Below are 57671 nucleotides of genomic sequence, written 5' to 3'. Positions count from 1 at the left end.
AAAGTTTTATCATGAGAACCATATTCTTCTGCTTTTTGCGCCATTAAACCAACATTAGGAACAGTACCCATTGTTGTTGGGTCAAAAGCACCATGTTTTTTACAAAACTCTATAGTAGCATCATAAATTCCAGCATAACTACTATCAGGAATTACAGCTTTGGTGTCTTGTAGTTTGCCTTCGGCATTCCACATTTGTCCAGAAGTACGAATCATTGCTGGCATTGAAGCATCAATAATTACATCACTTGGTACGTGAAGATTGGTTATACCTTTATCACTATTTACCATAGCAAGATCTGGACCATTAGCTAATGCAATTTCAATATCTGCTTCAATTTCTTTGCGTTTTGCTTCTGGTAATTCTTGTAGTTTACTAACAAGGTTACCAAAACCATTGTTTACATCTACACCAATTTCTTCAAAAGTATCTGCATGTTTAGCAAAAAGATCTGCAAAAAATACACGAACAGCATGACCAAAAATAATTGGGTCACTAACTTTCATCATGGTAGCTTTCATGTGTAATGAAAATAGCACACCTTGTTTTTTAGCATCTGCAATTTGTTCTTGTAAAAAGCTTAATAAAGCTTTTTTACTCATTACTGTAGCGTCAATAATTTCGCCTTCTAATAAGTTTAAATTTTCTTTTAAAAAGTATGTTTTGCCGTTTTCACCAACCAATTGAATATGGATAGGACCAGCAGCAGGCATTACTACAGATTTTTCATTATGTTCAAAATCACCTTGTGCCATGGTAGCAACATGAGATTTAGAATCTTTGCTCCATGCTCCCATAGAATGCGGATTTTTTTTCGCGTAGTTTTTTACAGCTTTAGGAGCACGACGATCTGAGTTTCCTTCACGTAATACTGGGTTAACAGCACTACCTTTAACTTTATCGTAACGAGATTTAATATCTTTTTCTTCTGCAGTTTCTGGTTCAGCAGGATAATTAGGTAAGGCATATCCTTTTGCTTGTAACTCTTTAATAGCAGCGTTTAATTGTGGTACAGAAGCACTAATATTTGGTAGTTTAATAATATTAGCTTCTGGTTTTTTTACTAATTCTCCTAATTCTGCTAGTGTATCATTAACACGTTGATTTTCTGGTAAAATATCAGAAAAAACAGCTAATATCCTGGCTGCTAACGAAATATCTCTTGTTTCCACTTTTACTCCTGCAGAGTTTGTAAAGGCTTGAACTATTGGTAAAAAAGAATGTGTAGCTAAAGCAGGCGCTTCGTCTGTTTTAGTGTAAATTATTGTAGAAATTTTTGTCATGTTTAATTTGTTTGCTGAATTAAAATAGCTTAAAATTTAAGCTGTGCAAATATACAAAAAAGCAGTTGTTAATGGTAACAATAGTGTTTTGATACAAAATAAATGCGAAGATTTTAAAAATTTATTTAAATTTTTACTAAAAATGCTTTATTCTACTATTATTTTATACATACTTAAAAGCCCTAATAATCCATCTTTGCTAAATTTAGCTCCTTTTATTCTGTTTTTTTCAGGAAATATGGTATACTTTTTTGCTGAAGTAAAATCTGTTTTTTCAAGATTAGTATTTTCAAACACTGCTTTTTCTAAATTACAATCTATAAAACAAGCATTTGTTAGATTAGATTCTGTAAAATCAACAGCTTGTAGATTACATGTATTAAAAATGGTACTGTTTATATTTAGTTGATAAAAAGAAGCTAGATTTAAATTACAGTGTGTAAAACTTATATCTAGTAGCATAGAATTGCAGTCATTAAAAGGGAAGCCTATCATTTTACAATTGGTAAAAATTACCTCATTAAAAGTAACTCCTCTAGCTTTTACATTGCTTAAGTTACAATCAATAAACTCACACTCTAAAAAAGCATTACTTGTTATGTAGCTATCTGTAAAGATGCAATTTATAAAGGTACAATTATTATACTCTGCTTTTGGTAATTCTTTACTAGAGAAGTTTTTGTTTTTGTAGGTTTTGTCAATTATATATGGAAGAATCATGTACTAATGTAGTGTGTTTTTTGTAAAAGTATTAAAACCATATAAATGGTAAAAGCCATATCACATAGAATTTAATCTACTGGGATATGGCTTTCTTTGAAATAGTTTAGCGTGATCTATTTAACAATGCTGTTAAACTGGGTTTCTAACTTGTGTTTTTCACCTTTTAGATTCAAGTTACACTATATCAATAAAACATTTTATATTGTAACTTTCAAAATGTATTGACTTGTTACTAAAATGTTTTTGTTAATTGTTTTTCTTGATGCTTAATTTTCTGTATTTCACTTTCGTGTTGTACTTTTTTTTAGCATTGTATCTTTTATTAGTTATTACTTTCGTTTTAACTAGTTAAAGAAACTTTCTATCTTATTAGTTACTATCTACTTAAATATATAGTACTATTTAAGATTTCATGATTTCTCAGACAAACACATTTACACATGCATCTTTAAAACCTCAAAAAACAATTATAATTAAAGAACGAGTCTTTAATAGAACTTCACTTTTCATTCTCTTTTAATACAGAAACGCACAATAGTGGTGTGTAATTCTTTAGCTAATATAACATAAGAAATTAAATAAATAATGTTTTTAAGTATCTAGTTATTAATTGGTTATAAACTTGTTTTATTAACATTTGTTAATAAGACTATTAGAAGGTTTGTTTTTTTACTAAAAAACAGCTTTTATAAAAGAAGACTAAAAAATACCAACAAGGCATGTTTGGTATAGTATGTTTAAGATACATGAGGTGTAACTTAAAATAAGTATATAAAAAAAGCCTTGATTTATCAAGGCTTTTAAGTGATATTAAACGTTTATTAAGAACGTCTTTTTTCTGTAATTCTAGCTTTCTTACCAGTAAGACCTCTAAAGTAAAAGATACGTGCTCTACGTACTTTACCTCTTTTGTTTACTTCTACTTTTTGTAAAGCAGGTAAGTTAACTGGGAAAATACGCTCTACACCAATAGTTCCAGACATTTTTCTAATGGTAAATGTCTCTGATGCTCCAGTTCCTCTACGTTGTAAAACAACACCTTTAAAAAACTGCGTACGCGTTTTGTTTCCTTCTCTAATTTCGTAATACACTGTAATAGTGTCTCCAGCTCCAAACTCTGGAAAGTCTTTTTTTGTTACAAATTCGTCTTGTACAAATTTTACTAAAGATTCCATCTTTATAATTTTTTATTAGTTATTTCAAGGCAACATTCGCGATTCTCGCCAGAGGTTAGCTCAAAAGTGGTGCAAATATAGGTATAAAAACTTAATTACCAAACAACAAAAATAAAAATTAAAACTGCTTTTTTTAGGGTTTTAATTAACTTTATTTGGGCGTTTACTACTTCGCTAAAGCTACGTAGTACCAGGCTTTACAGGCTCGTTTTTTTTTGAGAAAAACAAAAAAGAGCTCAAACAACCTTGCAATCCTTAACGCAGTATTATAGATACTAAAATGATATAGTAGTTCTATTTTCGCTGTATTGGTATATAAACATCTTCTTCAGATTCTGGAGAATCTTGAATGTATTTATTTCCTAGTATATTAAAATGCGGTCTGTTATCTAAAGTGTATTCTGATTTTGGTAACCATTCTGTAAAAACATATTGCATTAAATTTGAAAAATCTTTTGCTAATCCTTTATAAGTAAAAACGGCATACAATCCGCTCTTTAAAGAAATACTTTGCATGCCTTCTGGTATGTTTTCTACATTTTTAACTTCAATAGTTGCCCATTTTGTAAACATATTATTTGGTGCAAAATTTTTAAAATACTCGGCATCATATAGCATCACTTCATAAATAGCATTGCCTAAACTATTTTGTACTTGTTTTCTGTTAGGCATAAAACTAGAGAATAGTTTAAAAGTTTTGTTGTTTATTAAAGACATTTCAACAGATTGTCCAACTAACTTTTTTTCAGAAACAGATTCAATTCTTGGTTGCATTTTAGTTTTTTTAGAAATGTATATAAAAATTAGTCTTCTAATAAATCAGGTCTTCTATCTTTAGTACGTTGGTATGCTTGTTCTTCTCTCCATTTTTCAATTTTAGCATGGTTACCACTAAATAGTAACTCAGGAACTTCCCAACCTTTATAATCTCTTGGTCTGGTATAAATTGGAGGCGCTAATAGGTTGTCTTGAAAAGAATCTGTTAATGCAGATGTTTCGTTTCCTAAAACTCCAGGAATTAATCTAATTACGGCATCACATAATACTGCAGCACCAAGTTCTCCTCCAGATAAAACATAATCTCCAATAGATATTTCTTTGGTTATAAATTGATCACGAACGCGTTGGTCTACACCTTTATAATGTCCGCAAAGAATAATTATATTTTCTTTTAAAGATAATTGGTTTGCCATACCTTGATTTAAGGTTTTTCCATCAGGAGTCATATAAATAACTTCATCATATTGGCGTTCTGCTTTTAGTTTAGAGATACATTTATCTATAGGTTCTATCATCATTACCATTCCTGCGCCACCACCAAATTGAGTATCGTCTATAGATTTATAGTTATCTGTTGTATAATCGCGTAGATTATGAAAGTGTACTTCTACCAGTTCTGCTTCAATTGCTCTTTTAAGTATAGATGCGCTAAAAGGGCTTTCTAGTAATTCTGGTAAAACAGTTATAATGTCAATTCTCATGAGTCTTCTGTATAAGTTACAAAGATGCAAAGAATATGATGAATTTTAAAGAATTAGTTTTCTCAGTTTTTTTAATAAAGTAAAAGGTTCTATTTCAATTTAAAACAACTTTTGTAGTTTTTAAAAAGCAGTTCTAGATTTGCTGTATAGCTGTGTATTATAACAAAAAAAAAATCTGTAAAGAGAATTACAGATTTTTTAATTTTTTATAAAAGCAATTTTTATAGCTTTTTTTGTTTGTTTAACTCGTCTTGTAGTTGTCTTCTAACTTTTTGCTCGCGTTCTAAAGCTATTTTTCTGTGTTCCTCAAATTCTTCTTCAATTTCTGCTAAAGATTTATTTGCTTCTTTAGTTATAGCATTACTATTTTTAAATTTATAGATAAAGAATAATAAAAATGCTAATAAAGCACCAATAATAGACCACATAAGTACATTGTATCCAGATTTACTCATTGCTATACCAAATAAAGACATGCTATCTTTTTCTTCATTTGTTTTATCTAGGGTATCTTGTGTGTTAGATAAACTAGTTTTTAATGTAGCAATTTCTTTTGCTTGGTTATTTACAACAGCTTGTGTTTCTGTTAGGTTTTTATGAATGGTTTTTAAAGAATCAATGGTATGTGCTTGTAAAGTAAGGAACATGCTGCGTTTAACGGCTTCATAAGGTTGCCCATTAGTACCTTTAAAATTTCCTGATTTTTTTAAAATATATTCAAACTGCTCATTTATTGTACCAGTATTTAACGAAAGTTTTTCCTCCTCTTTGTCATTTCCTGTTTGAGCATTAATTGTTGTACAGAATAAAGATATAGATAGAATTATAATAAATTTAAAAGAATTCATTTAGTAAATGTAGTTTGGTTTATTTTTTACGAAAATAACAAAATATGTTTATTTAGATGCTAAATGAACTTCAAAATGATTTTGTAGAAAATGCATTTAGCTTAAAAAAAAAATTAATTAAAAAGCCTCACAAATGCGAGGCTTTAATATATACGTTGGTAATTACAATTTAGATCTTACTATTAATAATAAGTATGTCTTCTAACTTTAGCTATATATTTTGCTAACCTAACTACTTGATGGCTATAGCCATACTCGTTATCATACCAAATATATAAGATAGCGTTTTTACCGTCAGCTCTAACAATAGTTGCTTTACTATCATAAATAGAAGGAGCAGAGCAACCTACTATATCGCTAGATACTAACTCATCACTTAACTCGTATTTTATTTGTTCAACCAAATTACCTTCAAGAGCATATTTTTTCATTATGGTGTTTATACCATCAATAGAAGTAGGATTTTCTAATTCTAAATTTAAAATAGCTAAAGATCCGTTAGGTACAGGAACTCTAATAGCATTAGAGGTTAATTTTCCTTCTAAACTAGGTAAAGCTTTACTAACTGCTTTTCCGGCTCCTGTTTCTGTAATTACCATATTTAATGCAGCAGCACGACCACGTCTGTATTTTTTATGAAAATTATCTACTAAATTTTGATCGTTGGTATATGCGTGAATGGTTTCAAGGTGACCTGTTTTTACTCCAAAAGAATCTTCCATAGCTTTTAAAATAGGAGTGATTGCATTTGTTGTACAAGAAGCTGCAGAAAAAATATTTACTTCGTCTGGATTATGTTCATAATGGTTTACACCATGTACAATATTAGGTACACCTTTTCCTGGAGCAGTAAGTAATACTTTGTCTGTTCCTTTAGATTTTAGGTGTCTGCTTAATGCTTCGTTATCTCTAAACGCTCCAGTGTTATCAATAACTAAAGCATTATTAATATTATATTTAGTATAGTCAATATCTTCTGGTGCATTAGCAGAAATAATATTTACAGTAGTACCATTTATTATTAAAGCGCTATTTTCTACATCTATAGAAACGGTTCCAGAAAAATCACCATGTACAGAATCATCACGTAGTAAAGAGGCTCTTTTTTCTAAAACAGTAGCGTTTATTTCGCCACGAGTAACAATTGCTCTTAAACGCAATTGCGTTCCTTTTCCAGCTTTTGTCATTAACTCTCTAGCAACTAAACGACCAATTCTACCAAAACCATAAAGCACAACATCTTTGGGAGTTATGGTGTTATTTTTACTAGCATCTTTAAGTTTGTCTGCAACAAATGCAGTAGCATTGTTGTATTTGCCTTCTTCCATATGATACTCAAAAGTTAATTTTCCTATATCTAATTTAGCAGGAGGAAGGTCTAAATTGTTAATTGCTTGTGCTATTTCTACAGAGTCAAAAATAGAAATTGGTTTCTGTACAAATTCACAGGCATATTCGTGTAAGTTTAAAATGTCGCTTACATTTTTGTCTATTAATTGATTTCTAAAAATCACTAATTCGATAGATTTATCGTACCAAAGGTCGCTTACTATTTTAATAAATTCTACAGTAGCTCTACGTCTATCTGCTTGAAAAGCTAATTCGCTTTCATAAGTTTCGTTAATAGGCATTGTTAAAATATTTTAATTGTGTTGTTAAATTTTTTGCAAAAGTAACATATTTCAAACGTTTTCGTAACTAATTTTTAATAAAATAAAAACGCTCTAGAAAATACTAGAGCGTTAGGTGTAAAAATGATTTTTTAAATTAAATTATCTAAAGTTATATCGTTCTTTTTCTCCTTTAGAATTTATTAATTCTATACGTAGTAAATCATTAGTATGTCTGTTTTTTAATATGGCTTGCACATCATCAACACTGTTTACTTTGGTGTCATTAATTGCTGTAATAATATCACCAACTTGCACGCCATTATTCATCCAATAGCCTAAATAATTTTTATTATTGGTTAGTCTGGCAATTTTTACTCCGTTTTCTGTTTTATATTTTTTAAGATCTTTTGGTTTTGCATTTTTAATAACACCTATAATAGGAACCGTTAAGGTTTCGTTTTTAAGTAAAGTAACAGGAAATACTTTTTTCTCTCCATCTCTTAAAATAGTTACGTTTACAACATCATTAGGACTTTTAGAATTTAAAAATCCTTTTAAGTCAGAAAACTTTTTAATTTCAATATTTTCTATTTTTTGAATAATATCACCACTTTTTAATCCAGCAATATCAGCACCAGAATCTTCTTCCACTTCTTCAATATAAAAACCTTCTGTAGTGTTAAGTCCAAATTTTTCAGCATAACCAGCACTAATAGAACCACCAGAAACACCTAAAATACCGTTTTGTACATTACCAAACTCCATTATATCTTGCACCACTTTTTTGGCAATATTACTAGGTACTGCAAAAGAATAGCCAATATAAGAGCCTGTTTGTGAGGTAATGGCAGTATTTATACCAATTAAATCACCATTTGTATTTACAAGCGCTCCACCAGAATTACCAGGATTAACAGCAGCATCGGTTTGTATAAAAGATTGATTACTTAAACCAGATAAGTCTCTAGATTTTGCACTAATAATTCCTGCAGTTACTGTAGATGTAAGGTTAAAAGGGTTACCAACCGCTAAAACCCATTCGCCAATTTTAGCTTGGTCACTATCGCCAAAAGTAGTAAATGGTAGTTCTTCATCTGCTTCTACTTTAATTAAAGCGATATCTGTTTTTTCATCTGTACCAATAATTTTAGCCTCATAAGTTTTATTATTATTTAAGGTAACCGTAAGTGCTCTTGAACCAGCTATTACATGATTGTTAGTAATAATATAACCATCAGGCGAAATAATTACTCCAGAACCAGTACCAATTTGTGCACGTTGGGTTTGTCTTCCAAAAAATAAATCTTCAAAAGTCATTTGGCCACTGCTTACTGTAGTGTTTTTTACGTGTACAACAGTATGTACTGTTTTTTCTGCTGCAGCTACAAAACTTACATCTGCATCTGGAATAAAATTAGCGTTTTTAGTATTGTGATTTACGGGAAAAGAAAAAGGCTGTTCTTGTTTTTCTTGTATTACAACCTCTTGGTTCTTTTCAATAAAAACTTTGTAGGCACCTAAAGTTATTGCTCCTCCTAATGCCGAAACGAATAGTATTGATAAAATCTTTTTCATAATAATATTTATGTTTAGTATAAAAAGGTTAACGATTAAAATTAAAAAATTGTTGTTTAATAAAATCAACTTTAACGCGTATTTAACACCTGATAATACAGTTTAATATCACTATATTTGTCGTAATAATTTCTATTTAATGACACATACTTTTTATAAATACCAAGGCACAGGAAACGATTTTGTTATGATAGACAATCGTTTAAAAACGTTTAACAAAAAAGACACAAAAAAAGTAGCGTTTTTGTGCGATAGACGTTTTGGTATTGGAGCCGATGGTTTAATATTACTTGAAAACCATGAAACAGCAGATTTTAAAATGGTGTATTATAATGCCGACGGAAATGAAAGCACAATGTGTGGAAATGGAGGAAGATGCATTGTAGCATTTGCAAATTTTTTAAACATTGTAAAAGACCATACAACTTTTCAAGCTATAGATGGCATGCATGATGCTATAATAGAAGATGATATAATAAAACTACACATGCAAAATGTAGATTTGGTAGAAAAACACGCCAATCACATTTTCTTAAATACAGGTTCACCGCATCATGTGCAAAAAGAAGCAAATTTAAAAACCTTTGATATTAAAAGCAAAGGTGCAAAAATTAGATATGGTAGTCCGTATAACGAAGCAGGAACAAATGTAAACTTTGTTTCAAAAATTAACGACTCTACCTTTGCTGTAAGAACCTATGAACGTGGTGTTGAAGACGAAACCTTATCTTGCGGAACAGGAGTTACAGCAGTGGCTATTGCAATGCATTATATTGGTGAGACTGAAAAAAATCTAATTAATCTAAAAGTACAAGGAGGAGAGTTACAAGTGTCTTTTGTTAAAAAAGGAGAAGCATACCAAGATATTTGGTTAATTGGTCCTGCAAAACAAGTTTTTAAAGGTACCATTTCATGATTACATTAAAAGGCGAACATATTTATTTACGCGCTCTAGAACCCGAAGACTTAGCATTTATTCATACTATTGAAAACGATGAAAGCATTTGGGAGATTAGTAATACCATAACACCTTATTCTAAATATTTAATTAAGCAATATTTAGAGCATGCACATAAAGATATTTACGAAGTAAAACAGTTAAGACTGGTAATTTCTAGTTATGCTAATGAAGCACTTGGTATGATTGATGTTTTTGATTTTGACGTTAAAAACCGAAGAGCAGGAATTGGTATTTTAGTAAAAGAAGCAGCTAATAGACAAAAAGGATTTGGTAAAGAAGCCTTAAGTTTGTTGGTTAATTATTGCTTTACCCATTTAGATATGCACCAGCTGTATTGCAACATATCAGAAGAAAATAAAGCAAGTATAGCTCTTTTTACCAATCAAGGGTTTCAGGAAATAGGATTAAAAAAAGATTGGAATTTAATCAACAATCAATTTAAAAACGAATATATTTTTCAACTCATTAATAAATAAATGTACTTTAAAAAAATACTTCTAGCAATTGCTATAATAGGATTAATTGTAGCTGCTTTTTTTGCAAATTTTGTATACAATGCTATGTTTAAGGTTAATACAGCCTTTAATAATGAAGAAGCGTATATCTATGTTTCTAGTGATGCAAGTTATAATGACGTAAGAGAACAGCTAATACCATTATTAAAAGATATAGATGCTTTTGATGCTTTAGCAGAAAAGAAGAAATATAACACAAACCTTAAAGCAGGAAGATTTGTGATTAAAAAAGGAATGAATAATAATGATATTATAAACTCTATACGCAGTAACAACGTACCAATTAAAATAGCTTTTAATAATCAGGAAACTATTGAAAAACTAGCAGGAAGAATAGCAACTCAAATTGAAGCAGATAGTTTAAGTCTATTGCAAGCGATGACTGATAATGATTTTTTACAAAAAAACGGGTTTTCTAAAACAACAGCCTTAGGAATGTATATTCCTAATAGTTATGAGTTTTTCTGGAACTCATCTGCCGAAACCTTCAGAGATAGAATGTTAAAAGAATATAATAGATTCTGGAATACTAATCGTGTTGCAAAAGCAAAAGCTTTGCACTTAACTAAAGATGAAGTAATGGCTTTAGCTTCTATAGTGCATGAAGAATCTAAGCAAGCAAGTGAGCAGCCAAGAATAGCAGGAGTATATTTAAATAGAATTAGAATAGGTATGCCATTACAAGCAGACCCAACACTTAAGTTTGCTGCATACCAATTACCAAAATATAAAAACACTATTATAAAACGTGTTTTAAATGTGCATAAAGAAATAGATTCTCCTTATAATACCTACAAAAATTTAGGATTACCTCCAGGACTTATAGCTATGCCAGACATATCTGCAATAGATGCTGTTTTAAATTCTGAAAAACATACCTACTTATATTTTTGTGCAGATGCTAAAAAATTAGGCTTTCATAAATTTGCTAAAACTTTAGCGCAACATAATGCAAATGCTAGAGAGTATCAACGCTATTTGTCTTCTCAAGGTATAAATAAATAGTTCTTTTGAAAAATATTTTATACTTCCTATTTGTAGTATACGCCACAACTACTATTTACGCACAGTCTAAAATAAATGTATTTTTAACACCAAGCGATTCTTTAAATAAACCCAGAAGAAATGCATTAGTCATAACAGAGGCTTCTGCAATTGGTTTATCCTTAGTTGGTTTAAACCAGTTATGGTATGCAGACTATGAAAACTCTAAATTGCATACGCTTAATGATAATGATGAGTGGCTTCAAATGGATAAGTTTGGGCATGTGTTTTCTTCGTATCAAGTTGGTCGAGTGGGAGCAGACCTTTTAAAATGGAGTGGTGTACGTAAAAAAGACCAGATATTATATGGAGCAACTTTAGGTTTTGGCTTTTTAACTGTAGTAGAAGTTTTTGATGGATACTCTAAAGAATGGGGTTTTTCTTGGGGAGATATGCTGTCTAATGCTGCAGGAACAGGGCTTTATATTGGTCAAGAATTACTTTGGCAAGAACAGCGCGTTACTTTAAAATACTCTTTTCATCAAACTAAATATGCTTCACAAAGGTCAGATAAGCTAGGAGAGGGCTTACTAGAAGAAATGTTAAAAGATTATAATGGGCAAACCTATTGGCTAAGTGCCAATGTGCATTCTTTTTTAAAAATTGAAAAAATACCTAAATGGTTAAACCTTGCTTTTGGTTATGGTGCACACGGAATGCTTACAGGAACAAACGAAACCACTGCAGATGTTTTTATACCTCAAGATAGAATAAGACAATATTATTTAAGCTTAGATATAGATTTTTCTAGAATAAAAACAAACTCACACATCTTGAAATCTGTTTTTAGTGTTTTAAACGTAATTAAAGTACCATTTCCTACGTTAGAAATAAACAATAAAAACAAAATAAAGTTTCATACTATATATTTTTAGATTACTTGTTTTTATGTAGTGTTGCTAACACTCTAATTTTTAATAAGAAACGTGTAAATGACTGATTTTCAGATTTAAAAAAAATGTTGTATATTTGCAGGCTGAAAATTTAATGTGATTATTACTATTAATTATTACTGAAAAATTATTCGTTATGATAAAAAATATTAGCAAGTTTACGTTACTATTAACTATTTGTACTTTATTGAAACTTTCGTTTTCCTCTGAAGCATTTATAGCTTTATTAAACCCTGAAACTAAAGAAGTAGCAAAAGTAGAAGTTTCTAATAGAGTATTTGCTTATAATACCCCAAAAGAGAAATTTACACCAACTTTAGGAAAATCATTTGTAGGTTTTAAAGAAGCATTAGCTTTTAAAGAATCTAGAGGAGATTACTTTACAGTAAATAAGTTTGGGTATTTAGGAAAATACCAGTTTGGAGCAGAAACTCTAAAATTAATAGGTATTTATAACCCTAACCAATTTTTGCAAAATCCAGAATTACAAGAAAAAGCATTTATTGCAAATGCAGAACGTAACAAGTGGATTTTACGTAGAGATATTAAGCGTTTTAATGGTATGACCATTAATGGTGTACTAGTAACAGAGTCTGGTATACTAGCTGCAGCACATCTTGCAGGACCAGGAAGTGTAAAAAAATACCTAAGAAGCTATGGTGCTGTAGGTTTTGAAGATGCTTTTGGTACCTCTATTAAATACTACATGAAAAAGTTTTCAGGGTATGATACTTCTATATTAAAAGCAAATAAAAAAGCAAAAGCAACTTCTATAGTTTAGTTGCTTAGCTTTTATGAATTATAAAAATGGTTGGTCTTTTATGAAGGTCAACCTTATTTTTTTTCCACTCATTCACCGTTTTTGTTTTTATAAATTCTGTACTAAGTGTAATATCACAAGCTACACAAACATCTGTGTTGTTATTTAATGTTAGGCAAATGTCTTCTAGCATTTTATTGTTTCTGTAAGGTGTTTCAATAAAGATTTGCGATTGGTTTTTTTCAAAAGAAAGACGTTCTAAGTTTTTTAATTCTTGTTTTCTTTCTGCTTTATCAATTGGTAAATACCCATTAAATGTAAAACTTTGTCCATTCATTCCAGAGCTCATAATAGCTAGTAATATAGATGAAGGGCCAACTAAAGGTACTACTTGTATGTTTTTATGGTGTGCAATTTTTACAACATCAGCGCCAGGATCAGCAACTCCAGGACAACCAGCTTCAGATAATAAACCAACATTTTTTCCTTGCAAACAAGGGTCTAAATAGCTAGGTAATTCTGTAACATCAGTAAACTTGTTTAAAGGAAACAAGGTAAGGGTAGATTGTTGCTTTTTAGGATAAATGCTTTTTATAAAACGTCTTGCTGTTTTTTCGTTTTCAACAATAAAAATATCTACTTGTTCTATTACTTTTTTTACAGAAATAGGTAAAACTTCTAAAGGAGCATTGTCTCCTAATGTTGTAGGTATAAGGTATAGTTTACCAATAATTTTGTCCATTAATCTTTAATAAATTTACTTGTTTTTATAGCGCCGTTTTCTGCAATAACTTTAATTAAGTACAAGCCGCTTTGCAGTTTTTTGGTATCTATAGTTGTAATGTTGTTGTTAGGTTTAAAAATAGTTCTAACTAGTTTGCCTTGCAAATTAAAAACATTAATTTCTTTAATAGGCTGTCTTGTGCTTCTAAAATCAAAATTTAAACTATCTTTTGTCGGGTTTGGGTATATTTTTAACTTAAATATACTTTGTTCTTCTGTGCTTAAATCTGCATCAATTATTTTGTAAATATTTCCAGAGCTAAGTCCTGTTATATATAGTTCTCCATTTATGTCTTCGGCAAAAGCAGAAAAACCATTGCTGCCAAAATCATCAATAAAGGTAAGGTTAAAAGAATTTCCGTTTCCTTGCACATAGCCTATTTCATCACTACAATAATCTGCAAAAAAGTACAATCCTTGTAAGGTTGGTTGTGCAGTACCTCTATATCTGTAGCCTCCTGTAATAGAACATTTAAAGGCGCCATCATTACTGTGTGTGTATTGCGCAACAGGAAAAGTTAAGCTGCTTGAAGACGGACAATTGGTGGTATTGTAAGTTGCGTTTCCTTCATAACAACGCCATCCATAATTAACGGCTAAACTGCCTCCTGTAACCATATTTATTTCTTCTATTTGGTTTTGCCCTACATCTGCAATCCAAATATCTCCAGTATCTCTGTCAAAAGACCATTTCCAAGGGTTGCGTAAACCATAAGCCCAAATTTCTTGTTTAATTCCGTCACTAGCTCCATAAAAAGGATTGTCTGCAGGAATAGCGTAATTATGTGTACTGCTTGTTTGGTCTACATCTATTCGTAATAATTTACCTAATAATGTAGTTAAATCTTGTGCTCTATTACCAGGATCACCACCAGAACCTCCATCACCTGTAGAGATATATAGATAGCCATCTGTACCAAAATGCATATCTCCTCCATTGTGATTAGAAAATGGTTGACTAATACTCAAAATTTCTAATTCTGAGTCTGCATCCGCAGTATTTATAGTACTTCTTGTAAATCTAGAAATTACAGTATCTCCATTATCGTTGATATAGTTTACATATAAATAACCATTGTTAAGGTAGTCAGGATGAAATACCATAGCAAGTAAGCCTTGTTCACTACCAGAATTTCTAACTAAAGTATTTATATCTAAAAAAGGAGTGTTGAGTATGGTTCCGTTTGGGCTAACAATTTTAATAATTCCAGATTTTTCAGCAACAAAAAGTCTATTGTCTCCTGCGTGTTTTATGTTTACAGGACTTGAAAGTCCGCTTGAAAAAAGTTCTATATTTATATTTTGAGAAAAACATAGAACAGAAAAAAGAGCTAATAGTATGGTTATTACGGGTTTCATTCTATAAATTTTAAGAAGTGATTCTTATAAAGTTACAAAAAATAATAACCAATATGTTGAAAGTGAGTGTTTTAGTGTTTTGTAATTTTTTCTTTAATTACATCTGTAGCTTCATCTAGCATTTTAAAAACATTCTCAAAACCTTGTTGACTATCATGATAAGGATCAGGAACATCGTAGTTTTGATTTGGATAAATTTCGTTTAAAATAAGCTTTACTTTAGCTATGTCTGTTTCGTTTCTAGCTAATTTTACAACGTTTTTAAAGTTAGAATTATCCATTACATAAATGTAATCAAAAAGATCAAAATCTGTTACAGAAAACTGTCTGCCACGTTGGTTTGTTATATCAATACCGTATTTAGAGGCAACTTCAATAGAGCGTTTGTCTGGTAAATCGCCAATATGATAGTCTCCTGTTCCTGCAGAATCTATAGTAAAAATATCTTCAGAAAGTTTAGAGCGTAAAATACCTTCTGCCAAAGGAGAACGACAGATATTACCAAGGCAAACCATTAGTATTTTTGTCATAATTTTAAAAAAAGATAATTGTTATAAGCTTAAACCGAAAGCTTTTTGGTTAAATCCTCTACGTATTTTCTAAACTGTTTATCTGTAGCTGTTAAGTTGTCTACTGTTTTACAAGCATGAAGTACAGTGGCATGATCACGTTTTCCTATTTGTGAACCAATACTTGCTAATGATGCTTTTGTTAGTTTTTTAGCAAAAAACATTGCAAGTTGTCTTGCTTGAACAATATGGCGTTTTCTTGTTTTAGACTGTAAAGTATCTACATCCATTTGAAAATAATCGGAAACTATTTTTTGAATGTAATCTATAGAAACTTCACGTTTCGTGTTTTTAACAAATTTTTCAACTACTTGTTTGGCTAAATCAATAGTAACTTCTTTTTTGTTAAAAGAAGATTGTGCAATTAAAGAGATAATTGCTCCTTCAAGTTCTCTAATATTTGTTTTAATATGTTTAGCAACATACTCTATAATATCATCAGGCATTTCTACACCATCACGATATAATTTATTTTTTAATATAGAAACACGTGTTTCAAAATCTGGACTTTGCAATTCTGCAGAAAGACCCCATTTAAATCTAGATAATAAGCGTTGCTCAATATCTTGCATGTCTACAGGAGCTTTGTCACTTGTTAAAATAACTTGCTTTCCGTTTTGGTGTAAATGGTTAAATATATGGAAGAATACATCTTGTGTTCCAGATTTACCAGATAAAAACTGTACATCATCAATGATTAAGATGTCTATTATTTGGTAAAAATGAATAAAATCATTTCTATTATTCTTTTTAACAGAGTCTATATATTGTTGCGTAAATTTTTCGGCAGAAATATATAAAACGGTTTTTTCTGGATATTTGTCTTTGATATCTACACCAATAGCATGCGCTAAATGTGTTTTACCAAGCCCAACACCTCCAAAAATTAATAGAGGGTTAAAAGAAGTTCCGCCTGGTTTACTAGCAACAGCTAATCCTGCGCTTCTAGCTAAACGGTTAGAGTCTCCTTCTAAAAAGTTTTCAAAACTATAGTTTGGGTTTAATTGCGATTCAATTTTTACATTTCTAATTCCTGGAATAATAAAAGGGTTGCGTAATTCGCGGTTTTTATTGTTTAAAGGAATATCAACATCTTGAGCTTTTACAGCAGATCTATTTGAACTAGGTATTTTTTCTGTAAAAGGTTGCTTATTACCATAAGTGTTTTCCATTTTAATAATGTAAACTAGTTTGGCAGATTCGCCTAACTCTTTGGTAAGTGCTACTTTTAATATTTTCACATAATGCTCTTCAAGCCACTCATAAAAGAATTTACTTGGCACCTGAATGCTCAGTGCATTATCTGCAAGTTTAACTGCAACAATTGGTTCAAACCAAGTTTTATAAGCTTGCGGTTGGATGTTATCTTTTATAAAATTAAGACAATTATTCCAAGCCGATTGCGCAGTAATACTCATTATTTTTTGTGAAATTTATTGTTAGTTAAAAAAAGAGGAATTGATTTCCTCTTGTTGATTATAGCTCGGCAAATATGTGAACAAAATTATTAATAAAAAAATATTTTATAGTTGATTATTAAGAATTTTTTTTGCATGTTTAATCTGTATTCGAAACTACAAAAAATTATTGATATAATAGAATGAAAGTGAATGAAATTTTTATAAGAATTAGATATGGTGAAACAGACCAAATGGGTGTAGTACATCATGCTAATTACGCATTATACCTAGAAATGGGTAGAACAGAGTGGTTGAGAACGTTTGGTATTTCTTACAGCGAAATGGAAAAACAAGGAGTGATGCTTCCGGTAATTTCTATGGCTTTAAAATATAAGAAATCAGCATACTATGATGAGGTAATTAAAGTGAAAACACAACTTAAAAAAATACCATCTGTTAAGATCGAGTTTGACTATGTTATTACCAATGAAGCAGACGAAATTTTGGTAGAAGCAAGTACTGTTTTAGCATTTATTAATATGAAAACCAAAAGACCAATGAAGTGTCCAGATTATATTTTAGATAAGTTATAACAGTATTTATTAAACCGTTTTAATTTGTATCTCAAATTGATTATTAAAAGTTTCAAAAACTGTTTTAGCTTCGCTTTTTCTAACAGCGATGTATACTTTGCAATCTAATTCTAAAACTTGATTGGTGACATTTAAGTTTTTTTCTTTAATAATACGCATTACTTTATTCATGTTTTTGTATTCAAAAGAGATACAGTATTGTACGTTAATTGTTTTTTTAACAATATTAGAGGCTTCTAAAGCCATTTTAGCTCCTGTTTTGTAGGCGTTTATTAAGCCACCAACGCCTAATTTTACACCTCCAAAATAGCGTACAACTACAATAAGTATGTTGGTAACATCAAAAGATTGAATTTGTCCGTAAATAGGCATTCCTGCGCTATTGTTAGGTTCTCCATCGTCATTTGCTCTGTAAGAAAGGTTTTTTTCTTCGGTGCCAAATTGGTAGGCATAACACCAGTGTCTTGCAGAATGGTGCTGTTTTTTTAGTGCTTCAATATGTTGTTTGGCGTCTTCTTCGTTTTCAACAGGAAACGCATAACCAAAGAATTTAGAGTTTTTATCTTTAAATAAAACTTCTTCAGATGGTTTTGTTATGGTTTTATACGTGTCTTTTTCTTCCATTTATGCTAAAGTAATTAATACTATAGAAATTATGGCAAGTGTAATTCCTATCCAATTTTTGGTTTGTAGTTTTTCTTTAAAAAATATAAGGCCAATTATAGTAGATAGCATTACTATTGCTACATTATTTACTGTAAAAATAGTAGCACTTTCAATACCTTCAAATTGTAATGCTTTTAACAACATGTAAATAGAGTAGTAGTTGGTGATTCCTAAAAGAAAACCGAAAAAAATACTTCTATAATCAAACTTAAATTTTCTTTTTAAAGCTTGCATAGTAAGTATTATAACGCCTATTAAACCTGCAATACAAAAAATGGTTGCAGAAAAAATGGGAATCCCGTTTTTAGAGACATAGCTTGTTTCTATAAATTTAATAGAGGTATCTATTACTCCAGAGCCTAAAAATAATAAAACGGGTAAGCTTAAATTTTTGTAGTTAAAACTACTCGTTTTTGTTTTTAAAGAGGTTAAATACACAGCAGCTAATGCTAAAATAATACCAATTGTTTTTTGCCAACCTAAACTTTCTTGGTATGCGTAAATACCAAATATTATAGGAATAACAACACTCATTTTACTAGCTACAGAAGCAGTTGTTACTCCATTGCGTTGTGCTGTTAATGCCATAACATTAAAAATAGAAATAAAAAGAAAGCCTAATCCTACTGCACCATAAAACCAATCTTCATGTATAATGCTAGAGATATTTATGTTTTCATTATAAGATAAAACTCCTGTTAGGCATGCTGTAAAATAGTTAATTACTATAGCTTGTAGCGTGTTGATTTTGTATTTACCAAGTAGTTTAAAAATTATAAAAATACAGGTAGAAGCTATAATGCTTAGTAAAAGATATATCAAAACAAGTCTTTCTTAATGGTAAATAAATCGATGATATTTTCTTTGGTTTCGTCAATATTCCAAACATGAATACCTAATTGTTTTGCTGCTTCAGTGTTTTCTAAAGTATCGTCAATAAATAAGGATTCTTCTGCTTTTATGTTGTTTTGTGCTAGCACAAATTTATAAATGTTAGCATTTGGTTTGCGTAGTTGAATTTCATGCGACAGATAAAAAGCATCAAAACAGGCTTTAAATTCTTCGTAAAAAGAAACATTTTCTTTTATCCAGTCTATATGAAGCTCATTTGTATTGCTTAATAAAATAAGTTTGTATTTTTTTTCTGAAGCTAATTGTTGTACAAATTCTAATCGCTTACGCGGAAAGTCTTTTAGAATAAAATTCCAAGCATTTTTAATAGCATCTCTTGTTAGTTTTGGGAAATTTTCTTGGTAGAATTCAAAAAACTCGTTAGTTTCTAGTAATCCTTGTTCATATAAGGTGTTGATGGCTACAAGTTCTTCTGGAAGCGCGTCTACTTCAAAGGCTTGTAAGGCATTTTGCATGGCTCCAACTTTGTCTAAATTGATAAATACATCTCCGAAATCGAAAATTAGGTTTTTAATCATGTTTTTTTGTTCTTCCAGCAAAAGCAGGAATCTATTTAATTAGTAAGTTTATTGTGGATTGCTACTTTTGTAGCAATGGCTGCACAGTTTAATTGTTAATAAATATTTTAAGAGTATCTGCTATTATTGTTTTGGTAGAAACCATTTTTCCTGAAAACGATGGTGCTTTTACTCCTTGTTTAAACAATATGTTTCCTGTAAATATTCTAGCTTCATCCCAAAGGTTTTCGTCTATAAAAAGTTGCAGTGTTTGCGCTCCTCCTTCAATAATAATAGAATTAATATCATGCTTGTATATTGCTTGACAAATAGTTTTAGCTGTTTTTTCTTTTAAAACAATGGTTTCTGCGTGGTTGTTAAACACAGCGTATGCTTTAGAGAGTAAGTTGTTTTTGTCTAAAACCACACGAGTTGGGTTATTACCAGTAAAATCTCTAACCGTTAAACTTGGGTTGTCTTGTATTACTGTGTTAGCACCAACTAAAATTGCTTGTTCCTGTGCACGCCATTTGTGTACTAGTTGTCTGGATATTTCATTGGTTATCCAAACGGGTTTGTTTTCGTTTTTAGTTTTTGGTGCAATAAAGCCGTCTGCAGTTTCTGCCCATTTTAAAATAATATAAGGACGTTTTTTATTGTGAAATGTAAAAAAACGTTTGTGGTGCTCTTTACATTCTTCTTCTAAAACTCCAACAGTTACATTACAACCAGCATCTCTTAGTTTTTTAATTCCTTTTCCTGCTACTTCAGGGTTGTCATCTACACAGCCTATAACTACATTGGGTATTTTGTGTTTGATAATTAAGTCACTACAAGGAGGTGTTTTACCAAAATGACTACAGGGTTCTAAGGTAACGTATAAGGTTGCTTCTTTTAATAGTGTTTTGTTTTGTACAGCCTGTATAGCGTTTACTTCTGCATGATTGCCACCATAAGCACTAGTGTAGCCTTCTGCAATAACTTTATTGTTGTGCACAATTACAGCGCCAACCATTGGGTTAGGTCTTGTAGTGCCTAAACCAAGTTTGGCAATTTGTATGCAGCGTTGTATGTAGTCTTTGTGTGTGATAATAATAAGCTTAAAATTTTATTTTAACGTCTTCGGTTTCATCTACATCATAGGTATGCGAAAAGCCTAATACTTTGTATTTAATTTGCCCTTTATATTGTACTTTCATTTTTTGACTTAAAAGGCTTCCTAATAAACCACTCAGGCTTTTGTTGCTTAAAAGACTATCTGTAGGTACATTTGCTTCTAAAGGAATAGAAAATTCTTTTCTGGCAGGTACTTTAAAGCTTTTTGTTTTCACTGTTGCCATTTGGTTGTTGTTAACAAATACTTTAATCTCATCGGTTTTTAATTCGCCACTTATATCGTTAGGATTTATAAAATAGGCATCTGCACTAAGGGTAATGTATTTAGAGTTAGAATCGTCTACTTTTATATTGTCTACTCTTACAAACTCTGGTTTCTCTTTAATAGAACAACTTAAAAAAGTACCTATTACTGTTAATAAGATTATAAGCTTCTTCATTTAAATTTTTTTAGATTTAATGTATCTTCACAGCAAAAATAATATTTAAAAGTGAGTAATAGCAATATCATTATAAGAGAAATTGAACAAAAGGATAATGCGCAAATAGAAGCAGCTATAAGAGGTTGTTTTCACGATTTTGACATTCCGTTAGTTGGTACTGCTTATGAAGATGTAGAAACCACTAAAATGTTTGAATCTTACCAAAATAATAACGAGGTTTATTATGTGGTGGAGTTAGACGGAAAAGTTTTTGGTGGCGCAGGAATAAAGCCTTTAACAGATTTTGAAACCGAAGTATGCGAAATTCAAAAAATGTATTTTGCTGCAGAAATAAGAGGTAAAGGTATTGGAAAACCACTTTTTGAAAAATGTATGGAAGCTGCTAGAAAAATGGGATATAAACAATGTTATTTAGAAACCATTTCAAGCTTAAAAGCTGCAATTCATATTTACGAAACCTATGGATTTAAACACTTGGAGGCTCCTTTAGGAAATACAGGGCATTCTTCTTGTGGTATTTGGATGCTTAAAAATTTATAATTTCCTTATCCTTTTTTAAATGAAATTAAAAGCAATAAAAGAAACGTTTCATAAAGCGCTTGATGTTATTTATGGTAAAGAGGAGGTAAGTAGTTTTTTCTATTTGTTAATAGAATCGTATTGCCATTTTACAAGGTTAAAATTAGCATTAGAGCCTGAAAAAACAATATCTAAAGCAGAAGAAGAGTTGCTATTACAAGCGTTAAACAGGCTGAAAGAGCAAGAACCAATTCAGTATATAATAGGAGAAACTGAATTTTATGGTTTGCCTTTTAAAGTAAATAAAAACACCTTAATACCAAGACCAGAAACCGAAGAGCTTGTAGAATGGGTTATTGCTTCTAGAAAAAAGAATACTCCTTTAACTATTTTAGATATTGGAACAGGAACAGGTTGTATAGCTATTTCATTAGCTAAAAACTTACCAAATGCTACCGTTTATGCCTTAGATGTTTCCGCGAAAGCGATAGAAAAAGCAAAAGAAAATGCCGCATTAAATGATGTGGAAGTGGAATTTATAGAAGCCGATATTTTAAAAGAAAAGTCTTGGAATTTAAAGTTTTCTAATTTAAAATTTGACATCATTGTATCTAATCCGCCTTATGTTAGAAACCTTGAAAAGCAAGAAATGAGCACCAACGTATTAGCTAATGAACCACATATAGCTTTGTTTGTAGAAGACAATAATCCGTTACAATTTTATAGCGCAATAACAACATTTGCAATTGCTAATTTAAAACCCAAAGGCGAATTGTATTTTGAAATAAACGAATATCTTGGTAAAGAAATGATTGCCTTATTACAAGAGAATAATTTTGAAAACATAGAATTAAAGCAGGACATTTTTGGAAAAGATAGAATGTTAAAAGGAATTAAAAAGTAAATGAATACAAAAGAATACATACAAAACTTACGTGACGAACTTCGTGAGCACAACTATAATTACTACGTACTAGATAATCCTACCATTAGCGATTTTGATTTTGATAGTAAATTAAAAGAACTTCAAGATTTAGAAGCAAAACACCCTGAGTTTTATGATGCTAATTCGCCAAGCTTACGTGTAGGAGGAGAGGTTACTAAAAATTTCAATACTGTTGTGCATGAACACAGAATGTATAGCTTAGATAATTCGTATTCACTAGAAGATTTACAAGATTGGGAAGCCAGAATTAAAAAAATGGTAGATGGTCCTATTCAATATACTTGCGAGTTAAAATATGATGGAGCATCTATAAGTTTAACCTATGAAAACGGAAGTTTGCTACGCGCAGTAACTCGTGGTGATGGTATGCAAGGAGATGAGGTTACAGCAAATATAAAAACTATAAAATCGGTACCATTACAATTAAAAGGTAGTTATCCTGCAAAGTTTGATATTCGTGGCGAAATTGTTTTGCCTTTTGAAGGGTTTAATAAGATGAATGAAGAACGAATAGATATTGGCGAAGAACCTTATAGAAACCCAAGAAATACCGCTTCAGGAAGTTTAAAACTTCAAGATAGTGCAGAAGTAGCAAAAAGACCATTAGAGTGTTTGTTGTATAACATTACAGGAGATAATTTAGGTATAGCTACACAAATGGAAAGTCTAGAAAAAGCCAGACAGATGGGCTTTAAAGTTCCAGAAGCAGCCAAACTGGCAAACTCTATAGATCAAGTTTTAGCGTTTGTAAATTATTGGGATACAGAAAGACATAATTTGCCTTACGAAACAGATGGAGTTGTAGTAAAGGTGAATGATTTACAACAACAAGAAGAATTAGGATATACAGCTAAAGCGCCACGTTGGGCAATGGCGTATAAGTTTAAAGCAGAACAAGTTTCTACACGCTTAAATAGTATTTCTTATCAGGTTGGTAGAACAGGAGCTATAACACCTGTAGCAAATTTAGAACCTGTAGAGTTGGCAGGAACCACAGTAAAACGCGCTTCTTTACATAATAGTGACCAAATAGAAAAGTTGGATGTTAGAGTAGGTGATGAGGTGTTTGTAGAAAAAGGAGGAGAAATTATACCAAAAATTATTGCTGTAGATTTTACAAAGCGACCAAGTGATTCCCAGCCAACGCAATACATTACACATTGCCCAGAGTGTAATACACCTTTAGAAAGGTTAGAAGGAGAAGCAAAACATTTTTGCCCTAATTATACTGGTTGTAAACCGCAAATAGTAGGTAGAATACAACATTATATTTCTAGAAAAGCAATGGATATTGAAGGCTTAGGAGGAGAAACCGTTGCGCTTTTAGTAAGCGCAGGATTGATTACTAATTATGCTGATTTGTACACCTTAACCAAGGAGCAAGTCATGCCTTTAGAACGAATGGCAGAAAAAAGTGCAGAGAATTTAGTAAATGGTATTGCCGCTTCTAAACAAATACCTTTTGAAAGAGTGCTTTTTGCTTTAGGTATAAGGTATGTAGGAGAAACTGTTGCTAAAAAATTAGCTAAGCATTATAAAAGTATTGATGCTATAGCAAAGGCTTCACAAGAAGAATTGGTAAATGTAGATGAAATAGGAATTAAAATAGCTGAAAGCGTTTTAGCCTTTTTTGCTTCAGAAGAAAACATACATACCATTGAAAAGTTACGAAGCTTTGGCGTGCAATTAGAGGTTTCTGCAGAAAAATTAGCAAACCAAACCAATAAACTGGAAAATCAAATTTTTGTAGTTTCTGGTGTTTTTGAAACCGTTTCAAGAACAGAGCTAAAAAAGTTAATAGAAGATAATGGAGGTAAAGTGTCTTCTTCTATATCTGCTAAAACTAGTTTTATTGTTGCTGGAGATAAAATGGGACCAAGTAAAAAAGCTAAGGCAGAAAAATTAGGAGTACCTTTAATTACAGAACAAGAATTCTTACAAAAGGTCTTGTAGTTGCTGGAATTAACATTTAAAACCGATTAAAAGTAGATTTATATCGATAAGTTGTGATTTTTATTTATATTTGAAGCGTGGTAACTAGCACTCTTTTAGGTGTTTAAATAAATATATGTTAGCTTGTTTTTTTAGTTTATTGGTTTTAGAAACTATTCAAATTTCTATTTTTTCTGTTTTAGAACTACTAGTAGTTCCTTTTATTACCTTGTTTTATTTTCTATTTAGAAAAAAGAAGTCTTTATATTTTTCATTATTTTTAGGCTGTTATTCTGCTGCAGATATCTTGCATATAATAGATGGAAATAATTTAAATGAAATCTTTTATTTTGCTTGTAATATACTTTATGTTTTATCTTTTTTCTTTTTAATTCTAGAAGCTTTTAAAACATTAGATATAAAAGTTCTTTATCAAAAATTTTTAATTCAAACAATTGTTTTAGTAGCTCTTGTATTTTATTTATTTACCGTTTTATGTGATATAATAGATCCTATTTTGTTTGATACAAAAGTTTTAAGTTTGGTAAGGGTTGTGGAGCATAGTTACAATTTGTTATTATTGATTTTGTTAGCAGTGTCTTTTTTAAATTTTTTAGATAATGATACCAAAAAATCTTTATATCTTTTTATAGGTTGTCTGGCTATAAGTTTTTCAGAATTTTTGTTAATAGGGTATTATTATTTAACCGACTTAGAAATGTTAAATTATATAGCAATTGTTTTAAATATATTTGCTTTTGTTATGTTTTACCTGCAATCTAATTTTGCAATAGAAGTTAAAAATAAGAGCAATGCTTTTGTGTAATAATCTTTATTTTAAATTTATTTTTTTCTTTCCTAATTCTTTTTTTTTCAATTAAAAAGTAACTTTTAATCCTTGTTTAATTGTTTTTTTTGAAAGAATTTTCTTCAGTAAACGAGCTAATTTGTGTATTTCATCGATAAAGTAAGTGTTTTTAACGGTGTAGTGTGAAATTATACTACATTTGTTTCAACCTACTTATGATTATGATTTTAAAAAATTGGATAAATAAACTTCCAAACAATACTTTTTTGTGCGTATTGTTTGTGCTTATGTTAGTAAATGTTTTCGCTATTTTTAGTGGTAATAATTTGCTACAGCAAATTATAAAACCTCTTTTTGTTCCTGTATTTTTTATTTACTTACTATTAAAAGGGAAGCAGGTTAACACATGGGTTTTAGCATTTTTGTTATTTTCGTTTACAGGAGATGTAACTTCTAATATTACCAACAGTTTCATGATTTTAAATATTTCAAGCTTTTTTTATTGTTTGAGCTATTTAAGTTTAATAGTAGCTGTTGCAAAACGTATTAAAAAATTAGAGTTGGATAAGGTTATTAAAACGTATTTAATTTTTGTCTTTTTAATTAATGCAATATTGCTTTATATTCTTTTTGATTTAATTAAATATTATATTCCAGATAGTGTTGAAGTTACCTTATTTGCTGTTAAAAGTATAGCTTTAATAGTTTTAGCTTTTGTTTCTTTTGTAGATTATTTAAATTCTGAAACCAAAGGTTCTATATTGTTTTTAATAATGGTTTTATGTTTTGCTTTTTCAGATGTACTACACTACATAAGTGTTTATTATTTATACAATTGGAGTTTTGTATTGCTGGATAGAGTTTTACATGTTGTTGGTTTACTATTTCTATTCAATTATATAAAAGAAAGAAATAAAAACACAGACAATATAAAAATAAAAGCAAATGCTTTTTTAAATAGTTTACACTAGTATAGAAGTTCCTTCTGCTGCTTTGTTTTTGTCTGCATCAAAATAAAAGTCTATTTTCCCTAGGTTTATTCCGTAGCAACCAACTTGGTTTACTAAAACATTTTTGCCTTCACTATTTTTAGTTACTGTAGGTTTTGGTAAAAAAGTATGTGTGTGTCCTCCAATAATCAAATCTATATTTTTAGTAGCTTTAGCTAATGATAAATCGCTAATTTTTGAAGGAGCGTTTTTGTAATGGTAGCCTAAATGCGATAAGCAAATAACCAAATCACATTTTTCATCTTCTTTTAAAACTCTAGTCATTTCTTGTGCAGTTTCAACAGGATCAAGATAAACCGTTTCTTTATACATGCTTTTGTCTACTAAACCATTAAGCTCAATACCTAAACCAAAAACTCCAATTTTTATTCCGTCTTTATTAAAGGTTTTGTATGGTTTTACAAAAGTGTCTAAAACCGTATTAGAAAAATCATAATTAGCAGATAAAAAGTCAAACTTAGCATGTGGTAATTGTGCCAATAGGCCATCAACACCATTGTCAAAATCATGGTTTCCTATAGTTGCAGCATCATATTTAAGCATGCTCATAAGTTTAAATTCTAGCTCTCCACCATAATAGTTAAAATAAGGTGTACCTTGAAAAATGTCTCCAGCATCTAGTAGTAATGTATTTGGGTTTTCATTTCTAATATTCTGCACTAAACTGGCTCTTCTTGCAACACCACCTTGGTTTGGGTTTCTGCCATCTTCTGGTCCAAAAGCATCAATATGACTGTGTACATCATTGGTGTGTAATATGGTTATTTTTGTTGTTTTACTTCCAGAGGTAAATGATTGTAAACCTAAACCACCTAACGTAATTAAAGCAGCTGTAGCAGATGTTTGTTGTATAAAATCTCTTCTTTTCACAAGTATAAATTTAGTGGTGGCTTCTTATTTTGTTTGAATAAATCTGTCGTCAATAACAGGGTTAATAGTGTCTGTTTTTTTAAAGTAATCTACCAAAGCATTTCTTACTTTATAATTTAAAACGTACAAACTATCATTGGTTTTAAAAAAAGTCATTCTATCTCCTCCATTGTATAAATAATCATTGGTTACCACATAGTAGCTTTTGTTAGCTTCAATAGGCTTGTTGTTTATAGAGGTTTCAGTGATGTTAAAATTGTTATCCATTTTAATTTTTAATCCAGAAATAGGATGCGCACGTTTTGCTTTACTTAAATAGTTAACCAAGCTGTCTTGTATGGTTTTTCCTTTCATTTCTACAACAACAAGGCTGTTTTCAAAAGGCATGATCTCATAAGCTGTTCTTGTACTTATATTTCCTTTAGATATAATTGCTCGAATACCACCATGGTTAAGTAAAACCATATCTATGTTTTTTCCGGTTCTTTGGTTAAAAACAATATTAGATTCTTGAATTACTGCATCTGCAAATAAGTTACCAATAGCAGTGTTATATTCGCCATCTTTTTTAGAGTAGGTGTCTACAGCATAAGAAATAACACTGTCTAAATCTTTGTTAACATGCTCTCTGTAAGGTTTAATAAATGCTTCAATATCTGGATGGATGGCTAAACTATCACTAATGTTAATTTGTTTTCCTTCTATTTTAGTAAGAGATAGTTTTTCTTGTTTGCAACCCAAAGTTAGGAATGCAAAAACAATAAAAAAAAGATGTTTATAATTCATTATGTAAAGAATAGGTTTTAATAAACAAAACTAACTACATTTGTTACCTTTGTAAAAAAGTATAAATATAAATGATTTTAAAGGGTTTTAAACAAAATTCTACTAAAAAATATATTAGTAAATTATTAGCATCTAGAAAGGTTTTTGTAGATAACAAAAAAATATCGAGCTTAGGAATACTACTAAATATGGATGAGTATGATGATTTTGAATCTTTTAGACAATTTGCGAAAGAAATAAATGTTACACCAAATAATCTTAAGATTATAGCGTTTACATCTAATAAAAAGAAGGATTTACATGCTTTGAATTTTTGCTTTAATCCGAAAGATTTTCGTTGGAACGGAAAAGTAAAGAATGCAGAACTTCAAGATTTTTTAAACACACCATTTGACGCTTTAGTTAGTTATTATAAAGAAGATATATTATCACTTAAAGTGCTAACAGCAGCATCTAAAGCAAAGTTTAAAATAGGTGTTTTGCAAACAGACAACAGATTGAATGATTTAATTATTGATACCAATTTTAAACAATTTAATTTATTTAAAAACGAACTAATAAAATACCTTAATACATTTAATAAAATAAGTAATGAATAAAAATTTTACAGGTACAGGAGTTGCTTTAATAACACCTTTTAATGACGATTTAAGTGTCGACCATAAATCTCTTGAAGAAATTGTAGAATACAATATAATAAACGGTACAGATTACCTGGTTATTAGTGGTACCACAGGAGAAAGTGTAACGGTTACTGCAGATGAAAAAAAAGCAATAACCAACACAATAGTTAAAGCAAATAAAGGAAGATTACCTTTAGTATTAGGAATAGGTGGTAATAATACAACACAAGTTGTAGAAGAAATTAAAAACACAGATTTCTCTAATATAGATGCTATTTTATCTGTATCTCCTTATTATAGCAAGCCTACACAAGAAGGCTTGTACCAACATTTTAAAGCAGTAGCAGAAGCGTCTCCAGTTTCTGTAATTTTATATAATGTTCCTGGTAGAACAGCTAAAGATATGTCACCAGAAACTACTTTGCGTTTGGCGCAAGATTTTAAAAACATTATTGCGGTTAAAGAAGCAGGAAATAATGTGCATCAATATTTACAATTATTAAAAAATAAACCTAAAGATTTTTTAGTGATTTCAGGAGATGATGATTTAGCATTAGGCATTGTGTTAGCTGGTGGAGCAGGAGTAATCTCTGTGCTTGGTCAAGCAGTGCCAAAAGAATTTTCAACAATGATTAATTTAGGGTTAGAAGGTAAAGCAAAAGAGGCTTACGCACTACATTTTAAGCTTATGGATTTAACAAGTCTAATTTTTGCCGAAAATAATCCAGCAGGTATTAAAGCCGTTTTTCAAGCATTAAAAATGTGCAATGCTAGTGTAAGATTACCATTAGTAGAGGCAACCAATGAGTTAAAACAAAAAATAGTAGAAGCACTAAAAGTTTTAAACTAAAAGTTAAATATTACTTAAACCTATAAATACCTTGATTTCATCAGTTATTTTAGCAAAATAAAATATTTTTAAAATCCATATTAAAAGACTAATTTTGCATTCTGTTTTAAAATCAAGAAAAAGTAGTTTTAAATTAGTACACTTGATTCTATAAAGAATTGCACGTATAGTAAAAAACAGTAAAATTAACAGATGAATAAATTTATTTATATATTATTATTTGGTTTAGTATTAAGCTCTTGTAGTCCATACCAAAAAGCTTTAAATGGAGACGATATTGCGTCAAAATTTACAGTTGGTGAAGATTTGTACAACAAAGGCAAATATATGAAAGCAAGTAGGTTGTTTGAGCAGATAATGCCGCAATATAGAGGAAAACCTCAAGCAGAAAAGCTTTCGTTTTTACATGCAGATTCTTATTATAGAGCTAAAGATTATTATTTAGCAGGTTATCAATTTGATCGCTTTGCAACAACATATCCTAAAAGTGAAAAAGCAGAAGAAGCAGAGTTTCTTTCTGCTAAAAGTAGTTATATGTTGTCTCCAATGCATTCAAAAGAGCAACATGCAACTAAAGATGCTATAGAAAAATTTCAAGTTTTTATTAATACATATCCTAATTCTCAGTATATAGAAGAAGCTAATCAACTAGTGCAGGAATTAGATGGTAAATTAGAGCAAAAATCATTTGATATTGCTTATCAATATTATAAAACTGTTGAGTATACTAGAGACTACAATGCAGCTATTAAATCTTTTGATAACTTTATCTTTGAGTTTCCAGGATCTAAACTTCGTGAACAAGCGTTGTTTTACAGATTAGATTCTGCTTACAACCTTGCTATTAATAGTGTAGAAAGAAAAAAAGAAGAAAGACTAGCAAAAGCAAAGTCTTATTACCTATCTTTTGTAAATAAATATGCAGATTCTGAGTATATAGATAAAACAAAAGATATGCTAGAAAATTTAGAAGAAGAATTAAAAAAATACAGTACTAAAAGTTAATATATATTATGGATTTAAAGAAGATTGATGCACCTACAAGTACAACAACGTACAATAGAAATGCAATAGATGAAGCTACAGAAAACATCTATGAATCTATTTCAATTATCTCTAAAAGAGCAGAGCAAATAAATTCTGAAATTAAAAAAGAATTAATTGAAAAATTAGAAGAATTTGCAACCTACAATGATAGCTTAGAAGAAATCTTTGAAAACAAAGAGCAAATTGAAGTGTCTAAATTCTACGAAAGATTACCTAAACCACATGCTTTAGCTGTTAAAGAATGGTTAGATAATAAAGTATACTATAGAGATACAGAAGCAGACAACCAGTAAGAGAAAGATGTCTATACTAAGTGGCAAAAACATACTATTAGGCATAACTGCTGGTATTGCTGCTTATAAATCAGCATCACTAGTAAGGTTATTTATTAAAGCTGGAGCAAACGTAAAAGTTGTAATGACTCCAGCTAGTAAAGACTTTATTACGCCTTTAACCTTATCTACACTTTCTAAAAACTCAGTACATTCTTCGTTTACTAATGAAGAAGATGATAATGAGGTTTGGAACAATCATGTAGAATTAGGGCTTTGGGCAGATTATTTTATTATAGCTCCTGCTACAGCAAATACCATGTCTAAAATGGCAAATGGTGTTTGTGATAATTTGCTTTTAGCAACCTATCTCTCTGCTAAATGCCCTGTTTATTTTGCTCCTGCAATGGATTTAGATATGTATAAGCACGCTTCTACATTGGCATCCTTTAAAAAACTAAAATCCTTTAACAACATTATTATTCCTGCTACAAGTGGTGAACTTGCCAGTGGTTTAGTTGGTGAAGGCAGAATGGCAGAACCAGAAGATATTGTTTCCTTTTTAGAAAACGATATTTTAAACAAACTTCCACTTCGTAATAAAAAAGTGCTAATCACAGCAGGACCAACTTATGAAGCTATAGATCCTGTTCGTTTTATTGGTAATCACTCCTCAGGTAAAATGGGGTTTGAACTAGCAAAAGCAGCAGCTAATTTAGGCGCAGAAGTACTCTTAATTTCAGGACCAACACAGCAAAAAGTAAACCATAGTTTAATACAAGTAGTTCCTGTAATTAGTGCACAAGAAATGTATGATGCAGTTCATGAGTATTTTAAAGATGTAGATATTGCTATACTATCTGCTGCAGTTGCAGATTATAAACCAATAAAAGCTGCAACTCAAAAAATAAAAAAGAACGATACTACGTTAACATTAGAGTTAACAAAAACAAAAGATATCTTAGCTTCTTTAGGTCAAATAAAAACCAATCAATTTCTTGTAGGATTCGCTTTAGAAACCAATAATGAAATTGAAAATGCAAAAGGAAAACTTAAAAAGAAGAATTTAAACTTAATTGTGTTAAATTCGTTAAATGATAAAGGAGCAGGTTTTAAAAAAGAAACCAATAAAGTAACGCTTATAGATAATAAAGAAAATATAACAGAATACGCTCTTAAATCTAAAACAGAAGTAGCAACAGATATTTTTAACCAAATTATAAAACAAATTCATGCGTAACATACTATTAGTTCTTATACTGTGTATTGGTTTTGTAGGTTTTTCGCAAGAAATAAACTGCAACGTAGTAGTAAATGCACAATTAACAGGTAATGAAAACTTACAAATATTTAAAACCTTAGAAAAACAGCTTAATGAATTTGTAAACAAAACGGTATGGACTAATAAAAAGTTTACATCTCAAGAGCTTATAGAGTGTAGTATGGTTATTAATGTTACTGGGCAAACTAGTGATAATTTTAATGCCTCAATACAAGTGCAATCTGCAAGACCAGTTTATGGTTCTAGCTATACAACACCAGTTTATAATATTAATGATAAAGATTTTACATTTAAGTATTTAGAGTTTCAAAATCTTATCTATAATCCTAATCAGTTTCAGTCTAATTTAGTTTCGGTATTAGCCTTTCATGTATATATGGTGTTGGGCTTAGATGCAGATACTTTTAAATTAAACGGTGGAGACGTTTATTTTAAACAAGCGCAAAATATAGTAAACTATTCGCAACAAGAAGGGTTTAGTGGTTGGAAGCTAGAAGACGGTTTACAGACTAGATTTGTATTAATAGACAATATACTATCACCAACATATAAAGACTTTAGAGAAGTGTTGTATGATTACCATCGACTAGGTTTAGATGCTATGAGTGAAAATGATAAGCAGGCAAAAACAGAAGTTGCTAATGCTATTATTAAAATGGATGCTTTGCACAGACAAAGACCAAATTCTTTTTTATCAAGAACCTTTTTTGATGCAAAAGCAGATGAAATAGAACAAATATTTTCAGGAGGACCTAATGTAGATATAAGTGAATTAACTGCTATATTAAACAAAGTAGCGCCAATGCATTCTAGTAAATGGCGAAACATTAAGTTTTAAATATTTTTTTACTGCAAACAATACAAGAATACTGTTTGTAGCCACTTAAAACTATAAAAAAATGCTAACCTCTCTATCCATAAAAAATTACGCTTTAATAGATACGCTTTTGGTTGATTTTAACCAAGGGTTTACTATAATTACAGGAGAAACAGGAGCTGGAAAATCCATTTTATTAGGTGGTTTGTCTTTAATTTTAGGAAAACGTGCAGACTTAAGCAGTCTAAAAAATACAGATAAAAAATGTGTTATTGAAGCCGTTTTTAATATTGAAAGCTATAAATTAGAAAACCTTTTTAAAGCCAAAGACTTAGATTTTGAAACACAAACCATAATTAGAAGAGAAATACTGCCTTCAGGTAAATCTAGAGCCTTTGTAAATGATACTCCAGTAAATCTAAACACCTTGCAAGTGTTGGGTAACCATTTAATAGATGTACACTCGCAAAACCAAACCATGCAATTGGTAGATGATGATTTTCAATTTCAAATCATTGATGCTTTAGCAAGTAATAAAGCTAATTTACAAAACTATCAAACAGAATTGCAAAGCTTTAAAAAGCTTCAAAAAGAATTAAAAGAACTTAATGCATTTCAAGCCGAAGCGCTAAAAGAACAAGATTATAATACCTTTTTACTAAAAGAACTAAATGAAGCAAATCTTGTAGATGGCGAATTAGAATCTTTAGAAGAAGAATATGAAACCTTGAATAATATTGAAGAAATTCAAGAAAAATTAACACACTCACATCAATTATTACAAGATGATGATTTAGGTATTCTTAATCTATTAACCCAATTAAAAAATACGTTACAAAAACTATCTACTTATTCTAATACCTACCAAAATTTATTTACAAGAGTAAATAGTAGTCTTATTGAATTAGATGATACTTTTGCAGAAATAGAAACGCTTCAAGAAAACTTAGATGCAGATCCAAAAAGGTTAGAAGTAGTAAATGCAAAATTGCAAATGCTACATAATTTAATGCAAAAGCATGTAGCGGAAAATGTTTCAGACTTAATTAGTATAAAAGAAGAATTATCTCAAAAAGTTTCGGCAACAGAAAATTTAGAAGAAAGCATAAATCAGAAGCAAAAAGAAATACAAATAGTCTCTAAAAAATTAGACGCAATTTCTAAAACCATTCACGATAAAAGACACAAAACAATTCCTTCGCTTATCAAGCAACTAGAAAGTATTTTGAGCGATTTAGGAATGCCAAATGCACAATTTAAAATAGAAGTAACCTTGGCAAAAGACTATACGTATAATGGTAAAGATCAATTGTCTTTTATGTTTTCAGCAAATAAAGGAGGGCAGTTTAATGCACTTAAAAAAGCAGCATCAGGAGGAGAGTTAGCAAGAATTATGCTAGCAATAAAATCTATTTTATCTAATTATATACAATTGCCAACTATAATGTTTGATGAGATAGATACAGGAGTTTCTGGTGAGATTGCAAATAAAATGGCAGATATTATGCAAAACATGAGTAAAACCATGCAAGTATTTGCAATAACACACTTGCCACAAATTGCAGCAAAAGGACATACACATTTTAAAGTGTATAAAGAAGATATTGAAGAAGTAACAACAACAAATTTAGTAAAATTAACTCATGACAAACGTGTTGTAGAAATAGCACAAATGCTAGGAGGTCTTGAGGTTTCGGCCTCTGCTATGGCACACGCAAAACAATTACTTAATTAAAAAGCTTATTATGTAAGCATAACTAAATCCTTAATATTAGATACCTCATAAATATTAATTTAGTTATATTTGACCATCAATTTATAAAATTAACCATACCAAATAACATATTAAATATGTACAATTTATTAAAAGGAAAAAAAGGAATCATATTTGGCGCCTTAGATGAAAACTCAATAGCATGGAAAACAGCAGAACGCGTTCATGAAGAAGGAGGAACCTTTGTATTAACTAATGCTCCTGTTGCATTAAGAATGGGAACAATTAATGCCTTAGCAGAAAAAACAGGAGCTCAAGTTATTCCTGCTGATGCTACTTCTTTAGAAGATTTAGAAAACCTTGTAGAAAAATCTATGGAGATTTTAGGAGGTAAAATAGACTTTGTTTTACATTCTATTGGTATGTCTATTAATGTAAGAAAAGGAAATGCATATACTAACCAGAATTATGATTGGACCCAAAAAGGAACAGATATTTCTGCTATGTCTTTTCATAAAGTAATGCAAACTCTTTACAAAAAAGATGCTATGAATAAATGGGGAAGTATTGTTGCGCTAACCTATATGGCAGCTCAGCGTGTTTTTCCAGATTATAACGATATGGCAGATAATAAAGCATATCTAGAAAGTATTGCTCGTAGTTTTGGGTATTACATGGGTAAAGACAAAACAGTTAGAGTAAATACTATTTCGCAATCACCAACACCTACTACAGCAGGCTCTGGTGTAAAAGGATTTGATGGGTTTATTGCTTATGCAGATAAAATGGCTCCATTAGGTAATGCAACTGCATTAGATTGTGCTAATTATACAGTAGCTATGTTTAGTGATCTTACAAAAATGGTTACGCTACAAAATTTATTTCATGACGGAGGCTTTAATAATGTAGGAGTAAGTGATGAAGTGATGGAAGCTTTTGTAGGAAAATAATAACAAATTAACAGTTTTATTGATTTATCAATAAATTACATACTGAATAAATTAAAATCCGTTAAACCTTTAACGGGTTTTTTTGTTTTTAATCGATTTGTTAATTGATTATTTCTAGGTTTTGGTTTCTAATTGACTAATAATGAATAGATTGCATATCTATTAATCAATTTATTAACTAAAAAACCAAAAAAATGAAAAAATTTACATTTCTATTGATGGTCATGATTGCTTTTTGTTGGCAAAGTCATGCCCAAGACACTTGTGCTACAGCTACAGCTGTAACACCAGGAACAATTACAGGAACAACAATTACAGACGGTACTTTTAGCGCAGATATGACGCTACCAAGTGGTGACAATGCCGCATGGTTTGTTTATACAGCAACTGCAGATGGAACTATCGATGTATACTCTTGTTTAGGTGGAGCTGATACCGATTTAGCTGTTGGATCAGGTGCATGTGGAGCATTTACAGATATAGTTGCAAATGATGACTCCTGTGATTTAGGTTCAGGTAGTTTTTATGCTTCTGAAGTTCTTAATTATGCAGTAGTAGCAGGAAATGATTACTATATTGAATGGTCTGATGAATGGTCAGCTGGTCCATTTGATTGGACATTGACTTTTACACCTGCACCAGATTGCCCAGTACCAACAAATTTTGCACCAACAACACAATCAACAACAACTACAGAGTTTACTTGGACTGCAGGAGGAGATGAAACTTCTTGGGAAGTTGGTATTACTCAGCCAGATGCAACAGAACCAGATAATCCAGTACTAGTTTCTCAAGCTGCTGCAACTTTTGGTCATGATCCAGGGGAAACTAAATTGTATTGGGTTCGTGCAATATGTGGAGTTGGTGATGTTAGTGAATGGGTGACACTTGAATATACCTCGCCTCTAGTTGACCCTCCAGTAAATGATAACTGTGATGGAGCGCTTCCATTAGACTGTGGAATAACAATAAATGGTAACACTGAAAACGCAACAGTATCTGGTCTTAGTGCTACTTGTGGTTCATACACTTCATCAAACCCATTAGATTTGTTTTATTCATTCGTTGCAAATGGTACTAGTAGTTATACCGTAAGTCTTGATCAACCTGCTGGTGAAACTGGTTTAGATGGAGTTGTATTTATTTACTCAGGATCTTGTAACGATCTTACTGCTATAGAATGTAGTGATAGTGGTAACCCAGAGGAAGTATTTTTAGATACTCCAGCAGCTGGAACATATATTGTTAGAATCTTTGATTATTCTGGTACAGCAGCCTTTACTTTAGATCTTACATGTACAGATCCACCAACATGTACACAAGCTATTATTGATAGTTCTACTATTGTAGAAAATTGTAATCCTGATGGTACAGGTACTTTTACTATTGATCACGTAGTATCAAATGCTGGTGATGCTGGAACTGTTTTAGAAGATGGAACCAATACGTATCCATTAACTGTAGGTACAGTAACAACTGGTCCTTATCTTAGTGGAGAAACTGTAAATTTACAGGTAACTGGAGTAGATCCTGATTGTGATTTTGTACTTGGTTCTTTTGATTATACTTGTCCACCACCAGCACCAACTAATATAGATTGTGCTAATGCTACTCCAATAGCTTGTGGTGATACAATTAATGCAACCTCAGAAGGTTCTACAGGTAACCAAGAAGGTAGTGGTTGTTCAATGGGAGATAATGGTATATGGTTTACTTTTACAGGAACTGGTGGTGATATGACAGTATCTGTTGATGCTAGTTTTGACCATGAAGTTGCTCTTACTAGTGGTGCTTGTGGTGCCTTAGTAAATGTAAATTGTGATGATCAATCAGTTGGAAATGAAACGCATACTTTTGCCTCAGTTCTTAATGAAACGTATTATGTATATGTAGCTCACTATTCTAGTGGAAGTACTGAAACTGGCACTATTGATATTACATTAACTTGTGCAGTAGTACCAACATGTACTCCAGTTACTGTAGATAGCTCAACTATTGTACCAGATTGTGTTAATGGAACATTTACAATTGATCACGTAATTTCTGATGCTGGAGATCCAGCTGGAAGTTTATTATTTGATGGAGTTAATACGTATCCTGTAGTTGTAGGTATAGTAACAACTGGACCTTATGTAGCAGATGCTACCTCTATAACTATTGATGTATGGCATGCTGATATTAATTGTGATGCAACTGTAGGTTCATTTGATTTTGCTTGTCCTCCAGTAAACGATGAAGTTCCTGGGGCTATTGAGTTAACTATTGGAGATACTATGTGTGATGGTAAAACGGTAGCAACCAATGTTGGTGCAACAGACTCAGCAGAAGCAGAAGCATCTTGCGGTACTCCAGAAGGAGACGTATGGTTTAAAGTTATAGTACCTAGCACAGGAGAAGTAACAGTAGAAACTACTTCTTCAACAGGAGCAAATCCAATTAGTGATACCGTAATGACAGTTTATTCTGGTGTTTCTGGAGCTTTAGTTGAGGTTGCTTGTGATGATGATGATGGTGTAGGTCTTTTCTCTTTAATTGAGTTAACAGGTTTAACTCCTGGTGATACATTGTTTATTAGAGTATGGGAATTTGGAGATAATACTAAAGGGTCTTTTGATATCTGTGCTTGGTCTCCATCAACTCTTGCAATAGAAGATAATAGTTTTGAAGGATTTAGTTATTATCCAAATCCTATAAAAGAAACTTTAAACTTTAATACTAATGTAGGTGTTGAAAAAGTAAGTGTGTTTAATATGTTAGGACAACGCATTATAAATGTTACTGAAACTAATATTCAAAATATTGATATGTCTAGCTTACAAGCAGGAGCATATATTGTTCAAGTTTCTATAAATAATCAAACAAAAACTATTCATGTAATTAAAGAATAGAAACCTATAGAAAAGTAGTATATACTTTTTTAATAGTAAAAGGCTTTGTTTAACAACAAAGCCTTTTTTTGTGCTTTTATTTTGTATTCAATTACAAGTGTTCAATACTGTTTAAACATCTTGTTTTTAATGTTATATAGTTTATGTTGCATGTAGTTTTAAGGTTTGCATTGCATTTGGTCGGTATTTTCTTACATTTTATCTGATTTTTATTTTTTTAGCTTTTTACTCTAATTATTATTAATAGTTTTAGTCTTTATGCTATTGAATATTAACTTATTAACAAAAACCAATTTATATGAAAAAAATTACTTTATTATTTTTTATTGTATTTTGTTACTTAGGAGCTGTAGCTCAGAGTACATGTACATAAACTTTTACAGTATCAGGACAGGATGATGGTCCAACTGTATTATCAATTAACGTAGCAGATATCACTTGTAATGCAGGGAATACTCCTACTTCTATGCAGCTTGTTAATGCTGCTGGTTCTTTGACTTCTTTTTGGTGTTCAGCAGATGCATCTAGTTGGTATGGGTTTGACTTATCTGTAGATGGTGGAGCAATTGTTACAGGTTGTGGTAGTGAATTTAATGGTTATGACATAACAGGATTTTCATCATTAACAATAACATCTCATGATGATGATGCTTGGTCAGATGCAATTACAATTACAATTGATGTTGAAGTAACATACTCTGCTAGCTCTCCACCAAGTTGTGATGCAATGTTAACTAGTCCTTCAAATGGGGACATTTTTGCATCAACTGATGGAAATATTACTTGGAGTGATGCATCTGGTGGTGCTTCTGGATATAAATTAACTGTTGGTACTACAAGTGGAGGTTCTGAGGTATTAGCAACGACTGATGTAGGAGATGTTACTACTTATGCTTTAGGAACTTTAGCTGAAACTACAGAATATTTCGTGAATATTTTACCTTATAATGCATTAGGTGATGCATCTGGATGTACAGAGTATAGCTTTACCACTCTTTCTTCTGCAGTACCTGCTAATGACGAATGTGTTGATGCAGAAGCTATCAGCTGTGGAGATACAGTAATTGGATCTACAGAATTTGCAACAGACAGTGGTAATAATACTTCTAATGATGTATGGTATGTGTTAGCAGGAACTGCTAATGGTGAGGAAATAACTGCTAGTTTATGCGGATCAGACTATGATACCTATATCAGAATATTTGATGCATGTGGAGGAACAGAAGTAGCGTTTAATGATGATGCTTCAGGAGTGTGTTCTCCACAATCTCAAGTAACCTTTACTTCAGATGGAGCAACTACATACTATATAATGGTAGAAGGTTTTAGTTCAAATAATGGTAATTTTGATTTAGCTATTACTTGTGTGCCACCACCAGCATGTACCTTTGTGGTTATTGATAGCTCTACTATTGTAGATTCTTGTAATTCTGATGGAACAGGAACATTTACCGTAGATCACGTAATTTCTGATGCAGGTGATGCAGGAAGCGTTTTAGATGATGGAATAAATACATATCCTATAACAGTTGGTACGGTAACAACAGGGCCTTATAATACAGGAGATTCTGTAACTATTGATGTAACAGGAGTTGATGCTGCTTGTGATTATGAAGTAGGTACATTTACATATACTTGTCCGTTACCTCCTCCAGCAAATGATAATTGTTCTGGAGTTATAGATTTAGGAGCAGAAGTTAGTCCTTTAACAGCTACTACAGCTTTAGCAGGAAATGATTTTGTTGTAGATTGTTTAACAAATACTAGTGCTCCAGATGTTGTTTATTCTATTTTAGTTCCAGACGGAGCTACTTTAGTAATCGGTCAAACGTCTAATGCATATGACTCTAAACATAGATTAGCATATGGTGGTGCATGTCCTGGTACTACGTTAGTAGCTTGTACAGATGATCCAGATACAACCACAGAAATATTTACAAATACAACTGGTTCAGACCAAACAGCTTATTGGGTACAATCTGCTTACAGTACTGGTTCAGGTGAGTTTACTTTAGAATGGTCTATTTCTTCTTGTCCAGATCCAACTACTTTAACAGCATCAAATGTTACAGAAACTTCAGCGGATTTAGGATGGACAGAAGCAGGAACTGCAACTACTTGGAATATAGAATGGGGAACAGCTCCATTAACACAAGGAGCAGGAACAATGGTAACAGGTATTACTACAAATCCTTATGCTTTAACTGGTTTAACAACTGAAACAGAATATGAATATTATGTGCAAGCAGATTGTGGTGGAGAAACAAGTGCTTGGTCTGGTCCTTACACTTTTTCAACATCTGGACCTGTTCCTGCAAATGACGAATGTGTTGATGCAGAAGCTATCAGCTGTGGAGACACAGTAAGTGGGTCTACAGAATATGCAACAGACAGTGGTAATAATGCTTCTAATGATGTTTGGTACGTATTAGCAGGAACTAGTGATGGTGATGAAATTACAGCGAGTTTATGTGGTTCTGGATATGATACTTATATTAGAGTATTTGATGCATGTGGAGGAACACAAGTAGCATTTAATGATGATGCTTCAGGAGTATGTTCTCCACAATCAGAAATAACATTTACTTCAGATGGAGCAACTACATACTATATAATGGTAGAAGGTTGGAGTTCAAATAATGGTGATTTTGATTTAGCTGTTTCATGTGTTACATTATCTGCACAAGATTTTGATAATGGTATAGAGTTTTCTTACTATCCAAATCCAGTGAATGATAACTTAACTTTAAAAGCACAAAAAGATATAGAAAACATAGCTGTTTACAACATGTTAGGGCAAGAAGTACTACGTACTGCTCCTAATACTGTAAGTACAGATGTTGATATGTCTAACTTACAAGCAGGTGCTTACTTTGTTAAAGTAACAATAGGTACTACTACAGAAACAGTAAGAGTGATTAAGAACTAATTTTTAGCTCTTTTTAAATATTTTAAAAGCCACCTTTTTAGGTGGCTTTTTTTATGCCTAATATTTTGTAATTATTTAATTATTTTACCATGATGTAATGTGAAATTGATTTTATTTAAGCTAATGAATTGAATACCAATAATTTAAGTTTTTTCTTGCAAAAATTGTGTTTTTACAGGAGGTAAAGCGGTTTATCGATGTTTTATGCGTTTTGTCTATTAAGCATTCTTTTAGCTTTTTACTTTAATTATTATTAATAGTTTTAGCGATTACATTAATAATATTTTAATAAAAATTAATTTTACATGAAAAAAATTACATTACTTTTAGCGATTCTTTTTACATCGTTATCTTTTTCTCAGGTTAGCGTGGGCTCCGGTCAGCTATCCTCTAACGCATTCCCTATAAGCTTTTATTGGAGTTATTCGTATTCACAAGTTATTTATAATGCAAGTGATATTAATGCAAGTGGTAATATTACTTCTATTTCATTAGAAATGGTAGATGAAGATGCTATTCCAGATTCAGATGATAATATCGATTTATGGATTGGTCATACTACAAAAACAGCTTTTACTTCCTCAACAGACTGGGTAGATGTTGCTACTTTAGACAAAAAAATGACAAATGGAACATTAACCAAATCAGGAACAACAATAACATTAACTTTTGATACACCGTTTGCTTACAACGGAATAGATAATATTGTACTTGCTATCGATGCAAATGAGGATAGTTATGACACATCTTCAGATAAGGTATTGTACACATCTTCAGATTCTAATATTTCTTTGTACTTTAGAAGTGATGGTACAAATCCAGACCCAACAAGTGCTCCTACAGGTACACTTAGTCCTATGTCTCCTAATATTACTTTTCATGGTATTGTACAATCTTGTCCTACACCAACAAACTTGTCTGCAGATGCAATTGCATTGACACAGGCAGATTTATCTTGGACAGACATAGGTACAGCTACTTCATGGAACGTAGAGGTGGTTGTAGCAGGTGCAAGTGCAACAGGTACAGCAACAGATGAGGCTGTTTCTAATCCATATACAAAAACAGGATTAAACTCTTCAACTTCATATGAGTTTTATGTACAAGGAATATGTGCAGGAGGTGAATTAAGTTCATGGGCTGGTCCATTTTCTTTTACTACAGCTTGTGGAGCCTTTACGGTACCATATTTTGAGGACTTTGACTCTGCTGATACAGGTTCTGTTTCTACTACTACCACACCAGATTGTTGGACTTTTATAGATGAAGGTGCTGGGTCTGGTTATGTTAATTCTTCTGGTGAATTTTATTTAACTAACAGTGATGATACCGCTGGTAATTACATTTTAGTAAGTCCAGAAACTACAGACTTAAGTTCTGGTTTAAATAGAGTAGTATTTGAAATGGATAGTGCTACAGGTAACGAGTTAATAGTTGGTACGCTAACAAATCCTGAAGATGCAAGTACATTTACAGCAATTGAAACTTTAGTGGCACCTAGTTATAATTTTGAAACATATAGTATTGATATTCCTGTAGGTACAGATAAGTACTTGGCATTTAAAAATGGATTAGCGGCTAACTATGATTATTTTTATTTAGATAATATTAGTGTTGTGGTTATACCTTCTTGTGAAGCTCCTACAGAGCTAACAGCAACAAATATTGCAGACGTTTCAGCAGATTTAAGTTGGACAGAAGTAGGAACAGCAACTACATGGAATGTAGAATGGGGAACTGCTAGTTTTACACAAGGAAATGGTACAATGGTAACAGGTGTTACTGCTAATCCTTATACTTTAACTGGTTTAACAGCAGAAACAGAATATGAGTATTATGTACAAGCAGATTGTGGAGAAGGAGATTTAAGTGCTTGGGCAGGACCTTTTGCCTTTACTACAGGTGTTACTCCTCCTGCATGTGGAGGTGGCTTCTACGATACTGGTGGTGCAACTTCAAGCTATTCTTCTTATGAAAATTATACAATAACTATTTGTCCTGATGCTTCTGGTGATGCAGTAAGTGTAGCCTTTACAAGTTTTCTAGTAGAAGGTAAGGGTATAGATGATTGTTGGGATAGTTTATTTATTTATGATGGTGCAGATGAAACTGCTACACCAATTACTCCTGCAAGTTTAGGTTTAGGTGCTGGAACTGAAGGTTTTTGTTGGCAAGGAGTTAATGATGGTACAGCAGATTTAACAGGAGAAGTAATAACATCTTCTGATGCTTCAGGTTGTTTAACCTTTACTTTCACTTCTGATGGTTCAACTCAATTGGCTGGATGGGAAGCAACTGTTAGTTGTGCTTCATTATCTTCACAAGATATTGAGTTTAATAACTTGTTTTCTTACTATCCAAACCCAGTAAATGATAACTTAACGTTAACTGCTCAAAAAGATATTGAAAATATAGCTGTATACAACATGTTAGGGCAAGAAGTATTACGTACTGCTCCTAATGCGGTAAATACAGAGGTTAATATGTCTGCTTTACAAGCAGGTGCTTACTTTGTTAAAGTAACTATTGGTAACGCAACAGAAACAGTAAAAGTAATTAAGAAATAATAACTCTTATTCATAATAGTAAAAAGCCACCTTTTAGGTGGCTTTTTTTTTACACCTAATATTTTGTAATTATTTAAACCTTTTTATAAAAATGTAAGCTTAAACTGACTTTGGTTTCGCTAATGGTCTATCTGTCATTGGTTTATGTTTTTCTTTTGATAAAGCGTGGTATTATGCTAAATATAACGCTTTATCGGTGTTTTACATTTTTTTATCTATAATATGTAATTTTAACATTTTACTTTAATTATTATTAATATCTTTTGCGTTTATAATAATAATTCTCTAATAAAAATTAATTAAACATGAAAAAAACTACCCTATTTTTAATTTTCAGCATTTTAGCTTCAGCTTTGAGCTCTTATGCGCAAACACTGAACCAAGGTGCTTCTTGGCCTAATTCAGATTGGACACTTACAGGAACCTATAATGTTAGTGCATTATTATCAGACCCTACAGTAGGAGATGCAACATTTAGTTTTGATGATGATGCTGCAGGCTCATCGTCTAATGATGATCTTCAGCTTACATCACCAATTATTGATTTAACTGCTGCACGTGATGCAGGAGAAACATGGATTACTGTGAGTGGAGATATTGTATATAGAGCATTAACCGGAGAAGTTTTGGCAATCGAGGTGTATGATGCAGATGCAATGACTTGGTCTGTATTAGAAACGTTTACTGGAAACTCTACAACCACAGATTTTCAAACTTGTGCAAATGTAGAAGCGTATACAAGTGCTATTTTTGATATTTCAGGATATACAGCAACACAATTATCAGGCTTTCAATATCGCTTATCGTATGACGATGATGATGGTTGGAAATGGGGATGGTGTTTAGGTTCTCCTACAATTGCATCTCAAACTCCACCAGCGTGTTTAGATCCTAGTATGTTAACAGCTGGTAATATAACAGATACAACAGCAGATTTAAGTTGGACAGAAAATGGAACTGCTACTGCATGGGATATTGAAATAGTGGATAGTGGTGCAACAGCTACAGGAAATCCAACTGCAAATGGAGTTGCAAACCCCTATACAGCAATGTCACTAACAGCTGTAACAGCATATGATTTTTATGTAAGAGCAGACTGTGGTGTTGATGGTACTTCAGAATGGGTTGGTCCTTTTACTTTTACTACAGAATGTGATGCAATTACTGCAGAGTATATTGAAGATTTTGAAACTTTTACAACGCAAACTTCTGCTTTCGTAGAGGAAAACTGCTGGTCTGCAACGGGTGGATCATACTACTGGGAATCTGCTCCAGGGACAGATACAGGTTCAGGTTCAACTGGTCCAGATCCATCCATTACTACAGGAAATTATTTCTATGTAGAAGCAACGGGTGGAAGTGCTGGAGATGTTACAGACTTAGTATCTCCTTTAGTAGATTTAGCAGCTCTTACAACCCCAACACTAATGTTTAATTACCATATGTATGGTAGTGCTATAGGAACATTAGATGTACTTGTAAATGGTACTACTAATGTATGGTCTTTAAGTGGAGAGCAACAAGCAGATGCAGTAACTCCATGGGATTTAGCTGTAATTGATTTGTCTTCGTATGCAGGGCAAACTATTAGCATTACATTTAGAGCTACTAGTGCAGGTACTTATCAAGGAGATTTAGCTATTGATAATGTAGCATTTACAGAATTACCAACTTGCCCATTTCCAACAGGTTTAACTGCTACAAATGTTGCAGAAACAACAGCAGACCTTAGTTGGGTTGAAAATGGAACTGCTACAATGTGGAATATTGAATGGGGAGTAGCTCCATTAACGCAAGGTACAGGTACAATGATTACAGGTGCTACAAGTAATCCTTTATCTCTAACAGCATTAACACCTTCTACAACTTATGAGTACTATGTGCAAGCTGATTGTGGTGGAGATGCTAGTGATTGGACAGGACCTTATTCTTTTACAACTATGACGCCTGCTCCTGCAAATGATGATGCTTCAGGAGCTATTGCTCTTTCTGTTGGAGACACACTTTGCGAAGCACAAGTTACTGCTTCTACAGCAGGAGCTACAACTTCTATTGAAGCAGATGCTGATTGTGGTTCTACTCCTGGTACAGATGTATGGTTTAGTGTAACAGTTCCTGTAACGGGAGAGGTAAATATTGAAATATCTTCTGTAGATGGTTCTATTTTTGGTGATTCTGTTATGGCTGTTTATTCAGGTACAGTAGGTGCATTAGTGGAAATTGACTGTAATGATGATGGTGGTGATGGACTTTACTCAATGATTGAGTTAGTAGGTTTAACTGAAGGAGATGTTATATATGTAAGAGTTTGGGAATATGGTTATGATGAAGACGAATTTAATATTTGTGCATGGTCACCAACATCTCTTAGTGTAGCTGATAATACTTTTGAGTCATTCAATTACTATCCAAACCCAGTAAATGATAACTTAACCTTAAAAGCACAACAAAATATGGATAACATAGCTGTTTACAATATGTTAGGGCAAGAAGTATTACGTACTGCGCCTAATGCAGTAAATACAGAGGTTAATATGTCTGCTTTACAAGCTGGTGCTTACTTTGTTAAAGTAACTATTGGTGACGCAACAGAAACAGTAAAAGTAATTAAGAAATAATCACTCTTTTAATAATTATAAAAAGCCACCTTTTAGGTGGCTTTTTTTATGTGTAATATTTTGTAATTATTTAATTGTTTTACTGAGATGTAATGTATAAATAGTTTTGTTTGTGAAATTTTGTTGTTTTTAAGTTCTATTAGGTGTTTTCTTATAGTAATACGTGGTTTTATTGCAGGTGTTACAGCTTATCGATGTTTTGTGTGTTTTGTCTATTATGTATTGTTTTGTGCTTTTTCTTTAGTTATTATTTATAGTTTTAACATTAGCTATAAGTATTTGTTTAAAATTAATCTTAAAACCTATTTAATATGAAAAAAACTACTTTACTGTTATTTGTTATGCTTGCCTTTTCTTGGCAAATTAATGCGCAATTAACAGAAGATTTTGAATCGACACCTTTAACTGGTTGGACGCTATTACAAACAGAATCAGATGATCCTGGTTTTGTGCAAACAACAGCGCAATTTTATAGTGGAGGAGCTTCTTTTTATCATAATGATGATAATATTGCAGCTGAATCTACATCTTGGATGATTTCTCCAGCTTATACTGTGATTTCTGGTGATGAATTGTCATTTTATTATAGACATAACTATTATCCTACTTATTCTGTAGAAACAGGAGTGTGGATTTCTACCACATCAGGTGATCCTATAGCCAATCCAGGTGATTTTACAGAAATTTATGATTTAGATGCAAATGGATCTGAAGATGCTTGGAGTTTATATACGCAAGATTTTTCGGCTTACGTTGGAGAAACCGTGTATGTAGCTTTTAAGTATGTTGGTGATTGGGCCGATGAATTATATATCGATGATTTTTCTATAGCACCACCACCAACTTGTCCTGTACCAACAGATTTAGCAGCAATTACTTTAGATGAAGAAGCTGAAATATCATGGGTAGAAAGTGGTTCTGCAACTAGTTGGAATGTAGAATATGGAATTACTGACTTTACACAAGGAACAGGTACTATGGTTACAGGTACTACTAGTAACCCTTTATCTATAACAGGGTTAACGATTTCTACAACATATGATTTTTATGTGCAAGCAGATTGTGATGCTTCTGGCGGAACAGGGATTTCAACTTGGGCAGGACCTTATTCCTTTACAACAGCAGCAGGACCTCCTCCAGCAAATAATACTTGTGCAGGAGCTATTGTTGTTCCTGTTGGAGAAGGTACTTGTGGAGCCGATGTTACAGGGTCTAATCTAGCAGCTACAGATTCTGGAGAACCAGCGCCTAGTTATGGTTATTATTCCGGAGGAGATATTTGGTATTCATTTACTCTTCCAGTTGCAGCTTCAGAAATATCTATAGATGTTACTGTAAATGAGTTTTCTACTGCAATTGCAACAGTGTATGATACTACTATGTCTTGTGGTTCTTTAAATGAAGTTGATAATGGAACTACATATGGCCCAGGTGTAATTACTATAACAGGTTTAACAGGAGGAGACACATATTTATTACGTCTTTATGACTGGGGTAATGATGATTTTGGTGATATTACATTTTGTATAGGTACACCTCCATCTTGTTTGCCTCCATCAGCAGGTTCTGCATCTTCAATAACAGAAACTTCTGCTGACTTAGGTTGGACAGAAGCAGGAAGCGCTACTACTTGGAATTTGGAATGGGGAACAGCTCCATTAACACAAGGAGCAGGAACAATGGTAACAGGTACTACTACCAATCCATATGCTTTATCTGGTTTAACTCCAACAACAGATTATGAATATTATGTACAAGCAGATTGTGGTGGTGGTGATACAAGTGCTTGGGCTGGTCCTTACACTTTTTCAACATCTGGACCTGCTCCTGCAAATGACGAATGTGTTGATGCAGAAGCTATCAGCTGTGGAGACACAGTAAGTGGATCTACAGAATATGCAACAGACAGTGGTAATAATGCTTCTAATGATGTTTGGTACGTATTAGCAGGAACTAGTGAGGGTGATGAAATTACAGCGAGTTTATGTGGTTCTGGATATGATACTTATATTAGAGTATTTGATGCATGTGGAGGCACACAAGTAGCATTTAATGATGACGAATGTTCGGTTCAATCAGAAATAACATTTACTTCAGATGGAGTAGCTACCTACTATATAATGGTAGAAGGTTATAGTTCAAATAATGGTGATTTTGATTTAGCTGTTTCATGTGTTGCATTATCTGTACAAGATTTTGATAATGGTATAGAGTTTTCTTACTATCCAAATCCAGTAAATGATAACTTAACCTTAAAAGCACAAAAAGATATAGAAAACATAGCTGTTTACAATATGTTAGGGCAAGAAGTGTTACGTACTGCGCCTAATGCAGTAAATACAGAGGTTAATATGTCTGCTTTACAAGCTGGTGCTTACTTTGTTAAAGTAACTATTGGTGACGCAACAGAAACAGTAAAAGTAATTAAGAAATAATCACTCTTTTAATAATTATAAAAAGCCACCTTTTAGGTGGCTTTTTTTATGTGTAACACCTACATTTGTGTTATGCAATTAGAATTTTCATTCATCATACCAGTATATAACAGACCTCAAGAAATAGAAGAGTTACTACATAGCTTTACAGGGCTAAAAACAACGCTAAAGTATCAAATTGTTATTGTTGAAGATGGCTCTACTATAAGCGCAAAAGAGGTTGTAAGTGCGTATAAAGACCAACTTAATATTGCATATTACTATAAACCAAATTCAGGACCTGGAGACTCTAGAAACTTTGGTATGCAACAAGCAACCGGAAACTACTTTATTATTCTAGATAGCGATTGCATTTTACCAGCTAATTATTTAGAGGAAGTTGTTAATAGTTTAGAAAAGGAATATGTAGATTGTTTTGGTGGACCTGATGCTGCAGATAAATCTTTTACAAATCTTCAAAAAGCTATAAATTTTGCCATGACTTCTTTTATAACTACAGGAGGTATTAGGGGGAGTAAAAATAGCGTAGATACTTTTCAGCCTAGAAGTTTCAATATGGGGATTTCTAAAAAAGCATTTCTAAAAACAAAAGGTTTTGGAGTTATACACCCTGGTGAAGATCCAGATTTATCCATTCGTTTATGGAATCTTGGTTTTAAAACCAAATTAATTCCCGAAGCTTATGTGTACCATAAAAGAAGAATTTCTTGGTCAAAATTTTACAAACAAGTTTTTAAATTTGGTATGGTAAGACCTATACTTAATTCTTGGCATCCACAAACAAAAAAAATAACCTATTGGTTTCCTAGTCTTTTTAGTTTAGGACTTATTTTAGCTATACTTTTAACTTTGTTTAATTTTAAAATACTATTATATGTATATGCTTTGTACTTTGTTTTAGCATTTGTTTTAGCTATATTAAAAACAAAAAATATAGGTATAGCAATACAGGCTATGTTTGCAATTTGTATTCAGTTTTTTGGGTATGGTTATGGTTTTTTAAAAGCAACAATAGTAGTAGGGTTTTTAAATAAAAATCCAGAAGTACAATTTCCAGAATTATTTTTTAAAAATTAATGATAAATAAAATTAAATCTGAAATCTTATCGTTTGTAAAAACAAAAAAAATAAATATATTTTTATTGTTTTTAGCGCTAGCATTTATCATTTTATTACTTACCAAACTATCTAAAAGTTATACCAATACCTTTGTTTTTACTATTAATAAAATACATGTGCCTGAAGAAGAGGTAATATTAAATGATACTAGTCAAGTATTAGAAATTACCTTAAAAACCTTTGGTTTTAATTTATTACAGTACCATTTTGCAAAGCCAGAAATAAATATAGATTTTTCTAAAAATATTGATAAAACAGATTCTGCTTACGTGTGGAATAAAAATAAGGCTTTTGCTACTTTACATAACCAATTTAATAAAAATATAGAATTGGTAAATATTGTTCCAGATAGTTTATGGTTTGCTTATGATGTAAATGCGGTTAAAACAGTGCCTGTAAAGTTATTATCTAAAATTAGTTATAGTCCAGGTTATAATTTAACAGACGCTATTGAGGTAACGCCAGATTCTGTAAAAATTATAGGAGCTAAAGCTATTTTAGACACTATTGATGAAATAGAAACAGATACTGTTATTTTAAATGATGTAAAACAGAACATATTTAAAACAACAAATTTAAAATTTCAAAAATTTGATAAAGATGTAAAGTTTTCTGTAAAAAAAGTTAGTTTTAAAGCTAAAGTAGAAAAATATACCGAAGGAACTTTGCCTGTTACTGTTCAAATAATTAACGTGCCAATAGGCATCAAATTAAAATACTTTCCTAAAGTAGTAAATGTTTCCTATTATACAAGTTTGGCTAATTTTAATACCATTACAGCGCAAGATTTTAGAGTAGTTTGTGATTATAGTAAAATGGTAAAAGGGCAAACAAGTTTAGTTCCTGAGCTTGAAAAAAAACCAGAAACAGTAAAATACTTTAAAATAAAACAAGAGTTTGTAGAGTTTATTATCACAGAATAAAAAAACTATAAGTCTAAAAAAAGATATACGTTTATTATATAATACAAACGTATTTAAATACTAGTATATGAAAATAGTAGGTCTAACAGGAGGAATAGGAAGTGGAAAAACTACAGTTGCAAAAGAGTTTAGCAAACTAGGTGTACCTGTTTATATAGCAGATGATGAAGCTAAAAAACTCATGAATAGCTCTAAAAGTATACAAAGAGAATTGGTGGCTCTTTTTGGTGAAGAAGCTTATAAAAATCAAGAGCTTAATAGACCATACCTAGCAAAACTTATTTTTAATAATGAAGATCTTTTACAAAAAATGAATGCTATTGTGCATCCTAAAGTTGCAAATCACTTTAAAAAATGGTTAAAAAAACAAGATGCTCCATATATTATTAAAGAGGTAGCTATTTTGTTTGAAAACGGAAGCTATAAACAGTGCGATTATATTATAACTGTAACCGCAGCAATAGAAACTAGAATAGAACGTTTATTAAAAAGAGACGAAACCACAGTTGCTAAAATTGAAGCAATTATGAATAACCAGTGGCAGGACGAAAAAAAAATAAAACACTCCCAGTTTGTTATTTATAATGATATTCTAGAAGACACCATTACTCAGGTGCATAAAACACATAATAGTATACTTAAGGATATAACAAGTCTATAAATTTAACATTTTTGTTAATGTAAGGTTAAAAGCTATAATAGCTAAATGTTAAAATGTTAATTTTGACCAGATGAGCAAAAAACTATTCATCTTACTAATTATTTTAATGAGTTTATCGCTTATAGGAATCATTTCTGTGCAAGCGTATTATATAAAAAACTCTGTAGATAATAAAAAAGAGCAGTTTAACTTTAATGTAAAAAAAGCATTAAGTTATACTACTGCAGCAATAGAAAATAAAGAGCTAGATAAGTATTATACCATGTACCAACAGCTTGCAGAACAGCAAAAGCAAGCAGATACAGTTGCTATTAAAAACTTATTTATAGTACAGCAAAATCAAAACACTAATGAGACTATAGTGTATAAAAGTGGCATTTTTGAAGAAAATTACACATTGTCTTCAGCGTTCTTTGATATAGGTTTAGATAGAGATAGTATTAATATTCAAAAAATATTAAGCAATTCTGAAACAAAAATATACACTAATGCATCAGGTTCTAATGAATTAAATATGAATCCTGTATTAAGTATTTCTAATTCCGGAAGACTTACAGAAGCCGAAAAAATTACTTTCGAAAAATCTTTTAGAATGATGGCAAGCAGAATGCCTATTCATCAAAGAGTATTAAATAAAGAAATTAATAGGTTATTAAAAAAACAGCTTATAGAAGATAATATTAATATTGATTTTCAGTTTGCCATTTATGATAATGATCTAGCAACAAAAGTGCAAAGTGAAGCTTTTGAGTTACAAAACGCGTCCACCTTTAGTGTTCCTATTTTTGAAAACGAATTAAACGCTAATAATTATAGATTACTAGTAAATTTTCCAGAACACAATAAATTTATCTGGTCTTCTATAATCACAATGATGCTTTTGTCTGTAGTATTTACAACCATTATTATAATTGCATACGCAAGTGCATTATTACAGCTTTTTAAACAACGTAAAATCTCTGAAATTAAAACAGATTTTATAAATAATATGACGCATGAGTTTAAAACACCTATTGCTACTATTAACTTGGCTTTAGATGCTATAAAAAACCCAAAAATTATAGACGATAAAAGTAAAGTGTTGCGTTATCTTAATATGATAAAAGAAGAAAATAAACGCATGCATGCACAAGTAGAAAATGTGCTAAGAATATCTAAACTTGAAAAAAATGAATTAAACATTAGTAAGGAAAATGTAAACTTGCACGACCTAATAGAAGATGCAATAACACATGTAGAGTTAATTATAGAAGATAAGAAAGGCTATTTAAAAACAAATTTAAATGCAGAAAAAACTTCGGTATTAGCAAATGATACACATTTTACTAATGTAATTGTAAACATACTGGATAATGCTATTAAGTATTCTCCAGGAGCACCAGAAATAGAAGTGTCTACAGAAAATGTAGGAGAAAACATTTTGTTAAAAATTAAAGACCATGGAAGTGGTATGAGCAAAGTAGCTCAAAAACGTGTGTTTGAAAAATTTTATAGAGAACACACAGGAGATATACATAATGTAAAAGGCCACGGATTGGGTCTAGCATATGTAAAAAGAATGGTAGATGACCATCAAGGTTATATATCTGTAGAAAGTGAAAAAGAAAAAGGAAGTACTTTTACAATAAGACTTCCACTAATATCATAAAGCTATGAATGAACAACAAAAAAGGATATTATTAGTAGAAGACGACCCAAATTTTGGAACCGTTTTAAAAGATTATTTAATGATGAATGATTACGAAGTTACACATGCCAAAAATGGTATGGAAGGCTTTGAAAAATTTAAAAAAGACGATTTTGATTTATGTATCTTAGACGTAATGATGCCTTATAAAGATGGTTTTACTTTAGCAAAAGAAATACGCGAAAAAAATGCCGAAGTGCCTATTATTTTCTTAACAGCAAAAGCAATGAAAGAAGATGTGCTTAAAGGCTATAAAGTAGGTGCTGATGATTATTTAAATAAACCATTTGATAGCGAAGTGCTTTTAATGAAAATTAAAGCAATTATACAACGTAAAGCATCCGATTCTGTTGCAGATAGCAAACAATTTGAATTTAAAATTGGCGGATTTGATTTAAACTCGAAACTTCGTTTTTTAACCTATAAAGGAGGAGAACAAGTAAAATTATCACCAAAAGAAAACGAGCTTCTACGTTTGTTGGCTTTACATGAAAATGATTTAATGCCTAGAGAATTAGCATTGACAAAAATATGGAGAGATGATAATTACTTCACCTCTAGAAGTATGGATGTGTATATAGCCAAATTACGTAAATATTTAAAACTGGATGATAAAGTAGAAATACTTAACATTCATGGTGAAGGCTTTAGATTAGTTGTAAATACAGAAGCTTAATAGTAATAGTTAGTGTTGATAAATTCCAGTAGTATTTGGTGTAGCCAATACTTCTGGAATTTTTTATGTTTTAAAAAGAGCAGACAGTCATACTAAAATGCAGGCATAAAAAATGAACCATAGGTTTTACAATAAGAATAAAGAAGAACAAAACAAAACCTTAATAGTTATAGCAGTTTGTTCTCTTGTAATTCTATTTTTGTCAATTGTTATATCTATTTATTCAAGAATATACCTAATTGTAATTTTTACATTTGCAATAACCTTATCTATAATTGTACCATTTTTTGATATGCCTTCCCTAAAAAAAAGGGTGAGATTATTTATTATTCCACTTTATTTATTAACTAAAAACCTGCAAATGGTGTAATTAAAATTTACGGTGCAACTTTATTTGATTACTATTTTGTAATTGACAAAAAATGGAATGGAAAACAACAAATAAATACTAATGAAATCAGAAGCAAAGGTATGCTTCTTAATAGGTTTTTTTGTTTATCTGTTTCACAATAGTATCTAGATCTGTCATGTAATCAAACCACAAGGTGTTTTCATTTCTTTTAAACCAAGTAAGCTGTCTTTTAGCAAATCTTCTGGAGTACTTTTTTATTTCACTAATAGCAAAATCTAAAGTCCATTCTTTATTAAAGTAATTGAATATTTCTTTGTAGCCAACAGTATTTAAAGCGTTTAAATCTTTATAAGGGAGTAGTTTTTTTACTTCGTCTAGCAAGCCTTCTTGCATCATGATATCTACACGCTTATTTATTCGGTTATAGATAATTTCACGCTCTGCAGTTAAACCAATAGTAATGGTTGTAAACGGTCTGTTGTTTTTATTCTTATTTAAAAACGAAGAATATGGTTTTTGGGTGCCAATACAAACTTCTAGTGCACGAATAACGCGTTGCGGATTTTTTAAAGCAATGCTATTATAGGTTGCTTCATCTAGTTCTTTTAGTTTGTTTTGAAGTACCTCTATACCTTCATTTTCTAATTGGGTATTTAGTTTTTCTCTAATACTTTTATCTACATCAGGAAAGTGGTCTAATCCCTTTGTAACCGCATCTACATACAAGCCAGAACCACCAACCATAATGACAACATCATGAGTTTTAAATAAGGTATCTAGTTTTTTTAGAGCATCTTTTTCAAAAGCACCAACACTATAGGTTTCTGTAATAGATTTATGGTGAATAAAATGATGTGGTGCTGCAGCCAATTCTGATGGAGTAGGAGCAGCAGTACCAATTTGCATTTCTTTAAAAAACTGTCTGGAGTCTGCCGAAATTATTTCGGTATTAAAATAATTGGCAAGCTTAATACTTAGCGATGTTTTTCCTATTGCTGTAGGACCAACAATAGATAGTAAATACTTTGTGTTGTTTGTAGTGATAATAGCGTTTGGTTTTATGAATCTATTACTTATAATTTATGTCCACATTGGTGGCAAAATTTTGCATTGTCTTTATGCTTTGTATTTAAACAATTAGCGCAAGTTTGTGAATTAACATCTATTTCATCAGGATGTTTCGGTAAAGGGGAGATGGCATGTGCATCTATTTTTTCTGCTTCTTTTTCCTTTTTAGAATATTCTGCGGTAACAATTCCAGTAGGTACAGCTATAATACCATAACCCATAATCATAATTAACGAAGCTATAATTTGCCCCAAAGGTGTTTGTGGTGTAATATCACCAAATCCTACTGTAGTAAGTGTCACTATACACCAATAAACACTTTTTGGTATGTTGTCAAAACCGTGTTCTTTGCCTTCTATTAGGTACATAACGGTTCCTAAAATAATAGTGATAATAATTACAGCAAGCATAAAAACAGATATTTTTGCTCTACTTGCTCTTAAGGCAGAAATTAAATGGTTAGATGCAGATAAAAAACGTACTAGTTTTAAAACTCTAAAAATACGTAATAGCCTAATAGCTCTAAAAGCAACTAAGGCATGTGTACCTACAAATATTAAAGATAAATATTTAGGTATGGTAGAAAGCAAGTCTATAATACCATAAAAGCTAGTAACATATTTAATTGGTTGTTTTACAGAGATAATTCGCAAAATATATTCAATAGTAAACAAGATGGTTATTATCCATTCTGAAATATTAAAAAATGCATGGTATTTATTGTCTAAAGATTCAATGCTCTCTAGCATTACCAGTAAAATACTGGCTATAATGGCTATTAGTAAAACAATATCAAAAAATTTACCTGCAGGTGTATCTGCTTCATAAATAACTTCATGAACTTTTACTTTCCATTGGGTCTGTGGTTTTTTTTCGGCCATATATCAAAAGTAGTGAAAAGAGTTTAATTACTTTCTTTTTAAAACTATAGTAGTGTTTTTTTGTAGATTAACAACATGATTCATGAGTTCTTTTATATACGGATAGTATTCTTTTACATATATCTCTTTAGTAAAACTTAATTTAAAAAATAATATAATTTCATTGTTGTTAATAGTAGTTTTGCATGAAAAGTTTCCAGCATTTACAGGTAATTTAAGGTTAATATCTTTTGGTTTTTCTACAATTTCAAAAGCTTCATTTAATCTAGATGTAAAACTTTTATTTTTTTATTACGCCTTAAATAGCTTTTAATAATATGTTGGGTGTCTTTATTATTTTGCATAGGAGTAATTATAGATTGTAAAACTTCAATATTGTTTATTTGATAGTTTAAATTATAAAATCCAATGCCTTTAAAAACACCATTTTGAATTAGTATTGCAGCACGTTCATCTACCTCACGACCTCTATCTATAATAACAATGTTTTCGTTACCAAAAGCATTTTTATCTATAAGTTCTTGTACGCGTTTGTTGTAGCTTGCAGCATCTTCTTCTTGTATGCAAGCGCCTTTGCAAGATTTTACGGTATAATTAAAACAACTTGTTTTGGTATCGTATAATCCTGTGAGCTTTTGGCATAGATTGTATTCTTCTACACGATTAAACATAAAACTTTTAGCGCTTTGTCTATTGCTAAACGTAGTTATAGGTTTCTTTTTACCATCTACTTTGTCAATTTTTAGGTTGATATAGCCTTTTTCATCTGTGAAACTATAAAGTGCGTGGGTAAAAACAGTTTTTCTTAAGGCTCTATTGTAAATAGGTTTATTTTGTTTTATGGCTTCGCTTTCTTTTAATAAAGCAACAAGCTCACTACCACAAGCTTCATAAGTTACTGCTGTAACTTGTAGTTGTATTTTTTTAGATTTATGTGTGGTACTTGTAAAATGTTGATTAATGCGTTTTCTTATGTTTTTACTTTTACCAATGTAGATAATCTCTCCATCTGCTTTGTGCATATAATAAACTCCAGTAATGGCAGGTAAACTCTCTATAATGTTTAATAGTTTAGATTCTACCTGGTTTTTAGGCTCTTGTTTTATAGATTCTTGAATAATATTTTTTTTCAAGTCTTTATCTAATAGTATTTTAAATAGCTTTACTGTAGCAAAAGCATCTCCTGAAGCTCTATGTCTGTCTGCAACAGGAATACCTAATGCTCTGGTAAG

At 31.2% G+C, this 57671-nt stretch carries 51 protein-coding genes (2 of these 51 cut by a window edge); 29 read left to right on the top strand and 22 right to left on the bottom strand.

Annotated elements, in window-relative coordinates:
- The 8 genes from KO494_RS13990 to KO494_RS13955 all read right to left on the bottom strand — a co-directional run.
- On the bottom strand, positions 1–1283 hold the 5' portion of the coding sequence (locus KO494_RS13990; protein ID WP_215968230.1) for an NADP-dependent isocitrate dehydrogenase. 946 nt of this gene lie to the left of the window's left edge; only the first 1283 of its 2229 coding nucleotides appear in the window; the start codon lies at positions 1281–1283; its stop codon lies off the left edge, out of view.
- 147 nt (positions 1284–1430) lie between these two features.
- Positions 1431–2003: a pentapeptide repeat-containing protein gene (locus KO494_RS13985; RefSeq protein WP_215968229.1), complete on the bottom strand. Its 573-nt coding sequence runs from the start codon at positions 2001–2003 to the stop codon at positions 1431–1433.
- 824 nt (positions 2004–2827) lie between these two features.
- Positions 2828–3181 (bottom strand): 50S ribosomal protein L19, encoded by a 354-nt coding sequence (rplS, locus tag KO494_RS13980; protein WP_215968228.1) that lies wholly within the window; start codon positions 3179–3181, stop codon positions 2828–2830.
- A 294-nt stretch (positions 3182–3475) separates the two neighbouring features.
- Entirely contained in the window at positions 3476–3955 is a 480-nt protein-coding gene (locus KO494_RS13975) for a GyrI-like domain-containing protein (protein ID WP_215968227.1), read from the bottom strand.
- 29 nt (positions 3956–3984) lie between these two features.
- Positions 3985–4662 carry a tRNA (guanosine(37)-N1)-methyltransferase TrmD gene (gene trmD / locus KO494_RS13970; protein ID WP_215968226.1) on the bottom strand — a complete coding sequence of 226 codons (678 nt, stop codon included), beginning with the start codon at positions 4660–4662 and terminating at the stop codon, positions 3985–3987.
- A gap of 221 nt (positions 4663–4883) precedes the next feature.
- Positions 4884–5510: a tRNA (guanine-N1)-methyltransferase gene (locus tag KO494_RS13965; RefSeq protein WP_215968225.1), complete on the bottom strand. Its 627-nt coding sequence runs from the start codon at positions 5508–5510 to the stop codon at positions 4884–4886.
- Positions 5511–5692: 182 nt separating this feature from the next.
- The gene (locus KO494_RS13960) at positions 5693–7141 is read right to left on the bottom strand and encodes a glyceraldehyde-3-phosphate dehydrogenase (protein ID WP_215968224.1); all 1449 of its coding nucleotides are present in this window, start codon (positions 7139–7141) and stop codon (positions 5693–5695) included.
- 141 nt (positions 7142–7282) lie between these two features.
- Positions 7283–8698 carry a trypsin-like peptidase domain-containing protein gene (locus tag KO494_RS13955; protein ID WP_215968223.1) on the bottom strand — a complete coding sequence of 472 codons (1416 nt, stop codon included), beginning with the start codon at positions 8696–8698 and terminating at the stop codon, positions 7283–7285.
- A 139-nt stretch (positions 8699–8837) separates the two neighbouring features.
- Between KO494_RS13955 and dapF the strand changes: the two genes are divergently transcribed.
- The 5 genes from dapF to KO494_RS13930 all read left to right on the top strand — a co-directional run bounded on the left by dapF (position 8838) and on the right by KO494_RS13930 (position 12892).
- Positions 8838–9614, top strand: coding sequence for a diaminopimelate epimerase (gene dapF, locus KO494_RS13950; protein ID WP_215968222.1), 777 nt, complete (start codon positions 8838–8840; stop codon positions 9612–9614).
- Positions 9611–10135 carry a GNAT family N-acetyltransferase gene (locus KO494_RS13945; protein ID WP_215968221.1) on the top strand — a complete coding sequence of 175 codons (525 nt, stop codon included), beginning with the start codon at positions 9611–9613 and terminating at the stop codon, positions 10133–10135. Before dapF ends, KO494_RS13945 begins: the two co-directional genes overlap by 4 nt.
- The gene (gene mltG / locus KO494_RS13940; RefSeq protein ID WP_215968220.1) at positions 10136–11179 is read left to right on the top strand and encodes an endolytic transglycosylase MltG; all 1044 of its coding nucleotides are present in this window, start codon (positions 10136–10138) and stop codon (positions 11177–11179) included.
- 5 nt (positions 11180–11184) lie between these two features.
- A complete protein-coding gene (locus KO494_RS13935; protein WP_252730403.1) occupies positions 11185–12093 on the top strand; it encodes a DUF2279 domain-containing protein in 909 nt (302 codons plus the stop codon).
- Between the two features lie 154 nt (positions 12094–12247).
- The gene (locus KO494_RS13930) at positions 12248–12892 is read left to right on the top strand and encodes a lytic transglycosylase domain-containing protein (protein WP_215968219.1); all 645 of its coding nucleotides are present in this window, start codon (positions 12248–12250) and stop codon (positions 12890–12892) included.
- A gap of 4 nt (positions 12893–12896) precedes the next feature.
- Here KO494_RS13930 and KO494_RS13925 read toward each other — a convergent pair whose 3' ends face one another.
- The 4 genes from KO494_RS13925 to dnaA all read right to left on the bottom strand — a co-directional run bounded on the left by KO494_RS13925 (position 12897) and on the right by dnaA (position 17000).
- A complete protein-coding gene (locus KO494_RS13925) occupies positions 12897–13613 on the bottom strand; it encodes an SAM-dependent methyltransferase (RefSeq protein WP_215968218.1) in 717 nt (238 codons plus the stop codon).
- A complete protein-coding gene (locus KO494_RS13920) occupies positions 13613–15013 on the bottom strand; it encodes a PQQ-dependent sugar dehydrogenase (RefSeq protein ID WP_215968217.1) in 1401 nt (466 codons plus the stop codon). The genes KO494_RS13925 and KO494_RS13920 overlap by 1 nt, the downstream gene beginning before the upstream one ends.
- A gap of 71 nt (positions 15014–15084) precedes the next feature.
- Positions 15085–15543: a low molecular weight protein-tyrosine-phosphatase gene (locus KO494_RS13915; RefSeq protein ID WP_252730402.1), complete on the bottom strand. Its 459-nt coding sequence runs from the start codon at positions 15541–15543 to the stop codon at positions 15085–15087.
- A 29-nt stretch (positions 15544–15572) separates the two neighbouring features.
- Positions 15573–17000, bottom strand: a complete 1428-nt coding sequence (dnaA, locus tag KO494_RS13910; RefSeq protein ID WP_215968216.1) for a chromosomal replication initiator protein DnaA — start codon at positions 16998–17000, stop codon at positions 15573–15575.
- 182 nt (positions 17001–17182) lie between these two features.
- Between dnaA and KO494_RS13905 the strand changes: the two genes are divergently transcribed.
- Positions 17183–17575 carry a thioesterase family protein gene (locus tag KO494_RS13905; protein ID WP_215968215.1) on the top strand — a complete coding sequence of 131 codons (393 nt, stop codon included), beginning with the start codon at positions 17183–17185 and terminating at the stop codon, positions 17573–17575.
- Positions 17576–17584: 9 nt separating this feature from the next.
- Here the strand turns inward: KO494_RS13905 and KO494_RS13900 are convergent, their stop codons facing one another.
- From KO494_RS13900 to KO494_RS13880, 5 genes are all read right to left on the bottom strand, one after another.
- The gene (locus KO494_RS13900) at positions 17585–18199 is read right to left on the bottom strand and encodes a YigZ family protein (RefSeq protein ID WP_215968214.1); all 615 of its coding nucleotides are present in this window, start codon (positions 18197–18199) and stop codon (positions 17585–17587) included.
- The gene (locus KO494_RS13895) at positions 18200–19063 is read right to left on the bottom strand and encodes an EamA family transporter (RefSeq protein ID WP_215968213.1); all 864 of its coding nucleotides are present in this window, start codon (positions 19061–19063) and stop codon (positions 18200–18202) included.
- Complete coding sequence (locus KO494_RS13890) at positions 19060–19671, bottom strand: HAD family phosphatase (protein WP_215968212.1); 612 nt, start codon at positions 19669–19671, stop codon at positions 19060–19062. Before KO494_RS13890 ends, KO494_RS13895 begins: the two co-directional genes overlap by 4 nt.
- 88 nt (positions 19672–19759) lie before the next feature.
- Entirely contained in the window at positions 19760–20743 is a 984-nt protein-coding gene (gene ribD, locus KO494_RS13885; protein WP_215968254.1) for a bifunctional diaminohydroxyphosphoribosylaminopyrimidine deaminase/5-amino-6-(5-phosphoribosylamino)uracil reductase RibD, read from the bottom strand.
- 7 nt (positions 20744–20750) lie between these two features.
- Complete coding sequence (locus tag KO494_RS13880) at positions 20751–21206, bottom strand: LEA type 2 family protein (RefSeq protein ID WP_215968211.1); 456 nt, start codon at positions 21204–21206, stop codon at positions 20751–20753.
- Positions 21207–21257: 51 nt separating this feature from the next.
- Here KO494_RS13880 and KO494_RS13875 point away from each other — a divergent pair, with 51 nt between their 5' ends.
- The 5 genes from KO494_RS13875 (at position 21258) to KO494_RS13855 (ending at position 26385) form a co-directional block, all read left to right on the top strand.
- Positions 21258–21749 carry a GNAT family N-acetyltransferase gene (locus KO494_RS13875; protein WP_215968210.1) on the top strand — a complete coding sequence of 164 codons (492 nt, stop codon included), beginning with the start codon at positions 21258–21260 and terminating at the stop codon, positions 21747–21749.
- A 19-nt stretch (positions 21750–21768) separates the two neighbouring features.
- Positions 21769–22632: a peptide chain release factor N(5)-glutamine methyltransferase gene (gene prmC, locus KO494_RS13870; RefSeq protein ID WP_215968209.1), complete on the top strand. Its 864-nt coding sequence runs from the start codon at positions 21769–21771 to the stop codon at positions 22630–22632.
- Entirely contained in the window at positions 22633–24627 is a 1995-nt protein-coding gene (ligA, locus tag KO494_RS13865) for an NAD-dependent DNA ligase LigA (RefSeq protein WP_215968208.1), read from the top strand.
- A 115-nt stretch (positions 24628–24742) separates the two neighbouring features.
- Positions 24743–25432 carry a hypothetical protein gene (locus tag KO494_RS13860; RefSeq protein WP_215968207.1) on the top strand — a complete coding sequence of 230 codons (690 nt, stop codon included), beginning with the start codon at positions 24743–24745 and terminating at the stop codon, positions 25430–25432.
- 203 nt (positions 25433–25635) lie between these two features.
- Entirely contained in the window at positions 25636–26385 is a 750-nt protein-coding gene (locus KO494_RS13855; protein ID WP_215968206.1) for a hypothetical protein, read from the top strand.
- Here the strand turns inward: KO494_RS13855 and KO494_RS13850 are convergent.
- Together KO494_RS13850 and KO494_RS13845 are read right to left on the bottom strand one after the other, a co-directional pair.
- A complete protein-coding gene (locus KO494_RS13850; protein ID WP_215968205.1) occupies positions 26377–27294 on the bottom strand; it encodes a bifunctional UDP-sugar hydrolase/5'-nucleotidase in 918 nt (305 codons plus the stop codon). The two genes, KO494_RS13855 and KO494_RS13850, sit on opposite strands and share 9 nt — an antisense overlap.
- Positions 27295–27318: 24 nt before the next feature.
- The gene (locus KO494_RS13845) at positions 27319–28080 is read right to left on the bottom strand and encodes a 5'-nucleotidase C-terminal domain-containing protein (protein WP_215968204.1); all 762 of its coding nucleotides are present in this window, start codon (positions 28078–28080) and stop codon (positions 27319–27321) included.
- Positions 28081–28151: 71 nt separating this feature from the next.
- Between KO494_RS13845 and KO494_RS13840 the strand changes: the two genes are divergently transcribed.
- The 18 genes from KO494_RS13840 (at position 28152) to KO494_RS13755 (ending at position 54138) form a co-directional block, all read left to right on the top strand.
- Positions 28152–28679, top strand: a complete 528-nt coding sequence (locus KO494_RS13840) for a hypothetical protein (RefSeq protein ID WP_215968203.1) — start codon at positions 28152–28154, stop codon at positions 28677–28679.
- Positions 28672–29553 (top strand): 4-hydroxy-tetrahydrodipicolinate synthase, encoded by an 882-nt coding sequence (gene dapA / locus KO494_RS13835; protein ID WP_215968202.1) that lies wholly within the window; start codon positions 28672–28674, stop codon positions 29551–29553. Before KO494_RS13840 ends, dapA begins: the two co-directional genes overlap by 8 nt.
- 192 nt (positions 29554–29745) lie before the next feature.
- Positions 29746–30558, top strand: a complete 813-nt coding sequence (locus tag KO494_RS13830) for an outer membrane protein assembly factor BamD (protein WP_215968201.1) — start codon at positions 29746–29748, stop codon at positions 30556–30558.
- An 8-nt stretch (positions 30559–30566) separates the two neighbouring features.
- Positions 30567–30893 (top strand): DNA-directed RNA polymerase subunit omega, encoded by a 327-nt coding sequence (locus KO494_RS13825; protein ID WP_215968200.1) that lies wholly within the window; start codon positions 30567–30569, stop codon positions 30891–30893.
- Positions 30894–30900: 7 nt separating this feature from the next.
- Positions 30901–32112, top strand: coding sequence for a bifunctional phosphopantothenoylcysteine decarboxylase/phosphopantothenate--cysteine ligase CoaBC (gene coaBC / locus KO494_RS13820; RefSeq protein ID WP_215968199.1), 1212 nt, complete (start codon positions 30901–30903; stop codon positions 32110–32112).
- Complete coding sequence (locus KO494_RS13815; RefSeq protein ID WP_215968198.1) at positions 32105–32992, top strand: DUF4835 family protein; 888 nt, start codon at positions 32105–32107, stop codon at positions 32990–32992. The genes coaBC and KO494_RS13815 overlap by 8 nt, the downstream gene beginning before the upstream one ends.
- Positions 32993–33053: 61 nt before the next feature.
- Positions 33054–34706 (top strand): DNA repair protein RecN, encoded by a 1653-nt coding sequence (recN, locus tag KO494_RS13810; protein ID WP_215968197.1) that lies wholly within the window; start codon positions 33054–33056, stop codon positions 34704–34706.
- Positions 34707–34822: 116 nt separating this feature from the next.
- A complete protein-coding gene (locus KO494_RS13805; protein ID WP_215968196.1) occupies positions 34823–35635 on the top strand; it encodes an enoyl-ACP reductase in 813 nt (270 codons plus the stop codon).
- 194 nt (positions 35636–35829) lie between these two features.
- Complete coding sequence (locus KO494_RS13800) at positions 35830–38523, top strand: T9SS type A sorting domain-containing protein (RefSeq protein WP_215968195.1); 2694 nt, start codon at positions 35830–35832, stop codon at positions 38521–38523.
- A 466-nt stretch (positions 38524–38989) separates the two neighbouring features.
- Positions 38990–41452, top strand: a complete 2463-nt coding sequence (locus KO494_RS13795; protein WP_215968194.1) for a T9SS type A sorting domain-containing protein — start codon at positions 38990–38992, stop codon at positions 41450–41452.
- 305 nt (positions 41453–41757) lie between these two features.
- Positions 41758–44019, top strand: coding sequence for a fibronectin type III domain-containing protein (locus KO494_RS13790; protein ID WP_215968193.1), 2262 nt, complete (start codon positions 41758–41760; stop codon positions 44017–44019).
- Between the two features lie 305 nt (positions 44020–44324).
- Positions 44325–46637: a T9SS type A sorting domain-containing protein gene (locus KO494_RS13785; protein ID WP_215968192.1), complete on the top strand. Its 2313-nt coding sequence runs from the start codon at positions 44325–44327 to the stop codon at positions 46635–46637.
- 311 nt (positions 46638–46948) lie between these two features.
- Entirely contained in the window at positions 46949–49072 is a 2124-nt protein-coding gene (locus KO494_RS13780) for a T9SS-dependent choice-of-anchor J family protein (protein WP_215968191.1), read from the top strand.
- 72 nt (positions 49073–49144) lie between these two features.
- Positions 49145–50149, top strand: a complete 1005-nt coding sequence (locus KO494_RS13775) for a glycosyltransferase family 2 protein (RefSeq protein ID WP_215968190.1) — start codon at positions 49145–49147, stop codon at positions 50147–50149.
- Positions 50149–51114 carry a YbbR-like domain-containing protein gene (locus tag KO494_RS13770; protein WP_215968189.1) on the top strand — a complete coding sequence of 322 codons (966 nt, stop codon included), beginning with the start codon at positions 50149–50151 and terminating at the stop codon, positions 51112–51114. Before KO494_RS13775 ends, KO494_RS13770 begins: the two co-directional genes overlap by 1 nt.
- A 67-nt stretch (positions 51115–51181) precedes the next feature.
- Positions 51182–51775 carry a dephospho-CoA kinase gene (coaE, locus tag KO494_RS13765; protein ID WP_215968188.1) on the top strand — a complete coding sequence of 198 codons (594 nt, stop codon included), beginning with the start codon at positions 51182–51184 and terminating at the stop codon, positions 51773–51775.
- Positions 51776–51845: 70 nt separating this feature from the next.
- Entirely contained in the window at positions 51846–53423 is a 1578-nt protein-coding gene (locus KO494_RS13760; RefSeq protein ID WP_215968187.1) for a sensor histidine kinase KdpD, read from the top strand.
- Positions 53424–53427: 4 nt separating this feature from the next.
- Complete coding sequence (locus tag KO494_RS13755; RefSeq protein WP_215968186.1) at positions 53428–54138, top strand: response regulator transcription factor; 711 nt, start codon at positions 53428–53430, stop codon at positions 54136–54138.
- A gap of 478 nt (positions 54139–54616) precedes the next feature.
- Here KO494_RS13755 and miaA read toward each other — a convergent pair whose 3' ends face one another.
- The 3 genes from miaA to KO494_RS13740 form a co-directional block, all read right to left on the bottom strand.
- The gene (miaA, locus tag KO494_RS13750; RefSeq protein ID WP_215968253.1) at positions 54617–55534 is read right to left on the bottom strand and encodes a tRNA (adenosine(37)-N6)-dimethylallyltransferase MiaA; all 918 of its coding nucleotides are present in this window, start codon (positions 55532–55534) and stop codon (positions 54617–54619) included.
- A 29-nt stretch (positions 55535–55563) separates the two neighbouring features.
- Positions 55564–56439, bottom strand: a complete 876-nt coding sequence (locus KO494_RS13745; RefSeq protein WP_215968185.1) for an ion transporter — start codon at positions 56437–56439, stop codon at positions 55564–55566.
- 260 nt (positions 56440–56699) lie between these two features.
- Positions 56700–57671, bottom strand: the 3' portion of a protein-coding gene (locus KO494_RS13740) for an exonuclease domain-containing protein (RefSeq protein ID WP_215968252.1). The gene runs 393 nt beyond the window's last position; 972 of the gene's 1365 nt are visible here — the last part of the coding sequence; its start codon lies off the right edge, out of view; the stop codon is at positions 56700–56702.

It is taken from the genome of Lacinutrix sp. C3R15, from assembly GCF_018860825.1.
In the GTDB taxonomy this organism is placed as follows: Bacteria; Bacteroidota; Bacteroidia; order Flavobacteriales; family Flavobacteriaceae; genus Oceanihabitans.
This window is presented reverse-complemented; position numbering and strand designations above follow the sequence as displayed.

Bases quoted from the DNA above. Each gene is read 5' to 3' on its own strand.
- KO494_RS13985 (WP_215968229.1), bottom strand. From the start codon at position 2,003: ATGATTCTTCCATATATAATTGACAAAACCTACAAAAACAAAAACTTC.
- rplS (WP_215968228.1), bottom strand. From the start codon at position 3,181: ATGGAATCTTTAGTAAAATTTGTACAAGACGAATTTGTAACAAAAAAA.
- KO494_RS13975 (WP_215968227.1), bottom strand. From the start codon at position 3,955: ATGCAACCAAGAATTGAATCTGTTTCTGAAAAAAAGTTAGTTGGACAA.
- trmD (WP_215968226.1), bottom strand. From the start codon at position 4,662: ATGAGAATTGACATTATAACTGTTTTACCAGAATTACTAGAAAGCCCT.
- KO494_RS13965 (WP_215968225.1), bottom strand. From the start codon at position 5,510: ATGAATTCTTTTAAATTTATTATAATTCTATCTATATCTTTATTCTGT.
- KO494_RS13960 (WP_215968224.1), bottom strand. From the start codon at position 7,141: ATGCCTATTAACGAAACTTATGAAAGCGAATTAGCTTTTCAAGCAGAT.
- KO494_RS13955 (WP_215968223.1), bottom strand. From the start codon at position 8,698: ATGAAAAAGATTTTATCAATACTATTCGTTTCGGCATTAGGAGGAGCA.
- dapF (WP_215968222.1), top strand. From the start codon at position 8,838: ATGACACATACTTTTTATAAATACCAAGGCACAGGAAACGATTTTGTT.
- KO494_RS13945 (WP_215968221.1), top strand. From the start codon at position 9,611: ATGATTACATTAAAAGGCGAACATATTTATTTACGCGCTCTAGAACCC.
- mltG (WP_215968220.1), top strand. From the start codon at position 10,136: ATGTACTTTAAAAAAATACTTCTAGCAATTGCTATAATAGGATTAATT.
- KO494_RS13930 (WP_215968219.1), top strand. From the start codon at position 12,248: ATGATAAAAAATATTAGCAAGTTTACGTTACTATTAACTATTTGTACT.
- KO494_RS13925 (WP_215968218.1), bottom strand. From the start codon at position 13,613: ATGGACAAAATTATTGGTAAACTATACCTTATACCTACAACATTAGGA.
- KO494_RS13920 (WP_215968217.1), bottom strand. From the start codon at position 15,013: ATGAAACCCGTAATAACCATACTATTAGCTCTTTTTTCTGTTCTATGT.
- KO494_RS13915 (WP_252730402.1), bottom strand. From the start codon at position 15,543: ATGACAAAAATACTAATGGTTTGCCTTGGTAATATCTGTCGTTCTCCT.
- dnaA (WP_215968216.1), bottom strand. From the start codon at position 17,000: ATGAGTATTACTGCGCAATCGGCTTGGAATAATTGTCTTAATTTTATA.
- KO494_RS13905 (WP_215968215.1), top strand. From the start codon at position 17,183: ATGAAAGTGAATGAAATTTTTATAAGAATTAGATATGGTGAAACAGAC.
- KO494_RS13900 (WP_215968214.1), bottom strand. From the start codon at position 18,199: ATGGAAGAAAAAGACACGTATAAAACCATAACAAAACCATCTGAAGAA.
- KO494_RS13890 (WP_215968212.1), bottom strand. From the start codon at position 19,671: ATGATTAAAAACCTAATTTTCGATTTCGGAGATGTATTTATCAATTTA.
- KO494_RS13880 (WP_215968211.1), bottom strand. From the start codon at position 21,206: ATGAAGAAGCTTATAATCTTATTAACAGTAATAGGTACTTTTTTAAGT.
- prmC (WP_215968209.1), top strand. From the start codon at position 21,769: ATGAAATTAAAAGCAATAAAAGAAACGTTTCATAAAGCGCTTGATGTT.
- ligA (WP_215968208.1), top strand. From the start codon at position 22,633: ATGAATACAAAAGAATACATACAAAACTTACGTGACGAACTTCGTGAG.
- KO494_RS13860 (WP_215968207.1), top strand. From the start codon at position 24,743: ATGTTAGCTTGTTTTTTTAGTTTATTGGTTTTAGAAACTATTCAAATT.
- KO494_RS13855 (WP_215968206.1), top strand. From the start codon at position 25,636: ATGATTTTAAAAAATTGGATAAATAAACTTCCAAACAATACTTTTTTG.
- KO494_RS13845 (WP_215968204.1), bottom strand. From the start codon at position 28,080: ATGAATTATAAACATCTTTTTTTTATTGTTTTTGCATTCCTAACTTTG.
- KO494_RS13840 (WP_215968203.1), top strand. From the start codon at position 28,152: ATGATTTTAAAGGGTTTTAAACAAAATTCTACTAAAAAATATATTAGT.
- dapA (WP_215968202.1), top strand. From the start codon at position 28,672: ATGAATAAAAATTTTACAGGTACAGGAGTTGCTTTAATAACACCTTTT.
- KO494_RS13830 (WP_215968201.1), top strand. From the start codon at position 29,746: ATGAATAAATTTATTTATATATTATTATTTGGTTTAGTATTAAGCTCT.
- KO494_RS13825 (WP_215968200.1), top strand. From the start codon at position 30,567: ATGGATTTAAAGAAGATTGATGCACCTACAAGTACAACAACGTACAAT.
- coaBC (WP_215968199.1), top strand. From the start codon at position 30,901: ATGTCTATACTAAGTGGCAAAAACATACTATTAGGCATAACTGCTGGT.
- KO494_RS13815 (WP_215968198.1), top strand. From the start codon at position 32,105: ATGCGTAACATACTATTAGTTCTTATACTGTGTATTGGTTTTGTAGGT.
- recN (WP_215968197.1), top strand. From the start codon at position 33,054: ATGCTAACCTCTCTATCCATAAAAAATTACGCTTTAATAGATACGCTT.
- KO494_RS13805 (WP_215968196.1), top strand. From the start codon at position 34,823: ATGTACAATTTATTAAAAGGAAAAAAAGGAATCATATTTGGCGCCTTA.
- KO494_RS13800 (WP_215968195.1), top strand. From the start codon at position 35,830: ATGAAAAAATTTACATTTCTATTGATGGTCATGATTGCTTTTTGTTGG.
- KO494_RS13795 (WP_215968194.1), top strand. From the start codon at position 38,990: ATGCAGCTTGTTAATGCTGCTGGTTCTTTGACTTCTTTTTGGTGTTCA.
- KO494_RS13790 (WP_215968193.1), top strand. From the start codon at position 41,758: ATGAAAAAAATTACATTACTTTTAGCGATTCTTTTTACATCGTTATCT.
- KO494_RS13785 (WP_215968192.1), top strand. From the start codon at position 44,325: ATGAAAAAAACTACCCTATTTTTAATTTTCAGCATTTTAGCTTCAGCT.
- KO494_RS13780 (WP_215968191.1), top strand. From the start codon at position 46,949: ATGAAAAAAACTACTTTACTGTTATTTGTTATGCTTGCCTTTTCTTGG.
- KO494_RS13775 (WP_215968190.1), top strand. From the start codon at position 49,145: ATGCAATTAGAATTTTCATTCATCATACCAGTATATAACAGACCTCAA.
- KO494_RS13770 (WP_215968189.1), top strand. From the start codon at position 50,149: ATGATAAATAAAATTAAATCTGAAATCTTATCGTTTGTAAAAACAAAA.
- coaE (WP_215968188.1), top strand. From the start codon at position 51,182: ATGAAAATAGTAGGTCTAACAGGAGGAATAGGAAGTGGAAAAACTACA.
- KO494_RS13760 (WP_215968187.1), top strand. From the start codon at position 51,846: ATGAGCAAAAAACTATTCATCTTACTAATTATTTTAATGAGTTTATCG.
- KO494_RS13755 (WP_215968186.1), top strand. From the start codon at position 53,428: ATGAATGAACAACAAAAAAGGATATTATTAGTAGAAGACGACCCAAAT.
- KO494_RS13745 (WP_215968185.1), bottom strand. From the start codon at position 56,439: ATGGCCGAAAAAAAACCACAGACCCAATGGAAAGTAAAAGTTCATGAA.